This is a genomic window from Fibrobacter sp. UWB3 (assembly GCF_002210405.1).
GTDB lineage: Bacteria > Fibrobacterota > Fibrobacteria > Fibrobacterales > Fibrobacteraceae > Fibrobacter.
Genome location: NZ_MWQJ01000015.1, coordinates 1 through 57,671 on the forward strand (window position 1 = coordinate 1; position 57,671 = coordinate 57,671).

The 57,671-nt window shown below is 49.3% G+C and carries 44 protein-coding genes (1 of these 44 running past the window's edge); 8 read left to right on the top strand and 36 right to left on the bottom strand.

Going from position 1 to position 57,671, the window contains the following annotated elements; translation table 11 throughout:
- Positions 1-134: 134 nt before the first annotated feature.
- The 4 genes from B7991_RS13935 to B7991_RS13950 all read right to left on the bottom strand — a co-directional run bounded on the left by B7991_RS13935 (position 135) and on the right by B7991_RS13950 (position 5,794).
- Positions 135-2,177: a hypothetical protein gene (locus tag B7991_RS13935; protein WP_088631369.1), complete on the bottom strand. Its 2,043-nt coding sequence runs from the start codon at positions 2,175-2,177 to the stop codon at positions 135-137.
- A gap of 11 nt (positions 2,178-2,188) precedes the next feature.
- A complete protein-coding gene (locus B7991_RS13940; RefSeq protein WP_088631370.1) occupies positions 2,189-4,273 on the bottom strand; it encodes an FISUMP domain-containing protein in 2,085 nt (694 codons plus the stop codon).
- Between the two features lie 27 nt (positions 4,274-4,300).
- Positions 4,301-5,152: a TIGR02147 family protein gene (locus B7991_RS13945; protein ID WP_254917992.1), complete on the bottom strand. Its 852-nt coding sequence runs from the start codon at positions 5,150-5,152 to the stop codon at positions 4,301-4,303.
- Positions 5,153-5,350: 198 nt separating this feature from the next.
- Positions 5,351-5,794, bottom strand: coding sequence for a hypothetical protein (locus tag B7991_RS13950; protein WP_088631371.1), 444 nt, complete (start codon positions 5,792-5,794; stop codon positions 5,351-5,353).
- 275 nt (positions 5,795-6,069) lie between these two features.
- Between B7991_RS13950 and B7991_RS13955 the strand changes: the two genes are divergently transcribed.
- On the top strand, positions 6,070-6,885 hold the full coding sequence (locus tag B7991_RS13955; protein ID WP_163442881.1) for an outer membrane beta-barrel protein: 816 nt from the start codon (positions 6,070-6,072) through the stop codon (positions 6,883-6,885).
- A gap of 320 nt (positions 6,886-7,205) precedes the next feature.
- On the opposite strand, the gene B7991_RS13960 is transcribed toward B7991_RS13955, so the two are convergent.
- The gene (locus B7991_RS13960) at positions 7,206-10,307 is read right to left on the bottom strand and encodes a fused MFS/spermidine synthase (RefSeq protein WP_088631373.1); all 3,102 of its coding nucleotides are present in this window, start codon (positions 10,305-10,307) and stop codon (positions 7,206-7,208) included.
- A gap of 201 nt (positions 10,308-10,508) precedes the next feature.
- Here B7991_RS13960 and B7991_RS13965 point away from each other — a divergent pair, with 201 nt between their 5' ends.
- Together B7991_RS13965 and metH are read left to right on the top strand one after the other, a co-directional pair.
- Positions 10,509-11,732 carry a YhcG family protein gene (locus B7991_RS13965; protein ID WP_088631374.1) on the top strand — a complete coding sequence of 408 codons (1,224 nt, stop codon included), beginning with the start codon at positions 10,509-10,511 and terminating at the stop codon, positions 11,730-11,732.
- Positions 11,733-11,878: 146 nt separating this feature from the next.
- On the top strand, positions 11,879-15,529 hold the full coding sequence (metH, locus tag B7991_RS13970) for a methionine synthase (RefSeq protein ID WP_088631375.1): 3,651 nt from the start codon (positions 11,879-11,881) through the stop codon (positions 15,527-15,529).
- A gap of 54 nt (positions 15,530-15,583) precedes the next feature.
- Here the strand turns inward: metH and B7991_RS13975 are convergent, their stop codons facing one another.
- The 3 genes from B7991_RS13975 to B7991_RS13985 are packed head-to-tail and all read right to left on the bottom strand — an operon-like array spanning position 15,584 to position 17,891.
- Entirely contained in the window at positions 15,584-15,934 is a 351-nt protein-coding gene (locus B7991_RS13975; RefSeq protein WP_088631376.1) for a P-II family nitrogen regulator, read from the bottom strand.
- 2 nt (positions 15,935-15,936) lie between these two features.
- Positions 15,937-16,350, bottom strand: a complete 414-nt coding sequence (locus tag B7991_RS13980; RefSeq protein ID WP_041260092.1) for a hypothetical protein — start codon at positions 16,348-16,350, stop codon at positions 15,937-15,939.
- 8 nt (positions 16,351-16,358) lie between these two features.
- Positions 16,359-17,891 carry a DUF1538 domain-containing protein gene (locus B7991_RS13985; protein WP_088631377.1) on the bottom strand — a complete coding sequence of 511 codons (1,533 nt, stop codon included), beginning with the start codon at positions 17,889-17,891 and terminating at the stop codon, positions 16,359-16,361.
- A gap of 126 nt (positions 17,892-18,017) precedes the next feature.
- On the opposite strand from B7991_RS13985, the gene B7991_RS13990 reads away from it, so the two are divergent.
- From B7991_RS13990 to B7991_RS14000, 3 genes are read left to right on the top strand one after another with little or no spacing between them, the layout of a single operon-like run.
- A complete protein-coding gene (locus B7991_RS13990) occupies positions 18,018-18,563 on the top strand; it encodes an RNA polymerase sigma factor (RefSeq protein WP_088631378.1) in 546 nt (181 codons plus the stop codon).
- Positions 18,556-18,903 (top strand): hypothetical protein, encoded by a 348-nt coding sequence (locus B7991_RS13995; protein ID WP_088631379.1) that lies wholly within the window; start codon positions 18,556-18,558, stop codon positions 18,901-18,903. The genes B7991_RS13990 and B7991_RS13995 overlap by 8 nt, the downstream gene beginning before the upstream one ends.
- Positions 18,903-19,583: a Spy/CpxP family protein refolding chaperone gene (locus tag B7991_RS14000; RefSeq protein ID WP_088631380.1), complete on the top strand. Its 681-nt coding sequence runs from the start codon at positions 18,903-18,905 to the stop codon at positions 19,581-19,583. The genes B7991_RS13995 and B7991_RS14000 overlap by 1 nt, the downstream gene beginning before the upstream one ends.
- A 314-nt stretch (positions 19,584-19,897) precedes the next feature.
- Here B7991_RS14000 and B7991_RS14005 read toward each other — a convergent pair whose 3' ends face one another.
- The 11 genes from B7991_RS14005 to B7991_RS14055 form a co-directional block, all read right to left on the bottom strand.
- A complete protein-coding gene (locus B7991_RS14005; RefSeq protein WP_088631381.1) occupies positions 19,898-20,128 on the bottom strand; it encodes a hypothetical protein in 231 nt (76 codons plus the stop codon).
- On the bottom strand, positions 20,125-21,525 hold the full coding sequence (locus B7991_RS14010) for a DNA methylase (RefSeq protein ID WP_088631382.1): 1,401 nt from the start codon (positions 21,523-21,525) through the stop codon (positions 20,125-20,127). Before B7991_RS14010 ends, B7991_RS14005 begins: the two co-directional genes overlap by 4 nt.
- Positions 21,526-21,561: 36 nt before the next feature.
- Positions 21,562-22,935 carry a diguanylate cyclase gene (locus tag B7991_RS14015; RefSeq protein WP_088631383.1) on the bottom strand — a complete coding sequence of 458 codons (1,374 nt, stop codon included), beginning with the start codon at positions 22,933-22,935 and terminating at the stop codon, positions 21,562-21,564.
- 124 nt (positions 22,936-23,059) lie between these two features.
- Entirely contained in the window at positions 23,060-26,188 is a 3,129-nt protein-coding gene (locus tag B7991_RS14020) for a cellulase family glycosylhydrolase (protein ID WP_254917993.1), read from the bottom strand.
- A gap of 143 nt (positions 26,189-26,331) precedes the next feature.
- Entirely contained in the window at positions 26,332-27,225 is an 894-nt protein-coding gene (locus B7991_RS14025) for a hypothetical protein (RefSeq protein ID WP_088631385.1), read from the bottom strand.
- A gap of 204 nt (positions 27,226-27,429) precedes the next feature.
- On the bottom strand, positions 27,430-28,134 hold the full coding sequence (locus tag B7991_RS14925) for a hypothetical protein (protein ID WP_176421839.1): 705 nt from the start codon (positions 28,132-28,134) through the stop codon (positions 27,430-27,432).
- The gene (locus B7991_RS14035; protein ID WP_088631386.1) at positions 28,134-28,883 is read right to left on the bottom strand and encodes a tetratricopeptide repeat protein; all 750 of its coding nucleotides are present in this window, start codon (positions 28,881-28,883) and stop codon (positions 28,134-28,136) included. Before B7991_RS14035 ends, B7991_RS14925 begins: the two co-directional genes overlap by 1 nt.
- 51 nt (positions 28,884-28,934) lie before the next feature.
- Positions 28,935-30,509 (bottom strand): glycosyltransferase family 39 protein, encoded by a 1,575-nt coding sequence (locus B7991_RS14040; protein ID WP_088631387.1) that lies wholly within the window; start codon positions 30,507-30,509, stop codon positions 28,935-28,937.
- Positions 30,509-32,245 (bottom strand): NPCBM/NEW2 domain-containing protein, encoded by a 1,737-nt coding sequence (locus B7991_RS14045; protein WP_254917994.1) that lies wholly within the window; start codon positions 32,243-32,245, stop codon positions 30,509-30,511. Before B7991_RS14045 ends, B7991_RS14040 begins: the two co-directional genes overlap by 1 nt.
- Complete coding sequence (locus tag B7991_RS14050) at positions 32,232-33,398, bottom strand: acyltransferase (protein WP_088631389.1); 1,167 nt, start codon at positions 33,396-33,398, stop codon at positions 32,232-32,234. The genes B7991_RS14045 and B7991_RS14050 overlap by 14 nt, the downstream gene beginning before the upstream one ends.
- 84 nt (positions 33,399-33,482) lie before the next feature.
- The gene (locus tag B7991_RS14055; protein WP_088631390.1) at positions 33,483-34,799 is read right to left on the bottom strand and encodes a M18 family aminopeptidase; all 1,317 of its coding nucleotides are present in this window, start codon (positions 34,797-34,799) and stop codon (positions 33,483-33,485) included.
- Positions 34,800-34,904: 105 nt separating this feature from the next.
- Between B7991_RS14055 and B7991_RS14060 the strand changes: the two genes are divergently transcribed.
- Together B7991_RS14060 and B7991_RS14065 are read left to right on the top strand one after the other, a co-directional pair.
- Positions 34,905-35,858: an MlaD family protein gene (locus B7991_RS14060; RefSeq protein WP_254917995.1), complete on the top strand. Its 954-nt coding sequence runs from the start codon at positions 34,905-34,907 to the stop codon at positions 35,856-35,858.
- Positions 35,852-36,625, top strand: a complete 774-nt coding sequence (locus B7991_RS14065) for a hypothetical protein (RefSeq protein ID WP_088631392.1) — start codon at positions 35,852-35,854, stop codon at positions 36,623-36,625. The genes B7991_RS14060 and B7991_RS14065 overlap by 7 nt, the downstream gene beginning before the upstream one ends.
- 110 nt (positions 36,626-36,735) lie before the next feature.
- Here B7991_RS14065 and B7991_RS14070 read toward each other — a convergent pair whose 3' ends face one another.
- The 17 genes from B7991_RS14070 to B7991_RS14150 all read right to left on the bottom strand — a co-directional run.
- A complete protein-coding gene (locus tag B7991_RS14070) occupies positions 36,736-37,581 on the bottom strand; it encodes a hypothetical protein (RefSeq protein ID WP_097020856.1) in 846 nt (281 codons plus the stop codon).
- 122 nt (positions 37,582-37,703) lie between these two features.
- The gene (gene pyrF, locus B7991_RS14075; RefSeq protein WP_088631394.1) at positions 37,704-38,591 is read right to left on the bottom strand and encodes an orotidine-5'-phosphate decarboxylase; all 888 of its coding nucleotides are present in this window, start codon (positions 38,589-38,591) and stop codon (positions 37,704-37,706) included.
- On the bottom strand, positions 38,591-39,835 hold the full coding sequence (locus B7991_RS14080; RefSeq protein WP_088631395.1) for an RNA methyltransferase: 1,245 nt from the start codon (positions 39,833-39,835) through the stop codon (positions 38,591-38,593). The genes pyrF and B7991_RS14080 overlap by 1 nt, the downstream gene beginning before the upstream one ends.
- Complete coding sequence (gene dxs / locus B7991_RS14085; RefSeq protein WP_014546322.1) at positions 39,832-41,700, bottom strand: 1-deoxy-D-xylulose-5-phosphate synthase; 1,869 nt, start codon at positions 41,698-41,700, stop codon at positions 39,832-39,834. The genes B7991_RS14080 and dxs overlap by 4 nt, the downstream gene beginning before the upstream one ends.
- Positions 41,701-42,588: a polyprenyl synthetase family protein gene (locus B7991_RS14090; protein WP_088631427.1), complete on the bottom strand. Its 888-nt coding sequence runs from the start codon at positions 42,586-42,588 to the stop codon at positions 41,701-41,703. It lies immediately after the preceding gene.
- Positions 42,589-42,634: 46 nt separating this feature from the next.
- Positions 42,635-44,263, bottom strand: coding sequence for a hypothetical protein (locus B7991_RS14095; RefSeq protein WP_088631396.1), 1,629 nt, complete (start codon positions 44,261-44,263; stop codon positions 42,635-42,637).
- A complete protein-coding gene (locus tag B7991_RS14100; protein WP_073425402.1) occupies positions 44,260-45,096 on the bottom strand; it encodes a TIGR02147 family protein in 837 nt (278 codons plus the stop codon). The genes B7991_RS14095 and B7991_RS14100 overlap by 4 nt, the downstream gene beginning before the upstream one ends.
- 98 nt (positions 45,097-45,194) lie before the next feature.
- Positions 45,195-45,566, bottom strand: coding sequence for a hypothetical protein (locus B7991_RS14105; RefSeq protein WP_088631397.1), 372 nt, complete (start codon positions 45,564-45,566; stop codon positions 45,195-45,197).
- Between the two features lie 9 nt (positions 45,567-45,575).
- Positions 45,576-46,865: a GGDEF domain-containing protein gene (locus tag B7991_RS14110; RefSeq protein WP_254917997.1), complete on the bottom strand. Its 1,290-nt coding sequence runs from the start codon at positions 46,863-46,865 to the stop codon at positions 45,576-45,578.
- Positions 46,866-46,975: 110 nt separating this feature from the next.
- Complete coding sequence (locus tag B7991_RS14115) at positions 46,976-47,956, bottom strand: GDSL-type esterase/lipase family protein (RefSeq protein ID WP_254917998.1); 981 nt, start codon at positions 47,954-47,956, stop codon at positions 46,976-46,978.
- A gap of 255 nt (positions 47,957-48,211) precedes the next feature.
- A complete protein-coding gene (locus B7991_RS14120) occupies positions 48,212-50,107 on the bottom strand; it encodes a hypothetical protein (RefSeq protein WP_088631400.1) in 1,896 nt (631 codons plus the stop codon).
- A gap of 131 nt (positions 50,108-50,238) precedes the next feature.
- Positions 50,239-52,956 carry a helicase C-terminal domain-containing protein gene (locus B7991_RS14125; protein ID WP_088631401.1) on the bottom strand — a complete coding sequence of 906 codons (2,718 nt, stop codon included), beginning with the start codon at positions 52,954-52,956 and terminating at the stop codon, positions 50,239-50,241.
- A 13-nt stretch (positions 52,957-52,969) separates the two neighbouring features.
- Entirely contained in the window at positions 52,970-54,739 is a 1,770-nt protein-coding gene (locus tag B7991_RS14130; RefSeq protein ID WP_088631402.1) for an Ig-like domain-containing domain, read from the bottom strand.
- An 8-nt stretch (positions 54,740-54,747) separates the two neighbouring features.
- Positions 54,748-56,097, bottom strand: coding sequence for a signal peptidase I (gene lepB / locus B7991_RS14135; RefSeq protein WP_088631403.1), 1,350 nt, complete (start codon positions 56,095-56,097; stop codon positions 54,748-54,750).
- Between the two features lie 12 nt (positions 56,098-56,109).
- Positions 56,110-56,874 carry a LytTR family DNA-binding domain-containing protein gene (locus tag B7991_RS14140; protein WP_088631404.1) on the bottom strand — a complete coding sequence of 255 codons (765 nt, stop codon included), beginning with the start codon at positions 56,872-56,874 and terminating at the stop codon, positions 56,110-56,112.
- 12 nt (positions 56,875-56,886) lie between these two features.
- Positions 56,887-57,312 (bottom strand): copper resistance protein NlpE N-terminal domain-containing protein, encoded by a 426-nt coding sequence (locus B7991_RS14145; protein WP_088631405.1) that lies wholly within the window; start codon positions 57,310-57,312, stop codon positions 56,887-56,889.
- Positions 57,313-57,358: 46 nt separating this feature from the next.
- On the bottom strand, positions 57,359-57,671 hold the end of the coding sequence (locus tag B7991_RS14150) for a formylglycine-generating enzyme family protein (RefSeq protein WP_088631406.1). Its footprint extends 569 nt past the window's final position; 313 of the gene's 882 nt are visible here — the last part of the coding sequence; the start codon falls outside the window, past its right edge; it ends in the stop codon at positions 57,359-57,361.

The following is a 57,671-nucleotide window of genomic DNA, read 5'->3' on the forward strand; positions in this document are numbered from 1 at the left end:
ATAAACACATCTCCAGTGCAATGTCAAAAAATATTTTACGACAAAATACTCAATTGCATGTGTAAAAAACACATTCAATTTTATATGTAAGAAAAAAAGTATTTTCTTACATATCGCAACTTATCATAAACGCATTATTCAGTCCGGCCAAAAATATATTCCTCGAGAACATATTCACCAGATGTACATCTATAAACTTCACCAGGATCATGCGGCGCAGGAGGGAACACCGTCAAAACACCTTCTCTTTCCGCAGTACAAGGCACAGCTAGACTAGGCCGCGGATCATTGTGCAGATCAACTCCCGTTTCAGCAGTCCAGAAACCATTTCCACGATAGCGGTAATAATTTCGAGGCATGCAATAACTGTATTTTACATAATTGCCACCTATAGATAATTCATCATTATACCAACAGCTTTCAAGAAGTCCTCCAACACGGTCGCCCACCTTAGCATCCTTGGGCAAGTCAAGCATATCAAATTCCTCATCCGTCAGGCCCTCTTTTCGAAAGTCCGTATATTGGCGAGGTATAAGACTCTTTTGCAGCCATTCACCATACATGCACAAATAATATTTATCACCTTTCTTACGGTAAATCCAATCCTCATGAAAGGGACTATAATAATGCATCGGGCAGTAGCCCAATTCGGGATCTACTTTTGATTCCTCCCAGAGATCTATATCTTGCAGATCTGAATGCATAAACAAATAATACTGCATGCCATTTTCCGATTCAAAAGAGCATGTATCTCCAACAACCGTTTTTTCCGTAGTGCAATGATAATCTTTCTCATAGATTTTAGTCCACTCGCCATTGGAACAGGCATAATATGATGTAATTACATCAGCCCCTTTGCCAACAACGAATTTTTCTTTATCACCCTCATTCTCCGCCGTACATTTCTTGGTCATTTCGAAATAGTCTTGAACTTCCATCCAAACGCCATCGCCAGCATATACAAACACATATTCAGGTGGTCCGGAATTTGGCATGGATGCCCGGAATATATTCATCGTTCCAGTTTTGTGGCACAAGTCACCCACCTGCACACCCGCGGTATCACAGGTAAGGCGAATATCGCCACGAACCCACAAGCCTTTTTCACACCTACTATAAGTATAGCCTCCATATTTTGCGTTTCCTTCCCATACAACGTTGACCTCACCTTCATTTTTCGCAGTACATTCCACATCAACTGATTTAGAATAGACTTCATTACTTGAATAAGGAGCCCATCCGTTTTCAGTACATTTAAACGCAGATTCTTGAAAAGCCGAACTTCTACTGTCATCAATAAATAATTTCCTCATTCCAAGATTCGAAGCATCGCATTTGCCGAGGCCATACTGATTTGTCCAAAAGCGATTCACGTAGGTTTCAAATGCCGGAACATCGGCAATTTTCCACGATTCGATATTTTTACGAATCTCCGCAAGCTTTCCCGAACGATTCGCTTTGCAAGCAAAATCTGCAATCTTCATCTTGAGCAAGGAATCATTCCAAACGCCATCCACTGCAAAATCTTGGCCCATCAAGGCAAAACGTTCCATGAAACTAGCATCTGATTCATCACCAAGTAAAAGAACGTTGATTGCTAGGAGCGCCGCATCACCTTCGCTATTTCCAAAGATGTTCAGATATTCTACCTTGTCATAATCGACATCGGCATAAAAAGCTGCAAAAATTTCACGATCCGCTTGTCGTTTTGCCTCTTCAATGGACATATTATTTTGTTCCATCAGAGTCTGGACTCGTTCATATTCAAGATGCGTAAGCAAGTTTATATTCACTTTCGGCTGTTTACTGACATCAGCGAGAGCCTTCATGAATATTGAACCGTTTGACTTTTTCCCGGTAACCTCATTACGGTAATACCCGTTCACTTCAAGCAAAACATACGGATGATCCAGGGCCACATTTTCGATAGAAAAATCGCCCCTGTCATTTACCACTTTTCCTTTAAAGCTTTTGCCTGTTTGCGCAAGCGAATTTTCGTCAAGTTCCTGCATAGTAACCGAAGAACCTTCCAAGAAAGGCCCCTTCTGAGAAACACCGTTAATCGTTCCGTCAAGAGCATCGTTGCCGACAGAAACATTTTCTGACGAGCACGCCCAAAAGAACGTTCCAACAAGGAAAATCAATCTAGATGCAATAAATTTTTTGCAGTACATCATCTTAGCGCTCCTTAATAGTTGTACGAATCCGCATCTTTAACACAACGAACAGAATGTTTTTCCAATTTATCATCCAAAAGCATTCTCACGTCATATCTATTATGCTCTGCAGTATTCATGTTCACCACTTGTCCGGCCGGGACATTCTCCCCCAATGAATTTACAAAGACACCCTCAGTACTTGTCCAATAAGTATTTTTTTTGTCTTTCCCAAACAATTCGTAATATGGATAATCCGTTCTGCCAACATTATAATACACCACGGTCTGCAAACTATCCTCAGAAAGAACGAAAGAAGGATCATCCCCGTGCGACCTGAAAATACTTATCCATTCATAAATATTAGGCAGTCGCCATCCTTCAGGACAAGCATTTTCTACAGCATCGTTCCAAGAATAGAGCGAATCGCCTTTATAGCGCACATTTTCAACAAGGACATAAATTCGCCGCATACTGAGATACACCGATTCATTATCGATATAGTCAAATGAAACATTAGTATAGTGATACAATTGATTATCTCGTGAATCACTCATAACGTCATATTCTTGTATAGCTGCAAGGCTATCGACATCAAAAACACAGCGAACATAAGCTAATTCAGAGGAATACGGCCTAATTTCTGCTGTAGATGAATCTATCCACAGAACATATTTCGTGCCGCTAGAATCATCCGAAGAAATCCACATCGCCGTATTTTCGTTCAAACCTTCATATTCGCCATTTCCACCTAGCAAGGCTTGAAATCCAAAAACATCACGTTCATAATCATTCATTACAAGCAGAGAATCTGCAGCATTCTTACCCGCGCCGCCATAATATTGCAAAAGGCTTTCGACCTCACCATATTTAGGTAAACGGGATCCGTCCGGACACGCTTTCAAAGCAGTTCTATAATCATAGAGCGTTCCATACATTTCGCAATATCTAGGCACATCGCGATAGCATGCGTTTTTAGCATTACCGGTATCATGAAAATCGTATTTTAGATTTTCGGTCGCCCAAAAAACATCCCCTATTTCCTTATATTGAAGATTTTCGCGATTTTCTTCCACATATTTAACCGGATCCTCCGCAAGATACCATCGACATCCATAACCATTTCCTATACAATAATCATCATCGTAGTAACATACAAAATCTTGATTAAAGTATTTACTATGTGGGTTAGCAACTTTTTTCATATTTCCAGAATGATTTTTATCACACGGTCCAAGACCATATTCATTTATCCAAAATACATATAGGAGACTATCTATATAAGGAGCATGGAAGTATGACGGTTCATAAGGTATATTCCACGATTCCACATTGTCTTCAATTTTTGACAATATTGTTTCCTCTATATTTTTTATATGTTCTTCACTTTCAAGCTGATAAGCCCAATCAACCACTTCGCCCTTTTCTGGGCCTCGCCATTCACCACTTTCAGCAAAAGAACGTGCTGCCAACGCGAGGCGTTCAGAAAAGTCCGCAACAGAACCATTCCCCAGCATCAGCACGCTTAAAGCAAACAAAGCTTCAGAACCATCATCTCCTCCAGAAAAAACATTCATATCTTCCGGAGATTGCCAATCTTTTGTAAAACCGAACGACGAAAAAATTTCTGACTCAGCTTGTTTTTTAGCATCTGCAAAAGACAAGCCCTGTTTCTGAACAAGATTAAGAACACGATCCGTCTCTAGATGCGTAAGAACATTCACATTTACATTGTTACGGTTCGTCAAATCCGTAAGGGCATTTAAAGAAATCATGCCTTCAGAATTTTTTCCGGTAACTTCATTACGAAAATAGCCATTTACTTCAAGCAAAGCATACTGCGAAGCTAGATTCACATTCTTGACAGCAAAATCTCCCAAATTAGTTTTTACGCTAGTCTTGAAGCTTCTACCCGTTTGAATTAAAGTTTTTCCATCGAGTTCCTGAATCGTCACCGAGGACCCCACCAAGAAAGGACCCTTCTGCGTAACACCAGCAACTTCACGATCCTTAATCGCGACAATGCCTTCGGCTTCTTCGCTCGTGCCGCCCGCCATATTGCTTTCGGAACATGCCCAAAACAAAGCTGCAAACGCAAATAAATACAAATACTTCATACTCACTCTCACTCGTTTAAATTCAATTTATTTTTGAGCTTCTCTTATAGAAGCACTTTTGCAAATATTTTCCGTCAGCGGGAAAAGTTGCATGTTCAAACGGCAAACTTTTTCCACATTCTTATCTTCAGAGACAATCGACACAATGCGTTTACGGCACTGGACAAGCTCTTCAACAACTTTTGCATAGCTTTCTGCCGTCACGCCCATTGTAATACCGCTAAAGTTTCGTTCCGAAATAGGCAATTTGTCCAAAGCCTCCAAAGCAAATTCACCCATCTGGCGCAACAACGAATGAACGGCCACAGCAACGACGTTCAAGCGCCCCGTCGAGAGCGATTGATTCGCCTGGTGGTAATGTCCCTTGACATCACGCGTCAAAAGTCCAGACTTCACCAAAAAACTTAAACTTTCACTGACATCCGCTGCAGAAATCGGAGGCTTGCACATTTTGGCAATCTCGTTCGGTTTCGCCCCCGGCATCGCTACAGCAAGTTCACGGACAACAGAATGTTTCCACGTTTCATAGAAGGTGTAAAGCTCACTTCCAAGAATTTTCACACGGCTAGCTTCACAGAGCGCTTGCATTTCTTCAAAGCATTTTTTCTTTTCAAGATCCGTTTTTGCCCGTTCATAGCGCACCATCAAGACAAAATAATCACGTTCAAAATCGGACAAGTTCATTGCTTGAGCGGTTCTTTTTGCCCCTTCTTCGCGAAGCCTTGTCTTGCCATCGCAAACGAGCTTCAAGTGCGAACCAGAAGCAAACCCCGCCAATTTCGCAAATTCACGCCACGTAAACGCAGAACAGCGCTTCCGTTCGTGGTAATAATCCAACAAATATTCGCGATAATCTTTGTATTCGGTAATAGGCTTCATGATAGTAAAAATAAAAATTTGTACCGAACAACACAATAGCACTTTAAAAACAAAAATGGCGTTTTTAAGCAAATTTCGACAATTTCAAAATTCAATCTAAAAAATTTTAAAATTTTAAAACAAAAATAAGTTTTTATAAAACAAAGAAGCCCTGGAAGGCGGCCACCCATCCAGAGCTAAAATTAGAAGTCTACGCTGTTAGTTTTCACCGTTTCGCATTTCAACCTGCTCACGGTCCATGGTGTAGGTCAGATATTCTCTAAAGTCACGTTCGATTTCCACTTCAGGGGCTTCGTTAACATAACCGCCGAAAACATCAATAAGTTCTCGATTGTCCGTCCAGCCAAGCACATTGACAGCGTTAAACGTCATGGACTTATTGCCCGGAGCACTGGCTATATATTCAATCTTGGACTTTTCGACCCAGCCCTGTCCGCAGCTTCCTTTTACGAGAACTTCCGTGTCAGTGTCCCTGACAATCGTAAGAGCATCGTTAAAGCCTGCCGTGCACACGACCTTGCCACCACCTTTTTCTGAAGTAACATTGATATCACCCAGCTTAGACTTTACTTGCCTCGCCGCAAAAGAAGACGAGACCAGAACAGACAAAGCAAGGAACATCATCAACTTTGCGGTTTTCATGATTGACCTCCTTATTTATTAGGGTGGGACATCCACCCACTTTTCAAATTACAAAGTAAAGTTTACACAGACCACAAAAACCCTAGTTTAAATTAGAATAGAGACTATTCATCCCGTTTTCATTAGCCATGCCGAGCAAGAGGCGCACGCGCCCTTTCTGTAAACTTTCTTTTTCTATTTATTTAACCCTTATTAAAATATTTTTAAGTCGTTGAACCTCCACGATTTGTTATTATTTCGCCATGCTTTTAAAAAATTCTTGCATTCTCGCGTCCATGGTTTTAGCACTTTCCACAAGTGCATTCGCTCAAAGTTCCGATGATGATGAATGGGTTTCTGTCGATTCACCCAGACCCGCAACCAGCGAAAATAACTCCAGCTCTTACGACGGAACAAACGACAGCGAATTTGCAAATGACGAAGAATACGCAAGCGCATACGCTAGATACAAGACGCAGACTACATCGCGTTCCGAAATTAGCAAGCAGCGTAGTGAAGGGTTCTCACAGTCCGTGTTCCTTGGCGCACGTGTCCAGGGCGGTTTCAACACGTTCCTCGGTTCAAATTCCGACGGATGGGGCGCAGGCTGGAACGTAGGCGCAGGCCTTATCATCAAGATTTCGATGTTCACCAAGAACTTTAGCCTTGTCCCGGAACTCACGTTCAACTACCGCCAATACAATTACGAAAAAGACATGGACGTTTACACGAACAAGGCCAAGCTCAACATTATGTTGTTTGAACTTCCAATCATGTTCCGTTACACGTTCGAACAATACGACTTTTTTGCCGCAGCAGGTTTGCACCTCGGGCTTAAGCTGATGGGCGATACCGAATTCAGTTCCGAAGCCAACGGCGGCGTAGTGACCGGAAACGCCGACAAGAGCACCAACACATTCGTTTCAACGAACATGGAAGTTGGTATGGCCATCGAAGGCGGTTACATGCTGACACGCAACATTCACCTGAATCTTCGCGTTGTCCAATGCTTCACAAACCTTTTGAACCAGGGCTTGACTGTGGAACCGTCTTTCACGAACTCCACGCTACTCACCTTCTACACCAACGTCGGCGTATCGTTCCTGTTCTAGAGACCGTCATGTTGAGCCCACTGGGCGAAACATCCAGTGAAATTTCGCAACGGGAAAGTAACAAAAATCGCGGCATGAACTGCCGCGATTTTTGTTTTGAAAAATGAAATTTTTGAAAAAGCCCTGATTTTACGTGAAAACCTATTTTTCTTCGTAGTTATTCACGTAATTTTTCAACGTTGTACGTAATATTTTCAGCAATCAAGGAATTTTCACCATCAGGTATGCTACAAAACCGCCTAAAAGTCATTTTTTGTAGCACAAATAATGGAAAAAGTCCTCAACACGAGGACTTCAAATCTATTTTTGCGATAAGCCGATTACCTTCTGCGGATTCTCGGGATTTCCTTCTGGATGAGGAGTTTCTCGATCGGGGCAAATTCTTCGTGCGGCTTGATGGCTTCCTTGTAGAGCACGTCGGCAAGCGTCGGGTTGTGCGCGAGGAAAGCAATCAGAATCGCGTTGCGCAAGAAGAATTCATCCATCGCAGCGACTTCGTACTTCTCGTAGAAATTCGCAACATATTCCGCAGCGAGCCTGTAATCCTTGGCACGGGCAGCTTCCATGATGTTGAATTCATCGACAAACGATTCAGGAAGCACGTTTGCATTCACGAGATTGCGAACCTTAATGTAAACCTTGTTCGTATCGCGAGCTTCCATCGGGATGCCACGCATCCATTCCACATATTCCTCGCGGAACTTTTTCCAATCCAGGGAGGTTTCGTCCACCTTGAATTTCGGGCGCACAAGGCTATCCACTGCCGTCACTGAATCGACAGAATTTTCCGAAACTGCCGCAACTTTTGCAGAAGAAACAGCCGCGGAATCCGAGCCCTTTTCAGAATCATCCGCATTGGATTCGAGCATTGCCGAAATACCATCGAAAACTTTCTTGCGCTTTTTCACTTCCTTGATATATGCCAATAGCGCACGTTCGCGGTACTTGTCCGTACCCGCCTTGAGCATGGATTGCACCTTTATCGGGCGGCGCAACGCATAATCTGCCGAGTCCAAATATTCCGGCCAGCAAATTTCGCAGCTGTCGAACACCTGCACAATGCGCGCGTTCGAATGCACGAAGCGAGCTTCTTCAGCCTTGTTGTCGACAATCGGGATAAACGTGCTGTTCGGTTCCACACCATCCAGGAGCGATGTAATCATCTTCGACGTAAAGAGGAAATTCTGTTCGCCAAAGAAATCCGGTTCGCGGTGGATGCGCTTGAATTCCTTTACGAGCGTTGAATCCGTGCTGAAGCGTCCAATTGCACGCTGCATCACCGGTTCGTCACTAGCGACTATGATGATGTCCGGCTCCTCGGGAGCCTTGTACAAACTCACGTACGGGAACGCCACATCAAGTGCCTTCAAGATGTTGAGGAACAGCAAGTCATTGAATTCATACGTTTGAATCCACTGCACCCAAAGTCCGCCCGGTTTCATGTAACGGCGCATTTTCGTATAAAATTCATGGCTGAACAAGCTTGCCACACCGCTCACCCACGGGTTACTCGGCACGCTGATCATCAAGTCATACTTGCGACGGTTCGTGAGGAAGAACGTCTGCGCATCATCAATGAAAATGTGGATGCGCGGATCATCGTAGCCGCGAGCGTTCCACGGATAAAATCCGCGAGCGAGGTTCATCATTTCTTCTTCGATTTCCACGCAGTCAAAATCGCGCACTAGCGGGTCCGAGAGCAAGTAATGCGCACCCATGCCACTGCCAAACCCGACCATCGCCGCATCGTAAGGTTTGTCCTTCATCGCCATCGGCATAAATGCAGTCGCCGCCTGCGTGAGTTCATCGCCTTCAATCGGGCGTTCACGATTCTTGCTCATGCTCGCATCAGCCTTGCCGTTCGTCTTCACGTAATAATGCACGTCGGATTCATGGAAGCTGATCGTCGCCGTCTTGCCATCACGCACCACAATCTTTTCGTCCGGATGCAAATTCTTGTAAGCGCGGAATGCGCCCGACGTAATCATGTGCGGGTCGAAATTCACAAAGAACGAAGGCAAAATCATCACCGCCGTCATCACGTAAAAGAGCACGCTATAGCGGAACTTTTTGCGATAAATGACGAGCAAGATAAAGCCAATCATAAAGTCGAGCACAGCCGCAAGCACTAGCGAACCCTTGAGCTGCAAAAGCGGCAACAGCAAAAGTCCTCCGCCTGCCGAACCGAGAATCGAGCCCACCGTATTCCAGCCGTAAACCTTGCCAATCGGGGCTTCACTCTTGAACGCACGCGTGAGAATCAACGTAATGAGCGGGAGTGTCATACCCGCAAAGAAGCTCGTCGGCACCATCCACAAAATCGAAAGCACGTACTTGAAAATGCTCCAGCAAACGTAACCGTCGTTCGTCGTATTGAAAATCTGGTTCGCCACATTCATGCCTTCCCAGAAAGGCTTGTAGAAATATAGCGTACAAAGTGCAAAGAATCCCATGAAAATTTGCGCCAGCGAAAGCACCACGAGAGAGTCCTTCTTCAACAGCTTTCCGCTCACGGCACTGCCAATGGCAAGGCCCAAGATAAACGCCGAAAGCATCTGGTCAAAGCTGTGGCTCGAAGAGCCCATCAACAGCGAAAGCAAACGAATCCAGACGATTTCATAGACAAACGAAGTAAGTCCCGTAATCCCAGCAATCCAGAACCACATGTTCTTCGGCGGCATGGCGAGCTTATGTTCCGCCACATAATCTTCGTTGAGCGGTTCCGCGCGCATTTCGCAAACACTCGCCGCATCCCCGTCAGCAGTCGCCAGCGCACCAGCCCCTTCTTCTTCAAGTTCTTCCTCGTACGTCGAAGGCGTCGTATAGCCGATAAAGCAGAACACCGCAGCAAGCAAGAAGTTGATTGAAGCCGCGACGCAAAGCGTGATGTGGTTTCCGAGTTCCGGAATCAAGATGTAGCTTGTGAACAAAATACCAATGGCACTGCCGAGGCTATTCGTAAAGTAAAGCATCGGGAGCGAGACTTCGGCACCGCTCTTGCGCATAAGACCCGCCGCAATGAACGGGAACGTCATGCCCACCGCAATTGCAATCGGGAGCGTCGAGCCCGTCGCCAAAACGACCTTCAGAATTTCAGCACCACGCGAACTCAACCCCGCCACAAAATTCGAATCGTAAAAATAATCCGTAATCCAAATGTACATCGGGTGGTAAATGATGCCGCCAATGCCAATCGCAAGCTCCACCGCCGCATACCCGAGCAGCGGTCGCTTCACGCGCTCCACAAGCTTGCCCGCAACAAAACTGCCAATCGCAAGCCCGCCCATATAAATGCAGAGCGTGAGCACCTGACCATAGCTCGAATGTCCGAGGAAAAGTTTAAGGTACCTGGCCCACGAACCTTCATAAATGAGTCCCGCAAAACCAGAAAGAGCAAATAGGGCGTAAATTACAATATTCATGGAGCAAATCTATACTAATTAAGTAGTTATAACTTCGCTTGCACCTCATTTCCCTGTAATTTTTTGGAGATGTAAAATTTCCTTAGGCCCCTTGCCAACTTTGGCACATATGCTACATTTCTGCTGCGGTTCCTAATAGTGTAGGCTCCGAAAGGCATTTGATGATTATCAAATGTTTTTCTTTTTTTCAAAGGAGTCTCTATGTCTAAAAAGAAACCCGTTCCGTCAAAGAGTAATACGAACCTAAACGCCGACTTCATAACGGATTTGAAAAACATCGTTTCTACGGCACGGAACATGAGCTTTCGCGCAGCAAATCTGATGCAGGTTGCCTGTAATTGGTTGCTAGGCTGGCGAATTGTAGAACAGGAACAGCAGGGAAAGGCGAGAGCTGATTATGGGAAGCGTATCATTGAGGAGGCTTCCAAAGTTTTGACCGAAAATTTCGGTAACGGTTTTTCCGAGACTCAACTTAGAAATTTCAGAAAATTTTATCAAATGTTCGGTTTTCTGCAAATTCAGCAGGCATTGCCTGCTGAATTCAAAAATGAGATTCTCAAGATTCAGCAGACATTGTCTGCTAAATCAATACAATCGCCAAAGCGACAGTCTGATGCGCTTATTCAACAACAAGTAGAACAACCGTTGTTACCTCAATTATCATGGAGTCATTACGAATGCCTTATGCGCGTTGCCGACCTCGAAGCTCGAACGTGGTATATGCAAGAAGCCTCTTCGCAACAATGGGATTATCGCACCTTAAAGCGGAATATTGCATCTCAATATTACTATCGGTTAATGCAGACGCCCAAGGCCAAAAAGGCTACCGTTCTCAAGGAAATGAAAAAGCTGACTGCCGATTATCAAAAGGAACGTTCAGAATTTATCAAAAATCCTTTGATTGCAGAGTTTCTTGGAGTAAATCAGGAAGCCGCGGTGACTGAGTCGACATTGGAAAATGCAATTTTGAATCACTTACAAAAATTCCTGATGGAAATGGGGAAAGGCTATGCTTTTGTCGGTCGTCAGCAACATATCCATACAGAAGATGATGACTATTATATCGACTTGGTGTTTTATAATTATATGCTGAAATGTTTTGTCTTGATAGACTTGAAAACAAGAAAAATATCGTACGAAGATGTAGGGCAAATGGACATGTATCTCAAGCTCTACGACACCTACAAAAAGACCGAAGGAGACACCCCGACAATTGGCATAATTCTCTGCTCCGACACTAACGCCGATGTTGCTCGTTTTTCAACTCTTGCGACAAACAAACGTATGTATGCGGCAAAATACTTGACTTACATTCCATCTAAGGAAATTCTAGCTCGCGAAATTGAAATGCAAAAGGAGCTGTTTATTGAACAGCATGAAAAAACTAAAAAAGGAAGGGTTTGTTCTCTATGGAATCCACACTAGCCCCAATTATTCCTGCCATTTCACTAGGAATATGTAATTTAGGGTATTATGGGTTCATGGCTCGTGACAGCACGCCGAGCATTTTCTATTTTTATGCATAAAAGTAAATATACGCATAAATTCGAATTTTAAACACGGAAATCAAAATGACTCTTCGCGAAGCGTTTGAATCAAAGATGATGCTGCTCGATGGCGGCATGGGCTCCGTTATCCAGACTTACGGGATCAAGGGCGCCAACAACGACATGCTCTCCATCGAAAAGCCCGAGATAATTCTCGACATCCAGCGTCGTTACGTGGATGCAGGCGTGGATTGCCTCACCACGAACACGTTCTCGAGCCAGCGCGTGAGCCAACACGAATACCACCAGGAACATCGCATCGCCGAGATGAACCGCGCTTCCGTGAAAATCGCGAAGCAGGCCGCCGAAGAAGGCTTCAAGAAGTACGGCCGCAAGGTCTATATTCTGGGCGACGTCGGCCCCACAAGCAAGATGCTTTCCATGAGCGAAGACGTGAACGACCCGGCTAGCCGCGCCATCACATTTGATGAACTCGAAGATGCGTACTTGGAACAAATTTCCGTGCTCATGGAAGAAGGCGTTGACGCCATCCTCATTGAAACGATTTTTGATACGCTGAATGCGAAGGCCGCCCTCAGCGCTTACAGCAAGGCAAACGATGCGCGCATTGAAGCCGCAAAAGCTGCAGGCACTCCCGAAGCTGAAATCAAGCCAATCGAAGTCATGCTCTCGATGACCGTGAGCGATGCCTCCGGCCGTACACTTTCGGGCCAGACGGTCGAAGCTTTCGCCGTGAGCGTGATGCACATGCACCCGCTTTCCATCGGCTTAAACTGCGGTCTCGGTGCAGACGGCATGGTGCCGTACCTCCGCCGCATGGGCGCTATCGCTCCGTGCTACCTCAGCTGCCACCCGAACGCAGGTCTTCCGAACCAGTTCGGCGGTTATGACGACACGCCCGAAGATATGGTGCGCCTGATGCGAGTTTATCTGGACGACAAGCTCGTAAACATGATTGGCGGTTGCTGTGGCACAACTCCGGAACATATCGCCGCGATGCGCCAGATGCTTGATGCGCTCCCGGCCGACTACAAGCGCCGTGAACCCGCACCCAAATATGTCACTAGCCCACGCCTCCGCCTTGCGGGGCTCGAACCGTTGTTCAGAGAACAGGTTCGCCCGAGCAACGGCGCCGACAGCTGCAATGCCGATGATTTCGTGAAGGTCGGCGAACGTTGCAACGTCGCGGGCTCCAAGAAGTTCCTGCGTCTCATCAACGAGAAGAATTACGAAGAAGCGCTCGACATCGCCCGCAAGCAGGTCGACGACGGCGCGGACGTCATTGACGTCAACATGGACGATGGCCTCCTTGACGCCACCGCCGAAATGCGCACATTCTTGAACTTGATTGCATCTGACCCTGCCGTGAGCCGCGTGCCTATCATGGTTGACAGCTCCCGTTTCGAAGTCATCGAAGAAGGCCTCAAGTGCATCCAGGGCAAGAGCATCGTGAACTCGATTTCCCTCAAGATGGGCGAAAAGGCGTTTATCGAACACGCACTCACCGTGAAGCGCCTCGGTGCTGCCGTGATTGTGATGCTTTTCGACGAAGAAGGTCAGGCAACAAACTACGAGCGTCGTGTACAAATTGCGTCCCGCGCTTACGATATCATGGTAAAGCAACTGCACTTCGACCCGTCCGATATCATTTACGACCCGAACGTTTTGACGGTCGCTACCGGCATGGCGGAACACAACGCCTACGCCATTGACTTTATCCGTGCTGTCCGCTGGATTATGGACAACCTCCCTGGCGTCCGCATCTCGGGTGGTCTTTCGAACCTTTCGTTTGCATTCCGCGGCAACAACTACTTGCGCGAAGCAATGCACACCACGTTCTTGCATTACGCTATCCCGAACGGCATGGGCATGGCGATTATGAACCCGAGCGCGATTATCAAGTACAAGACAATTCCGCTTGAACTCCGCATGGCGATTACCGAAGTCATCTTCAACACGGAACCGGAAGCAAGCGAAGAACTCATCGAAATTGCAAGCCGCATGACGGCCGCCCAAGCCAAGGCAAAGGAAACTGGCGCCAAGTACGACCCGAAGGCGATTTTTGCCGTAAGCACAGGCGCAAGCACATCTTCTGACGAAGGCAATGCCGCCGCTGACGCCAAGCCCACCACACCCGAAGAACGTTTGCAAGAAGCACTCCTCAAGGGAACATCCACAACACTCCAGCCAGATTTGATGGAACTCATCAACCGCGGTGATAGCCCGGTTGGCATTATTTCTGGCCCGCTGATGGATGGCATGAACGAAGTCGGCCGCCGTTTCGGCGAAGGCAAGATGTTCCTCCCGCAAGTCGTGAAGACCGCACGTACCATGAAAAAAGCTGTGGAAATTTTGCAGCCTTACATCGAAGCGGGCAAAGATGCAAACGCATCGAGCCGCGGTAAAATCGTCATCGCGACCGTCAAGGGCGACGTGCACGATATCGGCAAGAACATCGTCTCCGTGATTATGGCTTGTAACGGCTATGACATGGTGGACCTCGGCGTGATGGTTCCTGAAGATGTCATCGTCAAGGCCGCAATTGAAAACAAAGCAGATATTTTGAGTCTTTCCGGCCTCATTACGCCGTCGCTCGAAGAAATGTGTACGGTCGCAAAGGCCATGCAGGCCGCCGGTCAACGCATCCCGATCATCGTCGGTGGCGCCACCACCTCGCCCACGCATACCGCCGTGAAAATCGCCCCGTGCTATGATGGTCCCGTTTTCCACGTGCGCGACGCCGCAAGCAATCCGGGCCTCGCCCAGAAATTGCTCGACCCCGCCACTCGCGAACAAACGATTCAAGAAAACCGCGAAGAGCAGCAGCGCATCCGCGACAAGCAAAACGGCATCAAGACCGAAGCCGCAAACGCCATGGCCGCAGCAGCCTCCACGCCGGAAGAACGCCGTTTCCAGTACGACTGGAGCAAATACCAGCCGGTACAGCCGCCGTTCATGGGCGAAAGCAAGCTCCCGCCGATTCCTATCGAAAAGATTATCCCGCTCATCAGCTGGGAATACTTCTTCTTCACTTGGAAAATCAAGCCGGACGAAGAAGAAGCCAAGAAGCTCAAGGCCGATGCTGAAGCGCTCATCAAGTCACTCACAAAGCCCGAATACGCCCTCCGCGCCGTTCAAGCATTCTACCCTGCTGCCGGTACTGAAAAGTCCGTTATCTTTAACACGGGCCGCACAGGCACGGACGAAGACTTCGTTGAAGTCTCGACCGCACGCCAGCAGAATCCCGAAGGCACTTGCCTTGCGCTCTGCGACTACGTCGCTCCGGCAAACGCCAATACCGCAAGCGTTTTCGCCTCCCCCGCAGGCAAGGACGTTTTCCGCGACATCGTCGGTGCATTCGCAGTGACCATGAGTGACACGTTCGTCAAGCGCTTGGAAAAGCTCAAAGCAGAACAGGGCGGCAGCGATTACGACGTTCTCCTCATGCAGACTGTCGCCGACCGCCTCGCCGAAGCAGGCGCTGAATACTTGAGCCAAGAACTCGACCGCACAAGCGGCTGGAAGGGCATCCGCCCGGCCGTCGGCTACCCCGTGCTCCCGAACATCAAGGAAATCTTCAACGTCGCAAAACTCATCGATTTCAATAGCGTTGGCATCAGCCTCACCGAAAACGGCGCCATGTACCCGCAAGCCTCCGTGAGCGGCCTCTACATCAGCCACCCCGAAATCGATTACTTCCAGGTAAAGGTGTAACGCAAAACGTCATCCTGAAAGGCGTAGCCTTGAAGGATCCAGTGGCTGTACTCTCTACTTTTTCTCTTCTGGTGCTTTGTGCTCCGCCTTCCACGGCGTAAGCCCAACGACATTATCGACCGGGAGCGCAAATGCAATCCCCTGCCCCATCGTATTAAGGCCCGCTTTTTCGTAAAGCGAATGGAGCACAGCATCCTTCACGTTCAGCGGCACAAGAATCATCACGACTTCCTTTTCGGGCTGAATCGCGATATGGAAAAACGCTTCGGCTTCTTTATTTGCCGTACCACGGGCATTCAAGACCGTGCCTCCACGGGCACCCGCCTCTTTAGCGGCTTCCATCACAGTATCGGAGAATCCGTTATTCACAATGCAGATAATCAATTCATGTGTATTCGGTTTCATAATTACCCTCTCCCTACCTGAGATCGGTTGTCGCTCAAAAAGTTAAATACCGACTTGCCAATAACGCTTGACATCGGAATCGTGTAAGCAATGCCCTTGCCGTTCACAATCGTCCTGAATTTTTCTTCCAGGCATTCCAAGACTGCAGGCACATGGTCTTCACCAATGATGCTGATAATCACCGCACGTTCAGAGTCCGCAAGCCCAAGTGCCGCCATGATTTCGCGCGGAGCCGTTCCGTGGCCGTAAAACACGAACTGCATATTCGCACCAAACGACTGGATGTAATCCATGTAGAAGTCCGCCTTTGAACGGTTCACCGTCGTCACGAGAATCTTAAGGCGATTCATCGAGACTTTGGAATGAACCTTTTGAGGCATCGCCCGTTTCAAAACATTCTTTACTGTTTCAACCATCGTAGCCTCTACACAAAGTCAATAATCTGTTCGTCATCGGCATCCTGCAAGCGACGCATCATAATCCTGTTGCGCCAAAGCCTTGCCACAATTGCCTTGAAACCAAGCACCTGGATCGTAATGAGCGGAGTCATTGCGACCATCGCCACAATGCCAAAAGCATAATTCAAAATCGAATCGCCGCCGTCGTGAATCACGGAGCAGGCGCCAATTGCCAACGGCAGAATAAAGCTCGAAGTCAACGGACCACTCGCCACGCCACCGGAGTCAAACGCAATCGCCGTATAAAGTTTCGGCACAAAGAACGAAAGGCCCAGAGAAATGAAGTAGCCAGGCAACAAGTAATAAATAATCGGGAACCCGATAATAATGCGAAGCATCGAAAGACCAATCGAAATACCCACGCCCACCGAGAGTGCAATCAGCATCGAGCGCTTAGTCACAAGGCCACCCGTCACTTCTTCGACCTGCTTATTGAGCACGTGCACCGCCGGTTCTGCAAGCACCACGACCATGCCGATGATAAACCCAGCCGCCACAAGCGCATGCGGGCGTTTTGCAAGTTCACACCCGATTTCAAAACCGATTGGCAAGAACCCGACCGTCACCGCCGTCAAGAAAATCACAAGCCCGAAAAACGTGTAAAGAATCCCGACTCCCACTTGCACAAGCTTCACCATCGGGAGCTTGAGCACAGTCCATTGCAGCGCCCCGAAAAACACGACAATCAGCCCAAGCGCCACAAGCACTTCACGGGCAATCACCATCACCGCAGGCAAAAAGTTGTCGCCAAGGCTCGCATCCACCGAGTATGCCGCCGTCGAAAGCTCATACGTCAAGTCGCCCTTCGAAAATACGACCAAGCCCATCAGCGCCAAAATCGGGCCGACTGAGCAAAGCGCAATCAGGCCAAAGCTATTTTCCGAAGCATTCTTACCGCCAATCGCACCCGCAACGCCAACGCCAAGCGCCATGATAAACGGCACCGTAATCGGCCCCGTCGTCACGCCGCCCGAGTCAAACGCAAGCGGCACAAATGCGTTCCGCCCGACAGACACCATAAGCATCCCGAGCATAAAGAGCACCATGTAAAAGAAAATGATAATCAGCGAAAGGTCTTTCTTGAATACGATCTTCAGAATCGCAAGGAGCAAAAAAATCCCAACCCCCACGCCAATCGTCGAAATCAAAAGAATCGGCCGCACGGCATTTTTCACCTGTTCCGCAAGCACGGACAAGTCAGGTTCTGCAACCGTAATGAGCACGCCCATCACAAAGCAAACCGAAACGAGCAACAGGAGCCGCCGCGACTTGGTAAGGCCCGCCCCCACATACGCTCCCATCGGCGTCATCGCAAGGTCTGCCCCCAGGTTAAAAAGTCCAATACCGATAATCAAAAAAATGGCGCTAACCGTAAAAACAATCTGCTCTTTCAGCGAAAAAGTCACAAGCGGGGTATGCGACACCACCAGCACAATAAGCGTAATGGGCAAAACAGAGGCAAAAGCCTCTTTCAATTTTTCAAAAAGAATTTTTTGCATCGCTATAAAATATATTTTATTTCTTACTCTTCTTGTCATGCCCGCCTCCGAGCGGGCACCTCCTTTTAAAAAAAATTTCAGCATCCATGCAACCGCCCGTAAACCCCACGCATCAAAATTAACGAAATGGACGAAAAAGTCATCATAAAGAAGATTCAACAAGGAAGTCGTGAAGCCCTTGGCGTGCTGTGGAAGTCCCATAGCACGAACGTTCTGAACCTCGCGTTCAGAATGCTCAAGAATCGCGACGAGGCTGAAGACGTCTTAATGGACATTTTCGTCTCAGTTCCAGGGAAAATCCAAAAGTTTCGCGGCGATAGCGCTCTTAACACCTGGCTATACCGCCTCACCGTCAACGAGTGTTTGATGAGGCTCAGGTCCAAGAAGCGCCACGCCGAACTCGAAGAAGAACATATCGAGATCGTGACGAATTCCGCTCTCGGGAGCAAGCACGAGGAACAAAAGGATTACGACCCGGAACTCTTGGAAATTGGACTGTCAAAGCTCTCCGCCGAAACGCGAAGCATGCTCTGGCTCAAGGACGCCGAAGATCTTGGCATCAAGGACTTATCCGAGATCTACAACATGCCCGAAGGCACCATCAAGGCAAGGCTTAGCCGAGCAAGAACAGTCGTCAAGAACTTTTTACAGGAGAACCTGAACTATGCATGATAAAATCGATTTTTCAAGACTCGAAAGAATCGAACCCAGGAAAGGCTCCTGGGAAACCGTCTGCGCTAGACTCGATTCTTCTGAAAAAAGAAAGATTTTGAACTTCATCCAGACACGCACCAAGTACGTGCTTGCCGCAAGTTTTACCATCATTGCATTTTTCACGACATTCATGACATTTACGATTAACTCCATGGATTCTGAAGATGTCCTCATCAAGAACGTCGCCTCTGACGAACTCGTTTCTTGGTACGGGAATCTCGGCGAAAAGAGCGATGACGAGCTCGAAAATTTGGATACCTACAACTCCATCAGCTATTTATTACAGGAGACTAAATAATGAACGCTTCCACCAAGACATTCTTCGCAAGCATCATCATCCTTGCTTGCTCTCTCGGATTTGCCATTGGCGCCTTCTGCTTTGCAGACCGCGGCTTCGGCGCATCTTGCTGCTCCAAGCAGTCCACATGCACGCCCTCGCATAATCAATGCGCCTGCGGTTGCGAAAATCATGACTGTGCCAAGAACGACTGTTCTTGCAACTGCTGCAAGCGCGGCGGCATGCATCATGGCAAGCACCACGGCGAATTCCATGGCGAACGCTTCCATGGCAAGGACTTCCGCGATGGCCGCCCTGAAGGTCCGCGCGAACACTTCAAGGAAGGCAAACATTTCGACAAGAAGTTCGACTTCAAGAAAGGCCCGGGCCCGGAATTCATGGATTCCATTCTCCAAGTCACGCACGAACAAAGAGCTGCACTTGACAAACAGCGCATTGTAATGGATTCCACATTCAAAGCCCTCCGCAAGCAAAAGATGGACGCCGAAAAGGCTTTGCACGAAGCGCTCGACAGCAATGACGAAAAGCAAATCATCGCAGCCAAGGCAGGCATCATCAAGGCTCAGGAAGCATTGCTCGACCACAGAATCAACGGCGTAAGGAATTTCAACAAGATCCTCACCAAGGAACAGCTCGAAAAATTCAAGAGCTTCCATAAGGATCACCGCAACCATCCCTAGAATTTAATTTTCATGATTCCTTAATAAACAAGCCTCCGGTCACCCGACCGGAGACTTTCTGTTTTTACAAACGATTCACAATCAATTGCATTTGTCTTTTCACGTCATTCTGAGGGGCCTGCCCCGAAGATACGAGAGCAAGGCGAATGAAGCAGGTTGCTTGCAAACCTATTTGACGCTTTGCGTCACATCTTGAACTCAGAAATAGTCAAATAAATTTGACTGCTTCATTCGTTTTTCGATGTTTTCTGAGCCGAAGCCTCGGACGCAAAGCGTCAATCCAGTAATATCTATGACTGGATCCTTCACTTCGTTCAGGATGACGAAAGAACACCATCTACATCTTCCCACATGTTTTCATCGCGGGTAGCATCCAGATGTTGTTCCGCAGTCTCAGCAATTTTTTCATTGTGGCCGCGAAGTGCTGCAAACGGGCTGAAAATCTTTGCACGATTCGCCACAGACATTCTCGGGTGCTTCATCAAGAAATTCCAGTCATTCCGCGGATACGGCAAATCAATTATATCCTTATAATCGTCAATCATGCTTTGTGTCCTCCGATTTGCTGGTTGCGCTCGCGGGTGGTCGCGCCCTCTTGCATATCCATTCCCTTGAAAATCGCGTTCTTGCCAAAGCGCTTTTTGATGGCGATTTGCGCCTGCATCATCTTCTTCTCGCGTTCAATCTTTTTCACGTCCGTGAAGAGATCGTAACTCTCTTGCGTTGCTTCCAAAACATTATTCGCCGTGAGGTTCAAGCGCTTCACCGTAAGTGACGGATTCATGATGCGGTCCGCAAGTTTCATTACCGCTTCCGCAATTGTCGATGCCGACGAAGTGTAATTCAAAAGCGGAGCCGTCCCATGCGCAGGTTTCGGGATTTCACGCCCATAATTATCGATAACCGTTTCGCCGTGATAAATTCCCTTGTCCACATTTTCGCGGTCATAGCCCACATGAAGCGTAAGGCCATTCGTGACCAAGCCTTTTTCCACAAGATCAAGCGCAAGCGTATCGACCATTTCACGGATGACGATTTTCGCCTTGGCACAGTCGTATGCACAACTTAAAACTTGCCCACCGCCGATGCTATGCGTCTTGGATTTGTACTGCTTGATTTCGGCAATGCCACACGGTTCATAGCCCCACGCATGGTCAATCAGAATTTCAGCATTCACGCCAAACATCTTGTAAAGCGCATCGGGATGCTTGATGCTTGCACGCGCAAGGTCGCCCATCGTAAAAATGCCACGCCCGTTATTCAAGTAGCAATGTGCAAGGCGCTCCGCAATGCCGCGCCCCAATTGCCAAAAACTCGTAATCGGCCGATGGCCCCAAAGTTCCTTGCGATACGTCATCTCGTCGAGTTCAGCAATGCGAACGCCATCCGCATCAGGAGCCACGTGTTTCGCCATCACGTCCATCGCAATTTTGCAAAGGTAAAGGTTCGTCCCGATGCCCGCCGTTGCCGTGATGCCCGTCGTTTCAAGTACATCGCGGATCATGTCTTTTGCAAGTTCCCGCGCCGACTTCTTGTACATCGAGAGGTAATGCGTCAAGTCAATAAAGCACTCGTCAATGGAATAGACATGGATATCGTCTGCACTCACATATTTCAGATAAACGTTAAAAACGCGGGTGGAATATTCTACGTACTTTGCCATTTGTGGAGGAGCCACAATGTACTCTACATCCTTGCCCGTCCGGCGTTTGACTTCACGCACCTTCTGGATAACTTCAAACAAACGTGCTCGCCCAGGAATCCCATAAGCTTTGAGGCTTGGGCTCACTGCAAGGCAAATCGTCTTTTCGGTACGGCTCGCATCCGCCACCACAAGATTCGTCGAGAGCGGATCAAGTCCGCGGAGCACGCACTCCACAGACGCAAAAAACGACTTCAAGTCGATAGCAACATAAGTACGTGTTTCGCGCGGCAATCTCATACGTCAAATATAGAAATTACTGCACAAAAAGACACTCTACCGGTATTTCAATTCCGGGTGAGCTTCGTAGTAGCCGTTCTTGAAGGCATACATGCGTTCATCCGCTAAGCGCATGGCCTTGCGGATATCCTTCTTGCCATAGCACACGCCAATCGAGAAGCGGACATTTTCCGTCTTGCCCGACAAGAAGTGCACACGGGCCACACGGTCCTGCACTTCATCTTCACTAATCTCGTTCACGAGAATCATGAATTCATCACCGCCAGCACGGTACACCACACCATCTTGGAACACACTCTGCAAAATGGAAGCAGCGGCACACAACATCTTATCGCCCGCAGCATGACCTTGTTCGTCATTAACGCGCTTTAAGCCGTTCAAGTCCGCAAAAAGCACACCCTGCGGCACAGGTTCGTTTCCAGCAACAATTCGATCCACGCGGTTGTTCATCTCGTTACGGTTTCTAACACTCGTAAGCGTATCAATCGTGCTAAGGACTTTTAATTTATCCAAGAGCAGATAGTTCGAAATTTCAGAAGCGAGGAAGAACGTTGTGAGTTCAAGCGTTTCCTTAATCTTCAAAACGTTTTCGACATTGAAATTCAAAGCCCACATGTAACCGAGCAGTTCACCGCCATGGCGAAGCGGGAACAAGACAACTGTCTTCACACCTGCCTGGTCGAGAGACGCCTTCCAAACCGGATTTTGCTCCTGCAGCTTTTCCATGTCGTGTTCATCTTTTACGATAAGGCAAGTACTACCTGCAAGTGTATCCGGCCATGTCTGGGAAATCGCATAAAAGTTCTGGACATAGCGAGACATGAGCTTCAGGTCCGATCCTTCGCGGAGGTATTCTGCAAAAACCGCACAATTCCTTTTTTCGTCATCCGTCAACAAGACACAGCAATGGTCCGATCCACAAATGGTGCCAATATCCTCGATGACTTCCTGAAACGCCTGTTTAACATTTTCCGCCCCTCGCAACTTGATGCACGCCTTGAGGACATCGGCAGCGGTATCTGCAGAAAGGTCCGCCATTGCCGAAGAATCCGCCTTGGGCGCCACTTCATAACAATAAAGGCAATACCCAACATTTTCCTGGTCGGAATCCAACGGAAGGAGGAACATGTTGAGCCAGAGGCCCATCATGTAAAGGTCCACGTAAGCATGGAGAGGCTTGCCATCGCGAATGCAACGGAAGCAATGATCTTCGAAATTCGGGTTCTTGGGGAAGCAGGCTTCGTAAGGGCTGCCGGGCTCAAACGGGTGGTTCAGCGCCGCCATGTCGTCACAGTGCGCCTTGTTGCCCGCGACTACGCGAATATTCCCATACGTCCCGTCCGGAAAAAATTCGACGGAAACGACGCAGGCTTTCGCCCTATAATGCGACAACAGAACATCAAAATCCATATTTCAACTCCCCACGATTTTTTTGGCAGGTCTTATTAATATATATCTTTTTAAATAGAATATACAGCCTCATCGGGGGCCAAAAGCCCCAAAAAACGCAATTTTGGTCATAATTTCGGTACTTTTAAACTCTGACGATTCGATGTCCCAGATTTTTCCACAGGTTGCGAATGTACTCGTCGCCAAAACGCAAACGTTGCGGCAAAGTCGGGGTGCGGTCATAGAGCATTTGCACATACTCGTCTTTCTGACCTGCGAAATCGAGGATTTCAACGGTATAGACGCTCGGCACATCCGGGTTACACGAATGACGAATTGAAACAACAGTCCCCTTGACATTCAAGTCATAGCCATTCGTAGAAATTCCAAGTTCCACTTGCTCGCCTAAATAAAGCACGTCCACTTCATCGGTAAAGACATCCACCGAATGCTCAGTAAGCCTGGTTGTCACGCCATCAACATCCATCCCATTGCATTTGTGAAGCGTAACAAGTTCGGCGGCAAAAACCTTCACATTTTCACCATCGGAATCGCGGCCAAAGCCAAGGAACAAACACATCGTGAGGTAATACGAATTGCGCACAAGCCAGAACAGCACCGCCAAAATTCCGATGTATTTAAACGCCACCATCATGTAAGTCATGCGAACAATTCCCGCAAACGTAAGCACCAAAAGAACAACAAACGGCACAAGGCTTCGCTTGTCAACAACTCTACGGAAACTTGCCTTTTCTTTTTTCGTCACCTTAAACTTGGAAAGCGTTATGCCAAACACCTCCTTCACGACAGGCATCAAAAGGAACGGCATCACAGAAGTCTCGTAAATACCGCTCCACTGCGCCGAAATTTTGCCTTGGCTCGTGACACGGAGCGCCAGAATTTGCAAGATGTGCATCGGCAACCAGAATAGAGCAAGGTCCACAAGCGTACACTTGAAAATCGGAATGCAGAACACAGCAAACATCAACGGCGAAATCAGGTAAATCAAGTTCTTGAGTGGCGAGAACCAGTAAAGCACAGAGTTCAAGTAGCTCATCTTTTGCGACACATCCAATTTGCGGTTGCGCAAGAACTTGAGCTGCTTTGCAGTGGCAATCACGCCGCGCCCCCAGCGGGTGCGCTGCTGCACATGGTCCTGGAACGTCGATGGCGCAACGCCCGACGCAAGCGGTTCAGAAAGTCCAAGGCTCACATAACCCGCCGATTCAATCAGCATGCCCGTCGCAAAGTCTTCCGTAATAGACTTTGTATAGAATCCACCAATATCTTCGAGCGCCTTGCGAGATATAACCGTATTCGAGCCGCCGTAAATTACGCTGTTCGTCGAAGTTTTTGCAGCCTCAATCACATCATAGAAATAATCCTGTTCATTTGGCACAACGCGTTCGGCATAAAGATTGTGCTGAAACACGTCAGGCGTATAAAAGCTTTGCGGCGTCTGGATAAAACCTAACGAACGGCGGCGTTCTTCTGGCAATCTCGCATTGATGCGATCGGCATCGACAAAGTACGGGATCGTCTTGAGCAAGAACTTACGCTGCGGAACCATGTCGGCATCGAACGTCACTACATACGGCGAACGCGTCCGAGCAAGAGCTGCATTCAAGTTCCCTGCTTTCGCGCCCTCGTTATTCGGGCGATCAAAATAAATCACGCCGAGTTCTTCGGCAAGCGCGCGCATTTCTGGGCGACGGTTGTCATCACACAGGCAAATATGAACTTTGGACTTGTCCGGATATTCCATGTACTTGCAGCCGATAATCGTCTTGCGCAAAAGTTCCACAGGCTCGTTGTACGTCGAAATGAAAATATCGACATCCGGGAATTCTTCATCCGCAATTTTCGGGAGCGGATGATCGCGCAACTTGAGCAAACCACCGTAATGGACAAATGATTCAAAAAAGCCGAGAACCTCTACAACGAGCAGGAGAAAACTCCCCACCACAGCTATCCAGCCATAAGCATACGGAATCGAGCACGTTACACGCCAACAAAGATAAACGAGCGTGCAAAGCGAACTAAACAAGAGAAACATATCGCCAAGAATCACCTTGAGCGGACTCTTATTAAACTTTTTCGCAGCTTCGTCCGTACTGTACTTCAGCAAATCATCGTAAGAGCGTATTACTTTGTTTTTAGAACGTTTTCTATACTTTTCCACAGCAAGACACAGAATGAGGAAAATAAACAGAGGCCCCGCAAACATAAGCCATACTTTGTGAGGCTTAGAACGCGCAAGAATCTTGAAATTTTCAATCGTACTATATTCAAGCGTAATCTTATCAATCGGCGTCCCTTGGAACAGCGCCTTTGCAAAACGTCCCGAAATTGTCAAATCACCATCCGTCAAATATTCCACAGCACGGGAATCATCACGGATCATCGAGGATTCTTCTTCTTTATTCGAAAGATTCCAAATGGTATAGCTTATATGCAAGGAGTCAATCAAGCTATACCAAATCCTTACATTTTCAAAATCAATTTTTCCATCACCCGATTCTTCGCAAAGACCACTTTCCGTAATAAATATCGGCGTTCCTTGTTTCACGACATTACGAAGTTTTGCACGAAAGACATAAGTATGCGAAGTTGCATAAAAATGGAACGAATACATCACGTTTTCAAACGGAACCGGATCCTCTGCCGGGTACTGGATTTCACGAGCATAGTTTGGCGTACCAATGACAATCAAGGCATCGGGTTTGTGCCTGCGAATCACCGGGATAACGACATGCGCATATTCCTTGATATCCTCCCAAGTGCAGTCGCCATTGGGCTCATTGCAAATTTCAAAAATCACGTTCGGGACGTTTGCATATTCCCTAGCCATTTCGTTAAAGAAAGAAATCGCCTCGGCAAGATACACATTAGGATTCTGATCTTCTAGAACATGCCAGTCCACCAAGACGTACATATCGTTTGCAATGGCATATTCAATACCCTTGCGCAAAATTTCCAAATTCTTTTTGCGATTGCCCTCTACATAATCCTTGGAATACATGGCAAGGCGAATAAGGTTCGTATTCCACTCTGTGCTGAGCTGTTTGAACAATCCGTTGTTCACGAACTGCGGAAACCATGTGAGACCGTGGGTGCTTGCGCCCTTGAGAACGACGACATTCCCATGCTCGTCGTGAAGCTCCGTACCCACGACATGAAGTTTACCGTTCGTCGATGGACGCGCAACAGGAGTCGCCACCGCAAATGAGACAAACGACAGAACCAAAAGAGAAATAAAGATAACCTTCCGCATAATCATAATATTAAGATATCAAAATTATAAGCGTAATGCAATAAAATTTCAAAGGGAAGGCGATCGCCCAAAGCCGGGATGCACTGCACAAAAAAACACCCCGCATTTGCAGGGTGCACTGTACCTATTATGAATACCGTTAATTACTTGCCGTGGCGGAGGCGCTTGCCAATTGCGCGGAGAATATCCTTAACTTGCTTTTTGCTAACACCAGGAGCAGACTTTGCGAGACCCGTTGCATTGTGGAAATCTTCGAGAACTTCGTCGCAAGCATCTGTGTTAATATCCTGATCATAAAAATCGAAGTTGAAGAATTCAGTTGTTTCTCCACTTTCATAATCTTTCTGATAATCTTTAAACGCTCTTTCGCAATCCGTTTCAACATTAGCATAACGGAAATCATGCTTGACATTGCAAACCTTGCCTGCATAAGAAAGCGTATATTCAACGCCCATTGACCTATGGGATTTGTACTCCATCTCAAGACCTTGAATGCTGAGCACTTTGCAGCTCATATTGATTTCAGACTTTTCTACACCGGCAATCAGAGCAAGCGTTTCTTGCATTTCGCCAAAATTCTCAAAAAGGCAATCCGTATTAACGAACACGACATCATCGTAATACGAATCATCAAGAATGACGCCTCTAATGAGTTTCTGATTAAGTGTTGACGTCATGTAGTACGAGCCACTTGGGAACGGCTCTCCATAAGCGGCCACAAAAGCATAAGTATTCTTGCCAGCACCATCGCCCAAATCCATTTCAGCGGAATTATTACCAGCATCCTTCAATGAACCGGTTTTAGTCACCTTTTCCCAGACGTATTCATTAGCCCTGTCCGTGCAAGTACCTTTAGTGATTTCCAAGGTACCGTCAGCAGCATAGTTATACGTGCCCAATTCGGAGATTATATAGTCGGTCGGATAATTCTGGGGCAGCGGCTGTACATCTGGAGCAGTTACGCTATCACCTGATGACGACTGACAGCCAACCAAAGCAAGGGCGGCCAAAGGAAGAACGGTCAAAACCTTTTTCATAAGATCCTCTTTATTAAATTGTCTTCACTAATGTACAATTTTTTTAAGCATTACACAAGAAAAACATGTACAAAGTGAAGATTTATTTAATTGAGTTGTAAAATCGCTAATAAAGGTTGTTTAAAAAAGGAGATGCCCGCGCAAGGCGGGCATGACATGTTTGCGGCGGACATGACAAGATGATGCAAAGTTGGTTGGATTAATCTACCAGTCCTTAGCCGGACGGACTTGGCCGCGGACGGGTTTCCAGGGCTTGCGTTCGCCGTTCTGTTCGTCAAAGTCCTTGAGGAGCTGGGCAGCTTCTTCAGGAGTCATTTCACCAGGTTGAAGCGGCTGCTGTTCCGGTTCACCGCCGTTACTGTCGCTGGAATTGCCCTCGGACTGTTCTGGCTGTTGCGGTTGCTCTCCGGCACCACCATTGCTGTCGGAACTATCGCCACCCTGGCTGCTGCTAGACTGACCGTTCTGACCTTGATTCTGTTGATCCTGATTCTGGTCATTCTGGGCGCTAGAAGAACTCTGGTCGCCATTCTGGTTCTGATTTTGCTGATCCTGGTTCTGCTGATCTTTATTCTGGTCTTGGTTTTGCTTGTCCTGATTCTGATCCTGGTTTTGATCCTGATTATTCTGGTCTTGATTCTGGTCGTTTTTAGGATCGTTCTTCTTATTTTCGTTTTGCTGCTCGTTTTTCGCTTCGTGAATGCGGTCGAGGAGCATCTGCAATTTCTGATCGTTCGGGTAGTATTGCAAGCCTTCGTTGCAAGTAATTTCTGCAGTGGGCAAGCGGTTTTCGATGTACTGGAACGCCGCATCGCCATAGTAGGCTGAAGCCGATTTCGGAGCAGCAAAAGCGGCGGATGCAAGGAAGAAAATTGCCACGACTACGAGAGAGGAGAGAGACTGCTTCATTAGATCACCTCCAGGTCGTTGTCGGTGTTGCTGGCGTCAATCTTTGTCTTGGGCTTGCGACCGGCCTTGATTTCGATGACGTCGTCAATGCGCTGCACATGGCCGCTCAACTGGCTTGCAGTTTCATCTTCGGCAATCAGGTTCTCGAGCATCTGCTTGCCTTCGGCATACTTGCCATCCTTGCAAAGCTGGAGTGCACGAGCCAAGACCTGCTTTGCATTATCACTCAGCGGAGGTTGTTTCTGGTCGTTCTGATTCTGGTTTTGATCCTTGTTTTCTTTTTGCTTGTCGAGTTCTTCCTTGAGCTTGCGTTGAACGATTTCTACGTTTTTCTTGGCATTCTCAAAATCATTATCCAGATCAATCGCTTTTTTCAGATAGGCGACGGATTCACGCCATGCGGCAATGCGGGCGCTCGGTTCTTGCGCTTTTTCGCCCACGCGGAAATGCGTATTCGCCAAGTTGTAAGCGGCCTTTGCGGCCATTGCCTTATCCGGCATGCGCACAGCACTTTCGAGTTCCTTCTTCGCCTCTTCGAAATTTCCAAGTTTATACTGGCACGTTCCAATGTTGTAGAACAGCATCGGATTTGCGGGTTCCGCCTCACGGGCCTTCATATATTTTTCAAGCGCACCGGCATAATCGCCAGTGGCATACAGCTTATTGCCATCATTGATTGGCCGGGCAAACGAAGCCACAGCCATAAGCATCGTCAAAGAACAAATTTTAATTACAGTAGAAATTCGCATATTCACACTTCTTATTCTTTTTCGAACACCAATATATCAAATTTCAACTTCTCAGAGTACTTTTGCAGGGTAAGCTACGATATATTTCCCAAAACTGCGGACTGAAAAGCCTCGCTCCTCAAACCACGAAAGCCTAGAATCCTTGTTTTCCAGAAGATAAACCGCTTGATTATCAACTTCGCCCAAATCAAACGTAAAAACATAGCGGTCAAATTCGTGCACATAGAGGAATGCGCTCGGGAAATTCGTGTAACGGACCGTCGAAAGGTACGAATTCAAGTCCACCTTGCCGTAAAAAAGCACTCGCGGGTAGCTCACGTTCGGGTCCACATAAATTTTATCGCCCGGTTTCGACTGCGACTGCGCAAATTCCATGGCATCGCCAATGCCTTCGCAGAACGGATTTGCAATCTGGTCCTTATACACCGTAAAATATTCACGTTCGAAATTGGCAAAGCTCAAGAGGTACGCCACCAGCGGAACATAAATCAACTTCGGGTGGATATAGCTAAACGCGAGAATAATCCCTTGCGCCGCCATGACGATAATCGGGATAAAAATCAAGTTCACGCGATTGACATTGACGTTAATTAAAACGCCGATGGCAAAAGCGGCGAGCAGCCAAACGAGCATAAAGAACGAGAGCCCAAGCTTGCGCGCTTTCACATCACGCACCGTCTGCCAAATGTTTTCGACAAGCCCGACAAAGAAGAACGCAAGTGTCACCGGATAGAAAAGCCCGAAATTGTGGATGCAATTCCACGGAAGTCCATCAGACTGACGCTTCAAAATATTCCAGAGGTTCATGAAATTTTCGGGAATTTCCTGGAACGAAATTTCGCTTGCACGGAAATAAACAAGCTTCGGGATGCTGATAAAAGGCAAGCAGATTTCATTGATAACGCCCTTGTTCACGAGCATAAAAAGCATGAGCGGGAGCGCAAGTGCAGCAAGCACGCCAAGCGAAATCCAAGTGTAACGATTATTGTGGATAGACTTTGTCCAAAGAGCATAAAGTACGTTCAACAAGATGATGAACGGAACGGCCACCCAGATGGTCGCATACGCATAAAGCGAGAGTCCATAAAACGCAGCCGAGGCAATCAAGAACTTCGGTTTTTCAAGGCCTTTCACAAAGAAGAAAAGTCCGAACAGCACAAAGCCCGGCGCCAAGTTCGATTCAAGAGCCCAGCGTGAAAGCATCACATGCCATGGAGAAATCGCAAGCAGAAGCGTTGCCCCTAAAGCAAAGCGTTCACTCGAGAATCGACGCACCAAGAAATAAACCGCCACAAGCGACAAGAGGCCCACCAGAAGCATCGGCAAGCGGATTACCCAGACATGCATCCCGAAGAGCGCCACAAACGGAATCATCAAATACGATTCAAGTGCGTTCATGCCGGAACCCCAGGCAGTCAAGTAAACCGGCAAGCGGTAGCCGTAAGAATCTGCAGCGTGGTGCAAAAGCGTGTAGGCGTTATATCCAGCAAAAGCTTCGTCCTGATTGATATCGCCTGGCACGGAGCCGAACATGTAGACACGAGCAAACGTCCCCAACAGCAAAATTACCGCAAAGACTAATTGCGCTGCCGTCCGCGATTTCAGCCAAGCGAAAACGTTGTCCATTACTTCCTCTTGGTCACGATGACGTTCAGCCAGTCAGCATGGTCATAGGCATTGTCGCCATCGGCATCAGCCTTGAGGATAATCGTCTGCTGACCACCGATATAGACTTTACCGGCTTGCGGCTTTTTGTTGCCAAAAACGACATCGCTTTTCCAAAGTGTTTCTTCGGGAGTCGCCACGATAAAGCGCACAGAACCACCGCCACCCGCTTCATCATCAATGCCCACGACAAATTCAAGCGAATCAGCATCGGCAGGCATTTTGAAAAAGATTTCAGAAGCGGCATGCGTACCAATACCATTCTTATACTGCTGTCCACGAACCGTAAGCGTTGCTCCATCGACCGCACGGTTTACACGAGGTCTACCGTATTGTTGCGTGTAATGATCAATCGCCAAATCCGTGAGATAGAATTGGTTCGACTGGAGTTCTACATTCACCGGCATGAGCCCGATAATTTCGGTGATGAGCATCGGGAAAAGGAACAAGGCAAGCACCACATACGGCGTAAAGTGCGGGAACGGGATGCGTGCAAGTTTTTCTATCAGCGCAGGGAACGCACGCGGGGCAAAGTTGTTCACAACGCCTGCAATGAAGATGAGGAGCGCAAGTCCAGAAACCGGAACCCATAAGTCGGCACCCTTGAAGCCATTCACCATTGAAATGTTCATGGCGCAAATGGCCGTCACCAGAAGCGACCAAATCCAGGCCTTCTTCGTTTCAAGCACCATCCACACGCAAGCAAACGGAACGGCGTAAATCAAATAACGTTCATGCATGCCCGGCAACACAAGGAAGAACGCAAACGCTTCCCAAGTCGCAAGTTCAAACGTGCGGCGGAGTGTTTTGGCAAAGAGAGCGCACTTCAAAATGTAAGCAGAGATAATCACGAACAGAATCTTACCAAGCCAAGACGGAGAAAGCAAGAATCCAATGCCATCCGGCGAAAGCCCGAAAAGCGGATTCACGTCACGGCTCGTATTGCCCACAAAGAACATCCAGGTGTTCGCTGCATTGTAAGTCGAGAACGGGTACTGTTCCGTCGTGTTGAGGTAAGCATGAGTGAGGAGTCCCGAGAGGTTCCCTGCAACCATGAACGGCAAGAATACAAGCACAATTGCAACCGCCATGAGCGGGAGCCCGCGCCAGGACTGCTTATAGCGACGGAGGAAGATGCCACCGAAAATTGGCAAAAGCAAAATCATTTGGAACTTCGCCAAAAGCGCAAGCGCAAAGAACATCGAAGCGTACTTGAATTTTCCAGGGAAGTTGATGCAGTAAAGTGCAGCAATGCCAAAGATGCAGGGGAACAAATCGACCTGCCCCCAAATCGGACCATCCAGCAAAAGCGCCGGGTTCAAGGCCACAAACGCAAGCACAAAATGAGCAGAATACTTCGGCAACTTGAAGCGCGCCACCAGGCGGCTTGCAAAATCGACAAGCGCCACATGGCCAAAGTAAACCGGCCACAAGCAGAAGAACTTGAGGAGCGTCCCCTTTTCTATCGGGATATTCGCAAGATTATGGACTTGCGCCACAATCCAAAGCCAAAAAACATAAAGCGGAGGATAGTTGCCATTAAAACGTTCAAATCCATTATTCGCCAATTGCTTGACCCAATCCGCCCAATAATTTTGATCTCCACCAAATGCAGCAGCATTTGTACAGAACAAGTTTGCAAGCAGGCAGATGACGCCCCAAATCAAAAAATACTGGATAGACTTATCGTTTTTCACCAGAAGCTCCAAAATGTTTAAAATGAATATTCACGGAATTCGCTTTCCGATAAACAAAACCAAAACCCTTCCAGAAATATTCCAAAAGCACCGACGCAAAGTACGTCATTACAATAAGCACGAGCAGCGACGGGATTGCATATCGCGGATATGCGACAATCATCGCCGGGACACCAAAGTAATAACAGAAGAACGGGTGGATAAGCCACATAAATGTACTCTGGCGTCCGAGATACCAAAATCCCTTTTTCAAGAGCCTGACATGGCTCAGGAAGTCCATAGCAACAACGGTTAAAACCGGGATAAAGAACACATCAAAAATATCGCCAATTTCATTTTGACGCATGACGATAATCATGCACCAAATGGCGATATCGGCCAGAGGGTTCAAAAGTCCATGCTGCTTGGCAGAATTGTGCAAACGGTCAAAGAGCCCATTACGTGCGACGATTGCACCCATCCAGAAACAAGCCGCATACGGCGCAATCTGGCAGAAAAAGCGGAGGTACATGTGGCTATTTCCGAGAACGCCAAGCGAAGGCACCGATTTAAGTCCAGGGAAAACATGCGCAAACAAAAGCGACACAATAACGATAATGAACAAATTGATTCTTGCCGAATAGCGGTCAATAACGGCCCTGACAAGCGGGAATGTCACCAAGGCGAATGCGTAACTTATGAGGAACCACCATTCCCTGTTATATGTCGATGCAAACCCAAGGAAGTTCGAAACCAATTCCCTTAACGAGAAAATTTCAAAGCGCGAATAAATAAAAGGATCAGCGCAATACGGGGCCTGTGCAGAAAAGAACAGGAAACCAATCGGAACGAAAACAAGAAAGACTTTCCAGTACGCAAAATAAAGTTTTTTAAGGCGCCCAACGATATCGTAGGGTTTTCCATAGGAGCTCTTATAGACTCCATAACCGCCAAAGAAGAAAAACATCGGGACGCATATTTTGCCAAAGATTCCCAAATAAATAGTCAATGGCATATTGAACATCGTAAAAATGCCAACAACGCCACCACCCGGAATACGGTTCGGGAAAAACCAAAGATGATGCAGGAGCATGCAGACAATTGCAATCCCCTTCATCACTTTTGTATCATCGGGCGTCAGAAAATTATCAATCTCGTTCGAGCCTTTTTGCATATTCCATCTTTATTGTGAATTGATTCGAAAATTATAGAAATCTTTTCACAGGTTCTGCGCAAGGCTCGCCGTTTCAGCATGAATTTAGCTGTAGCAATAAAGCGCTTTGACGAGCTTTATCATATCTTCATGGTCGCTTGCGGCCATCATCTCGCGAATGCTATGCATGCTGAGCATGGGCTCGCCGATATCGACCGTCGGGATTCCAAGATTTGCAGAGACCGTCGGGCCTACCGTTGAACCACATGGCATGTCGTTTCGCATGATGAAAACTTGAAGTGGAATTTCGGCCTTTTCGCAAAGCAATCGAAGTTGAGCGGAACTCATCAAGTCACTTGCATAGCGCTTTTGTGAGTTTGTCTTAAGTACAATACCTTTTCCCAACAGAGGAGCGTGATTCAGTTCGTGCTTTTCCGTGTGGTTCGGATGCTCGGCATGGGCCATGTCGATAGAGAGGGCGATACTAGACGAGAGACGAGAGGCGAGAGACGAGAGAGGCGCTTGGGCCCTATCGTGCTCGCACACTCCAGGGTGACAGTCATTCTGGAGCGAAGCGATAGAATCCAAGACACTCTTTAAAAAGTTACTGGCGGCACCTTCGCGGGTGGTGGACCCCACCTCTTCGTTATTGAAGAAGCAAGCCACAAGGCAATCGCTTTCAGCCGACTTCGCAGACACCATCGCTTCGGCAATGGCGTGGCAGCTGCTCAAGTTATCGAGCCTGCCCGAATAAATCCATTCATCATTAAAGCCGCCGCGATTTGCAGACTGGGCATCAAAAAGCTGTACGTCAAAATCAATCAGGCGCGATCCTTCCGGGAGTTCCTTCTCAAGCGCCTTCACAAATAAGTTCTTGCGGTTTTCAGAAGCTTTACTATCCGAAGCGCATGCCCACAGCGCATTGAAATCAATCTGCGGATTGACCTTGAGACCATCCTGATTCACGCCACGGTTCAGGTGGACCGCCAACTGCGGAATCCTGAAAAGTTTTTCGCCACGGAACAGTTTCGTCTTGAGAGTCGAGCTACCGGCCTCCACGTAAGCAAGCATCCCTGCATACCCAAGGTCACGATCGAGCCAGCTCGTGTAAAGCGGAGAACCGTAGACCTCCGTATGGAGCGTGCATACGCCTGCATTTACGACATCCGGATTCGGGGAAATCTTGAGCGTCGGGAAGTCCGTATGCGCAAGAGCGATCTTGAACTTCGACTCGTCACTCCACTTTTGGGGTGTACGGAACGCAATGATCGAAGCTTCGCGGCACACGAAATAGGCTTTTGCAGGCTCAAGATTGGCACCTAGCTCAATTTCGGTAAAGGAATTTGCCTTGAAAAAAGACTTCAAAGCGTCTACCGTATGGTAAGGCGTCACTGCGGTATTCAAAAATTCAAAAAAATCCATATTTCCTCGAAAAAAATCAATTAAATTCAATTTGACAATATAATCTATTTATATTTCACGAAAGTAATGGCATTTCAAAAGATAAAACAGGTTAACTGGATGGAAATGTCCGGCCTTTTGGTCGGCGTTGTTAGCACTGTTGCCATCATGATTTTTTCGTTGGTACTTTACCACTTCCTTTTTGACAAGGACAATGGTAAAATCAAAGAGAACTACAACCTTTACAGTACATTTGAAAAGGCGCTCGGTCTCACATCGGGTACTCGCGTACAGATTAACGGTGTTAACGTCGGGCAGATATCCAAGACGGAAATCAACAAAGACGGTATCGGTGTAGTCATTGAATTTGCCATCCGCAAAGAATACAAGGACTTGATTACCGACAGTGCCGAAGTTTACGCCATCCGCGACCAAAACCTCATCTCGGCCCGCGTCATCAACATCGATATCAAAAACAGAGGACGCATTCTAGAAAACGGGGACACCCTAAAAGCAGGCTCAGCCAAAGATATCGAAACCGTTATTGAAACGGCTAATGAACTTTTGGGCCGTGTAAACCACCTTATCGACGCCGCCGATGAACTTGTGGCAATGGCTCTTGACACAGGCACGACCATGGGTGCATTATTTGGTTCCCGCGCCCTTTATGACAACTTAAACCGTCAGCTTTATCGACTTGACGAAATTACATTCCTCGGCAAGAACGTGTTAAAAAAGACCTCCTTCTTGCTAGACACGATGAAAACAGACGTGCCGAAACTTGTAAGCCGTGCAAACGAAGTCACCAACAACGTAGGCAATTTGCTCGAAGATTTCAAGCCGCTACCGGGTCAGGTCACGTCGCTTTTGAACTCCATGGATTCTACCGTTGGCCGCGTGGATAACCTCGTCACCGATTTCGGTACTGTAACGACCGGCCTACAAGATTTCATGAATACGACGGAAAACACCTTGCAGAGTGCCGACGACCTGATGAACGGCATGTCCAAGATGTGGCTCCTAAAAGGCAATGTCCCCACGCATGATTCCGTACCCTTTGTCGTGGAGACGCTATGGTAACGAAGGCTTTGAAGATTGCCCTTTGTGTAGCGCTTAGCGGAACCGCCGTATTCGCCTCGGAATCCGGAAAGCTTGCCGCACGTGCGCAAAAGTCCTTTAAGGCAGGGAACTTTTCTAAAGGCTACTCACAGCTCGATCGAGCCCTTGTCGCAAGCCGTAAAGAAGCCGACCTCAATGCAGAAAGCCGAATCCTTATTGCAATGGGCCAAGTCCGCACCATGAGTCTCGATTTCGACATGGCGGATTCCTTGTTCAGTCACGTATCTAACAATGTCGGCAAAACGACAAGAACAATGCTCATCAAGGCGAAAATCGGACTAAAGAATGCTACCGAAAAATTCTCCGAAGCCGTATCGCTTTGCGAAGGCATTAACAAAGACGACCTAGATGGTATTGCAGACGAACTGCAAGGCGCATTTTATTCGGAATGTGCCATAGCCTATGCAGGCAGCCATCGAGACGAGAAGGCAAAGGAAGCCCTCAAGATGGTCGACAAACGTCTTGATGACGATACGGGAATTTATTACTGGACTGAAGGCCGCCTAGCTGATTTGCTGAACCAGGGCGACGCCAACGGGATCTACCTCAAGGCAGAAAAAGAATCCGTCAAGGCAAACATGCCATATACGACGGCAAACATTCTCTACCACCGCGCTAAATATTTAAGCAAGTCCAACCCATCCAAATCCAGAGAACTCCTCGACCGCTGCAAAACAGCATTCGAGCTGATGGGACTCCCCAAGAATTCCGCACGCTGCGCGGAATAATTCACGTCATCCACAAAACTGGTAATTCATGAACTCGTCATCCAGAAACCCGTAAGGGTTGATGGATCCAGAGGCATTTTTACGAGACTTAACTGGGCCCTTCGCTTTGCTCAGGGTGACGTAGATGCTGTAGAATCCGCAACACTTACTTTAGCCGTATCGGCGGCAGTAGAATCTGCAACGGGTTCTTCGACCTTTTTCATGGCAAGGAGGCGGTTGTAAACGACAACCGGCGGGATGCGGCCTTCGGTCATGCCATCGACAAGGAACTTGACTTTCTGATAATTGTCGTCCTTATTGTAGTCGCTAATCAAGCCCTTGTAACCGAAGAGCTTGAGGATTTTCACATAAAAGCTTGCACGGAACTTCTTGAAACGCGGTTGCATCACGTCATTCAGGATGGTTTCAAGCGCAGTCTCGGTCTGCATGGAGTCGAGTTCAAAGCTGCGGTAAATCGTGCGGATGTGATCGGGAATCGTTGTATCCGGGCTATCGAAATACTTGCGCATCACGTTCGCGGCTTCGGTCCTGTTGGGGTACGGGCCACGAGCGAGGCGGAGTGCAAAGTAAAGCGAAAGGCGCCAGTTTTCAGGATAAACGCGAGTCGCACGGCGGAGTACCGAGAAGTCCGAAGTATCGGGAGCATCTACGGGTGTCACGCCACCGACAAAATAATACGGCGTGAAGAATAGTGAATCCAGGCTCGTCGAGAGTTCGGCGACATGACCGAGATACGCATATTCCTTGCCGGTGAGGTAGCTTTCACCGAGTTCGGTGAGGCCCTTGATCCAGAAGAGCCCCGCTACCGAGGCGTCATGCCCTGCAGCTACATAGCGAACAGACGAAGCCTTCGGCAAGAAAGATTCGTCAAAGTTCGTGCCAGGCAACGGCTTTGCGTAATGGAACGCAACCACGATCACCGCAACGGCAACTATGAAGCTAAGGATATAACGCATATTCATTTCATCACGTCATTCTGAGCGAAGTGCGAAGCACGTAGTCGAAGAATCCATCAAGTAAAGCCCTGGATCCTTCCCCTATCGCTACGCTCCAGGGTCAGGATGACGTCTTAGAAGAACTAAACCAAGCATGCCTCTGCGAGTTTTTCGAGTGCATCGACGCAATCGTTCGCATAGTTTGCCGGCGTATCGTTACGCTGCCATGCAAAGTTGAGTCCACTGCTCGAGTTGAGCACATGGAACTTGCGCTTGCCGCCACCGTTTGCGATAGCGTTGAGCACGGTCTTTGCATCGCCGCCCTGACCGCCCGGCACGCCCGGAATGGACACGCCCGGAATGAGGAACGGGATTTCGTGTTTGTGAGCAACGGTGTAAGCCGTAATCTTCTCAAGTTCTTCCGGGTGGGTTGCACCGACAACGGCACCAAGGTATCCCTTGTCAGCATCCCATTCCATAATCTTGTCCGCTACGGAATAGAACGCTTCGGCAACGTCGCGCGGATCGTCACTGCGAGTAACAGGCAAATCCTGGAAGTCGTGAGCGCCCTTGTTGCTTGTGCGGAGGAGCACGTAGGCACCGTTTTCGCTATCTTCGCGAATGAACGGACCGACGGAATCGGCACCCATCCACGGAGAGACGGTCACGGCGTCTGCACGGTAAACATCGTAAGCGGCGTTGGCGTAGGCGGCACTGGACTTGCCAATGTCACCGCGCTTTGCATCCAAGATAACCGGGATGCCAGCACTTCTGTAATCGGCAATGAGCTGCTGCAAAACGAGCATCGACTGCACGCTCACGCATTCGTAATAAGCGCTGTTCGGCTTTACGACAGCCGGCTGCACGTTACGCTTGAGGCAGCATTCCAAGATGTCGGAATAGAAGCGCTTGATGCGGTCTTCGGGAGTGCCTTCGAGCGGAATGAGCTTGAGCACAGGGTCCATGCCCATGCACACCGGGTTACCGCACTTCGCAATACGCTGTTCAAGGCGATCGTAAAAGCACGTCATTACTTCAATTCCTCCTGAATCTGGGCGGCTTCGTAAGAGAGAATGCCATGTGCGACAGCCACATTCAGAGATTCAAGTTCACTGCTCATCGGGATCTTCACCGTTTCGTCGGCGAGTTCGATGAAGTACGGGTTCGTGCCGGCACCTTCGTTACCCACGAGGAAAGCCATCTTGCGGAGCTTGTGAGCCGGGATTTCGCGGAGGGACTGCTTAGCATGCAAATCCGTTGCGATGATGGTATAGCCCTTGCTACGGAGGAAGTTGATCTGGTCCACGAGATCCACGTCGAATTCAAACGGAACGCGGAGGAACGTACCCGAGGAACCACGAACGACCTTCGGGTTGAACGGGCTCACTGTACCACGACCGAGAATCATGCCCGAAGAATTGAAACCAAGGCTCGTGCGGAAAAGCGTGCCGAGGTTACCCGGATCCTGCACGGCGTCCACAAGCGTAAGCACGCTGCGGCTTGTTTCGTAGACCGGCTTCTTGCTTGCGATGTTGCAGTAAGCAATGATGCCCTGCGTCGTCATCGTCGAAGAGAGGCGCTTCATCTGGTCTTCGGTAAGAGTGTGGAGCGTAATTTCGGCTTCGTTAATAGCTTCGATGAGTTCTTCGTTTTCAAAGCCTTCGACAACGTAAACAGAAATCACGAGTTCGCGGTGGTGCTTCACGAGTTCTTCAACAACGTGAACGCCTTCGCCAAGGAACTTGCCTTCGCGTTCGCGACCCTTTTCGGTCGTGCAGGCGATGAGGCGTTTGAACCAAGGCGGTGTAGCCACGGAATCTTCAACGGCTTCAATCTGGGCGGCACGTGCTTCGAGTGCGGCTTCGTCCAAGTTTTCGTCAACGGCTTCCTTCTGTTCCGGGCGCTGGCGGTAGACCGGGGCGTTCATAGCGCCGCGCGGTCCGCGGTTAAACGGCTTGTCGCCAAAGCGGCGCGGACGGCGGTCACGGTCAAAGCGGCCACCACCACGGCGTTCTTCACGGTTGAACGGACGGCCTTCGCGGTTTTCATCGCGGTTGTCGCGGTCGAAACGGCGTTCACCACGATCAAAGCGGCGTTCGCCGCGGTCACGGTCAAAACGACGATCGCCACGATCCCCACGGAACGAGGGCTTGTCGCCAAAGGAACCGCGGTCATCGTCACGACGAGGGCGGCGTTCAGGAGCTTCGCTGACTCCAAATTTACGGTCAAGCGTGATTCTTACGGTACGCTTCGGTTTGTTTTCTTCTTCACTCATAGTTTTTCCATCAACTGTTTGGCGACGGATTCCCCGTCAATTTCTAAGATCTTGTAGAGAGCCTTGATTTCTCCCTGTTCAACGAATCTGTCCGGAAGACCAAACCGGTACAGTTTCTTGTCCGTATAGCCGAGATCGGACAAAAGTTCCGCAATGGCTGAACCATAGCCACCCACCTTCGTATTGTCTTCGAGCGTCACAATGACATTGTGGCTGTCAAACAGCGAACGGTAGCATTCCTGGTCGAGCGGCTTAATAAAACGGGCATCCACAAGCGTCGGGTTGTATCCGTTTTCACGAAGCACGGCGGCTGTTTTCTTGAGTTCATTTGTCATGAAGCCGGCGCCCAGAAGGAGTATGCCGGAGCCCTTCTCAAGAATCTTGGGGCTTTTATAGTCGAACGGTCCTTCCGAGGGGACAAGCTCTGCAGCAAGTGCAGTGCCTCTCGGGTAGCGGATAGCCACGACACCTTCCATATCGATGGCGGCAGTCAACATGTCGCGCAGTTCATTTTCGTTGGAAGGTGCCAAAATGGTCATTCCGGGAACAGTCCGCAAGAACGACAAGTCAAAGGCGCCATGATGCGTCGGACCGTCTGCACCGACAAGGCCGGCACGGTCGAGCACAAGCACCACATGCAAGTTCTGGAGTGCAATATCGTGGATAATCTGGTCGTAAGCGCGCTGCATGAACGACGAGTAAATCGCGACCACAGGCACAACGCCATCGCAAGCCATGCCCGCCGCAAACGTCACGGCATGCTCTTCGGCAATGCCCACGTCAATCACGCGGTCCGGGAGTTCCTTTGCGACGATATCCATGCCGCAGCCCGTAGGCATTGCAGCCGTGATGCCCATGATGCGCTTGTCCTTGCGGGCAAGCTGCAAAAGCGTATTGCCAAACACGCTCGTGAGAGACGGGTTCGGATTGCCCGGAGCAAGTGGAAGCCCGCTTTCAGGGTCAAATGCACCGCAACCGTGATACTTCGTCGGATTCTTTTCGGCAGCGTCAAAACCGCGGCCCTTTTCGGTCAGCACATGCACAAGGCACGGGCCCTGCTGCTGCTTGACGCGTTCAAGAATCATCACGAGTTCATCGATGTCGTGACCATCAATCGGACCAAAGTAGCGGATGCCGAGGTCTTCAAAGAAGCGACCTGGCTTCACGGCGTTCTTCGCCGCATTCTCGACCTGCAAGAAAAGGTCACGGAAGCGGGAACCCAGAATGCCCGGCAAACGGTTCATCAGGCGATCCAGGTCGGTACGCATCTTGTTGTAAACCGGGTCCGAAATCACGCGGTTCAGGTACTTGCTAAAACCGCCGATGTTCGGTGCGATACTCATCTTGTTATCGTTCAAGATGATGGTCATGTTCTGCTTGGAGGCGCCAACGTTATTGATAGCCTCGTAAGCCATACCGCCCGTCATGGAGCCATCTCCAATGACAGCAACCACGTTGTTGTTGCGGTTGAAATGGTCGCGCGCAACGGCAAAGCCGAGAGCCGCAGAAATAGACGTCGTGGCGTGGCCCGCCCCGAAGCAGTCGTAAACGCTTTCGTTCCTCTTGAGGAAGCCGGAAATGCCTCCCTGCTGGCGCAAGGTATCGAATCGGTCATAGCGGCCGGTCAATAGCTTGTGCACGTACGCCTGGTGCCCCACGTCCCACACGATCTTATCGTCGGGTGCGTTGAACACGTAGTGCAGCGCAAGAGTCAGTTCAACAACGCCAAGGCTCGATGCCAAGTGACCACCATGCTTAGCCACTTGACCAATGATGGTCTCGCGGATCTGCGTAGCAAGGTGGTTCAGTTCCTCGACGGAACAGTGCTTCAAGTCCTGAGGCGACTTAACGTCTTTCAGTTCCATTTATTTCACTCGCGTGATGATGTATGCCGCTATAGAACGGAGGATGGAGGTATCGCATGTGAGGCCATCCAAAGCCTTGATGGATTCCTCGTAAAGTTCCCTAGCACGTTCCCTAGACTTTTCCAGTCCAACGATGGACGGGTAAGTAGCCTTGCCCTTTTCGATGTCAGAGCCGGCGTCCTTGCCAAGTTCTTCGGTCGTAGAGACAATGTCCAGAATGTCATCCACAATCTGGAAGGCAAGCCCGATGGAGCGGCCATAGTTGCGGATGATTTCCATATCCTTTTCGCTTGCGTCTGCAAGCATTGCACCCACGAGGAGAGCAGCTTCGATGAGGGCTGCCGTCTTGTGGTAGTGAATGTAATCGACAATTTCGAGATCGACAGTTTTGCCTTCGCATTCGATGTCGGTCATTTCGCCACCGATCATGCCGTACGTGCCAAGCAAGTGAGCAAGGAGCTCGATAGCCTTTGCGTTACCGGTCTTGCCCATCATCTCGAAGGCGTGGATGCAGAGGGCGTCACCTGCCATCACGGCAGTAGCTTCGCCAAACTTCTTGTGGCTTGTGAGCTTTCCACGGCGGTAGTCGTCGTTATCGACACACGGAAGGTCATCGTGGATAAGGCTGAACGTGTGGAGCATTTCGAGAGCGCTCGTTGCAAGCCAAATCTTTTCTCCCTTGCCACCAAACATGTCGAACGTGGCCTTAGCAAGTCCCGGACGCAAGCGCTTACCGCCTGCGAACATGGAATAGCGCATAGCCTCGTGCAAACGGCACGGACGGTCCTTTACTGGGGGGAGATGTTCATCAAACTTCGCCTCGGCATCTTTGGCGATGCGGGCGAGATATTCCTGAGCAATTTTTGCTTCTGATTCAATAGACTGCATGTGCACAAAGATACTTAATTCGAGGCGCACTTAAAAGGTCTAATTTTTAGAAAAGAGCGCCATAGAGCACTATATCGTCGAGATAGAATTCTGTTCCATTTCTTACGAAGAAATGCAGCTGGCGGACATCGTCCTTGAGCGTATTCCAAGCGATATAGCAGTTGCTCACATCCTGGGCGGTATAGCACAAATCGTCATACTTTACGACATAGTGCGTCCACTTCTGCGAATTCAGGTCTTTCCATTCCGAGGCTGCCTTGAGCGAGAGCCCTGCGACTTCGGATTCACGGGTCCAGTTTTCAAGAGACACGCGAATCTGGCCCGAGCCCTTGGCATAGAACGAAATAGAATCGAGCGTGGAGAGGTTCCAGCCTTCGTCGCGGAGGAACATGCCGGTCAAAACCCAAGCGTAAATATTATTCGTTCCCACCAGGTTGTACTTTCCGTGGAACACCTTGGACTTGCGCTCGTTATCCGTATCGAACGACTTGGACAGAATCTTGGAGCCAACAGAATCCGTGCTAAAATACCAGTTTCCGGTATCCTTCACGTTTTCGAAATCCTGCATCACGACATACGGGTAGTCGAAATCAGCAGAGCCCTTGGAAGGCGCGATGCGCTTTGTTACATACAAGCTATCTTTAGTAGTGACAACATAGAGATCAAGCGAATCGTTCGTCGGGAGCGTCGGGAGCGTAAACGTTCCTTCTTCGTTCGTCTTCGTCAAGACGTCAAGGCCATAGACACCCACCCATGCATACTTTTCGCCGGCATGGAGCGTCACACGGCTCATGTAGTTCGCCGTTTCCTGGAGCTTAATCGTATCAAGCGCTGCAATCTGCTTTGCCGAAAGCACCTTGGAATAAGCGGCGCCCGACTGCATCACCGTGAGGCGGTAATCGCCAGATTTCAAGGAATCAATGACAAATAGACCATCCTTGTCGGCATAGGCATCCACATCGGCAATGACGTTACTTACGTGCAGAGAATCGACACGCGCGTCAGCCTTGCGGATTGCAAGCGATGCATAAGGAACAACCTTGCCGTCTGCCACTGCCACAAACTTAACCTTCCCGGCGTACGGATCCGGCTTTTCGGGCTGGAGGTCAACCATTTCCGTTTCGTTCGGCGAGAGCTTTACAGCCAAGTCATCATAGACCGTGTTGTCGTCACCGCGCAAGAAGTACACCTGCAACGAGTCGTTCGACGGCAACTGCGAGAGCATAAAGCGTCCCGTCGAATCGGAGCGCACGAGCACGTCCATGCCACGCACGCCCACCCAGACAAAGTCGCAATCTTCAGGCATGTCGGCCAAGCCGCCAAGTGCGGCCGTCGGTTCAAGACTTACATCGCCCAAGGTCGTATCGCCCGAGTAAAGTCCAGTGTAGGCAGAACCGCCATACACAATCGTCAAGCGGTACTTGCCTTCCGGAGCCTCGAACGAGAAGTTACCGAGGGAATCCGCATAGAAGTCCGCGTTCACAATTTCATTAGTAGCACTACCGGCCGTAGAAGTGTGATCGACACTCCTGACCGCCACACGTGCATAAGACGCCACAGCGCCATTGCCCAAGTAGGCAATGCCGTTCGTCGTTTCGCTGCCGGGGCCTCCTGCGACCTTGTCCGAGCAGCTCCAGAGCATAAGAGCTGAAAGTATGCAGGCTAGCCTTTTCATTTTGACTTCTCCTGCAGTTTCTTAGTAAAAGCAAGCGGGAACAGCTGAACATTCAGCTGGAACACCGTATCGTCACCCGTGCCATCCTGCGAAAGACGCAGCAAATCCGAGCGGAACTCCTTAATCTTTTCACGAATGAGCTGGATATCGTTCATGTTGAACGTCATCGTCACCGTGCTGATATCGCGCAGAGGAGGCGCATGCCGTTCCAGCGATTCACCCGCGAGGCGAATCGTCTCCTTCTGGAATGTCCGAACCGCTTCGGATCTCCAGTTACCACCTGTACTCACAAATGTATCATTCACTTTCCAGTACCCGTCCTTACCCTCAGAAATCATGTTCAGGTCGTGCAGGAGCTTGATGGCATCCTTCGCCTGCTCCACCGTGATAGCCGGCGTGCAGCATTCGGCAAGACCTTCATAATCATCTTTAAAATTACAAATACCGATTACGGAACGGATAGCGTTGTAGTACCAATGGCGGTAAAATTCAAGTTCTTTTTTGGCAAGGCGCTTTAAAGGAATGCCCTTCAGCGCCTGCATCTTCTCATAATGGTTCAAAGCTTCCTGGTCGCTTTTCGCGCGACCGAAGTACACGAGTTCCGACCAGTAGGCGGTTTCCTTTTCGTCAAGCTCAAAGAATTCGGCCATCGGCTTGATGAAGTTTACAGCGAGGTGGATTTTCCCCTGCGAAATACGGAGGAGGTTGCCGGGGTCTGCGCCGAGCTTCATTGCCATGTATCGCCAGGATATGACGGTCTTACGCTTCTTGAAATCTTCAAAAGCATCCCTAATCCATTCGCGATAATCGGTATATTCAAAAATCGGTTTCACAGAAATTCCTCACGGCGAGCTGCCGACACTAGACAATGCGGGCGGTTTGAACCTCTATAAAGATATCTATATATGGTTCAATAGGTTAGGGTACGCCGTTATCGTTCGTTGTGGAATTTTACAACAGACGCCGAACCGCCAGAGCAAGTCGACTGCCAGGAGCACTCCAACAAATCGCTAAAACGAGTGTCGCCACAGCGGCCTTCAAACACGAGAGCGCCCTTTTCATCTAGCTGGTAAAAGACTTCGTAAGAGATTTCGACGAGCTTGGACTTGAGCACCACCGGATCGCCCATCACCTTCGATGTGATTTCAATCACACATTTGTCTTTGAACTCCACCGCTTCCGCAGCTTCGTCAATGGCATTCCAATGGAGCTGGATTTGCTTAAAGTCGTCCACTTCCGGATGCTTGGAGCACGAAACGAGCCACAAAACCGAAACTGCGAGAATAAGCCAAACGCGAGCCATCAGGAACCCTTAGTGGTTACGCCTGAATGTCGCAACCGTCACGCGGTTGCGGCCATTTTCCTTAGAAGAGTAGAGAGCCTTGTCCGCACGGGCAATGAGAGACTTCGGATCTTCGCCAGGCACCATCTCGGTCACGCCGAAGGAGCAAGTCACCTGCTGCTGCGTGATAAGCGTCGAAGCTTCGATTGCCTTGCGCAACTTCTCGGCGAGGAACGCGGCATTCTGGATGCTCGTATCGTCGCTCAAGATGACAAATTCTTCACCACCCCAGCGCACGAGCGAGTCCGTATTGCGGATCATGCCCTGCACAAGCTTTGCGAGGTTCACAAGGACTTCGTCACCGACAAGATGTCCGTAAGTGTCGTTCACGTTCTTGAAATGGTCAATATCGAAAATCATGAACGAAACCGGAGAACCCGTGCGGTTGAGCTTTTCCTGTTCGCGGAGGAGCACACCGCTGAAGCCAGCGCGGTTGAGGCAACCCGTAAGCGGGTCTTCCTTGCTGGACTTTTCGTATTCACTCTTTTCGATTTCGAGAGCAATGAGGTTCTTCTTGAGTTCTTCTTGCTTCTTCTTGTTCAGAGCGCGTTCACGACTGTAGTCAAAGAATCTGATAATCAAGATGATAAGGAAGGTGACAAACCAGAGGGCGACAAGCGTCGTCACGAGGTCCACCTGCGAAATCTTCTTGCCCTTGAAGCGAAGTCCCTTGATTTCCCAGCCGCCATAACCGAGCGGAGCGTTCGTGCCGGTCTGGATTTCAATGAGCGGGATGTTCGAAAGGTCTACGCGAGCCTTGTGGACGTTGATTTCGTTCTGGGAAACCCACCAGCCTGCCACGCGGAATTCCTGCGGGACAAATACGGCCGGGTACGGTTCCTTGGTCGGAGTAAATTCGATTTCGTTGAACTTGAGGGAAGTTTCGTCGTTCTTGCGGTAGAGGGCGCTATCGTAACCGCGCATGTAAAGACGGACGGAGCCCTCGTTACGCGGCTTGAGCCACACGAAAACGCTATCGTAATTGGAAAGGTCGCGGCCCATGGTCTTGCCATCGCCGAGATAGACCTTGATGCCCACATACGGGTAAGCATAGCCTTCACGGAGTTCGTACTCGATGAGGACCGAGCTGTCGGTGCGCGTCATGGAAATGGCAGAAGTACCGCCATCCACGGAGTCGGCACTTGCGACCACATACGGATATTCACCGAGATTGATGTCCATGATGTCGTCTAAGAAATGCCTATACGCAAACATGGCAACGGCAGTAATCACCAGAAGCACAATAATCAGGAAATTCATCCTGAAAAGGGCATAAACTTTTCTCATAACTTTTGAAGACATAATCACATATCCATTTTTGGCATCAGTGCTTTCTAAATATATAAAAAAGGTTTTTTACCGTGCCTAAATTATCTTGAAAGCCACCGTCCAAGCCGAGCTATTATGGGTCTCAAGGTATTCGCGAGCTCTTCCTGGGAATGGGTGTCGGGGTGTCCATGCAAGCCGACATTCGACGTGAGGACGTGTTTATATTCCAAATCCTTGTGACCGGCAGCAACTTGAGCGTCGTAAATCGACTTTATCGTCGGGGCGAGGTCATCATTGGGCCATACTTTCGTGGAAACGAGCAGGAATTTTACGCCGGGGTGCGCCTTGCGAAGCTTATCGAGCAATTTAGCATATGCTTTCTTGAATTTTCCTTTATCTGCATACGGTGGATTACCCTGAAAATCGTTAATTCCTTCAAAAATCACGATGACTTGCGGATGGAACTTTTCCAAATCCCAGCGCTCCGGCTTCGGATACGAGGTCACGGAGCCCATGACCGTGTAATCATAGAGGCGTTCGTACGTCCATTCGGGCACCATATTGTCGTAGTTGCGCACAAGACCGCGTCCGCTGTAGGCATTCACCTGGTAGTCGGCATTGAAACCGCTCGCAAGGAGGTAGGCGAAACTCTTGGAGGCGTTCGTCTTGTCGAACTCGGGAGCGTCCTCGGCGGAGGAGCCTTCGCAGCCATAGCCTGCGGTAAAGGAATCGCCGATGAACTCGATGCGGCGACTGGACGGCTTGGGTGCTTCGCCAAATTCGCCATCGACGGAAATGCCGTAGAACTTGATTTCGGGAACGCCGCTTTCGCTAATCTTGATGAAGCGATACTTGTGGAAGGAGCCGTCGTCCTCAACCTTGATGGAGCGTTCTTCCTTGGAATCGACTTCGAACTGTTCTATCTGCTTTCCGTCGCGGTCTAGGCGCCAGCGGGAATGGCCTTCGACCGTAAACGTAATCTTTGAAGCCCTGGCGTTGAACGTGATGGATGCGGCAGGCGCACTCGCGCGGCTTACGCCGTTATCATGGGCCCAGCGGCCATTGAACAGAAGGTTTTCCATAGAAGAGGATGCTCCGAAAGAGTACGCGGCAAGCGCACCCAGGAAAAGGAATATGCGGACGAAATTCATTGGAGGAATGATAGAATTTTTTAGTTACTAGTTACTAGTCAATAGTTACTAGCAACGTCATTCTGAGCGGTGTAAACCGCGAAGAATCCAGTCAAGTCGGACGGACTTAGAATTCAGTAAAAAGGAGATGCCGGCTCAATGGCCGGCATGACAACACCCAAAACAAGGATGACGGGAAGTTTGCGCTTACGCTTGCGGGGCGGAGGCCTTCTTGCTCAGGACCTTGATTTCTTGAATAAACGAAAGGTCGAGCGAGAACTTCTCTTCCTTGCCGCTTTCCTGGATTTCGACCATCGACGGGGATTTCGCGAGATGGAGCGCATGCACGTAGAACATCTTTTCTTCGAGCTTTGCGTTTCGCTTGGTCTTGTCCATGATCTTTGCTGCAAGCGGAGTGCCCACGGTCTTTGCGTAACGGAGGACCTTCACGAGGTCGAACGTGCTCAGCTTCTGGTAAACGCTACCGTACTTGGTAGAATCCATCGTCGCCTGGGCAGAGGCTTCGTCAGCTTCGTCGCGCAGTTCGTAGTCAATCTTCTTTGCTTCGGGCCATGCAATCGAGAATTCGGCCTTCCATTCTTCCTGGGCGGCAGGCGTGCGGTTTTCAGTCGATTCGCCTGCATACGGGAAGAAGCCGTAGTTCTCGAGAATTTCGAAAGCACGAGATTCCAGTTCCGGATTCAAAATGAAGCCGTAACCCGGGATGTATTCCTCGGTGCATTCCATGAACTGCGGGAAGCGGGAAAGTTCACTAAGGACTTCCTTGCTTTCGACCTTGAGGAGTCGGGCCGTGCGCACCTTGGCGCCGTAGAACGAGGCGTTCCATTCGGCAAGTGTCGAGGAGACGTTCTCAGGCGGCTTGAGCCAGTTGCGGAGATTTTCGACTTCGGATTCCGGGAAACCGCTCTTGAGGCCAGCGACGTACGTTTCTTTTTCGAGCGTGAAGCAGAGGAACGTTTCGTCGTTCTTGACTTTCGCCAAGCATGCGAGGGAATAGAGCACGCGCGGAGCCATGCCGGTCGAGACGACCAAGTCAAAGTTCGGGAGCGCGGTGAGGTTTGCTTCAGGAATCGAAGCGATAGAGGTTTCGAGCCAGTCCTTGCCGGACTTGCTCACGACAACTGCGGTCACCTTGCCTTGAGCCATGCGGAAATCAACAAGGCCCAAAATCCAGAGTTCGCAAAGCGGACGCGGCAGGAATTCCCACGGCAGCACCTTGTTCTTTTCTTGCAGGCGATAAGACGGATCCATCACCCAGAAGAGCTGTGCGGCGTCAGCAGCGGAGAGGCCTTCGCCAATGCTAGTAAGCAAGCGAGCACAAAGGTCGCGGTCGCCATGGAAACGTTCCTTGATCCACCAGGAAATCACATCTTGATGGAGACGGAAACCATTCTTGTGGATAAAGTCAATAGCGGATGCGGACGGGAGCAAGAAGGTGTTTTCGCGTTCGAGCCAGCCGTTCTGCACGAGGAAACTGAAGATGAGCGAGATTTCCTGTTCGCAGGCCTTTTCAGAAGCGTGGCGGGAAGCGGTAAACACTTCGGCGCAGATCTGACGGCCACGGCGGTGGAGCGTTCCGTTCGTGTTGATGCGGAGCTGCTTCTTTTTTGCGTTCGCAAGCACGACGCAAATATGCCAGTCCAAAAGGTTCTGGTAAGAAATCAGCGGAGACGTTGTGTCGATTTCGCCTTCGGGCTTGATATCAAAGCAACCGATAAAATCGCTAAAGCCCATGTAAATCGGAGTGCCACCCACAAAAGAGCGGTAAAGCACGTATTCACGGCACATCGTAAGGAGGAACGTCTGAAGTTCGCGGTTCTTGCTTACAGGAACCGTCAGTCGAAGTTCATTAAACGCAAGACCTCTGGAGCCGCTATTATAAATCAAATTCAGGCAGCGACGCTGCCACATTTCCATCTTGGAAAAGAGTCCCGCAACGCGTTCCTTATCGGAATAGTAAGAGAGCGTTTCGGACTGGATGAGAGCATTGTTTAAAAGGCCCTTTTTGCCGAACGCCTTCGCGTGGGCGTTACGAAGCAAGGGCTTGGACATTCCATCAAAAAAAGCACTTAAATCAAACATTATGCACCTTAAAGCAGGGTGCCAAATATAATAAAAATCACGCGGTTAGTTAAGGGGCTACTCACGTGAACAGGTGTGAGAAATGCCCGCCGGTGGCGGGCATGACTAAGTCCGGGGTGACAACGCAAGATTTACTTCACGAAGCGTTCGATGTCGGAGACGGAGCCTGCGATGCGCTGCTTGAAGTTCCAAATGCGGGAGAAGGTCTTGCCGTAGCGTTCGAGGACAACGCGATTGTCCAAGATGAGGACTTTGCCAGAATCGGAATCGGAACGCAAGAGGCGACCCATGCCCTGACGGAGTTCGATGTAAGCTTCCGGGATAAAGTAATCCTTGAAGAAGTTCTTGTTTGCCGCCTTCATCTCGTTCGTGAGTCCGGCAACAAGCGGATCGCTCGGGTTCGGGAACGGGAGCTTCGTAATGACGAGCAATTTGAGCGCATCACCCGGGAAGTCCACGCCTTCCCAGAGACTCTGGCAACCGAGCAAGCAAGCGCCACGTTCCTTACGGAACATCGCGACAAGGCCATCAAGCGAGCCATCGACATGCTGGCAGAGCAAGAGCTTGTTGCGTTCGGCAAATGCCGGGGCAAGCACAGCCTGAGCCTTCATCATCGTTGCGACACTCGTGAAGAGCACCATCGTGTTTTCTTCGACATTCGGGAGCACCTTCAAAAGCGTATCGTTCAAGGCATCGCCAAATTCCGGAGCCGAAGGCTTCGGGAGGAACTTTGCGACCATCACGGAGCGGCGTTCGTTCACGTCAGACTGTTCCGTATAAACGCGCACGAACGGCTGTTTGCCCAAGCGCAAATTGTCCATGCCCATCTTCTGCAAGAAGTACGTGAGGTCAGCCTGCACAGAAAGCGTTGCCGATGTAAACGTTGCAGACTTGATCCACGGATAGAATTTTTCCCTCCAGACATTACCGGAATGGAGCGGGAGCGCATGCAGCTTGATGGTATGCGGGTTGAACGGTTCTTCCATGTAGAAGACCCAGTCATTGCGGCCCGCCTTTGTAACAAATTCAAAGTCCGAAATGAAGTGGCTGATTTCAGTCATGCGGCTATCGAGATCGCTCACGATACCCTTGAGACCGTCCATGTTCGCTGTGGCAGCGACGAGCTTTTCGGCAAAGCCACGTGCATTATTGTACTGTTCGAGGAACGTTGCCGGGTCCGCTTCGTATTCGGCGAGGATGCTATTCGTGTACGTAAAGCCGCTGCGGCCATTCTTCTGCTTGGCAAGCTTCTTGCCGATTTTCATGAAGAAGCGGTGCAGAGCCTTTTCGGCCTCGCCCAGAGCTTCGGAAAGCTTGTCGCAGAGTTCGTGAAGTTCCGGCTGTTCTGCCGGGATACGGCTTGCAATTTCTGCAATGAGGCCATCGCCACCCGCCTTAGAAGGCTCAAGCGTCTTCGCAATGTTTCTGAATCCGAAGAACGAGATGGAGCGGCCAAACACCTGATTGCTGATTTCGGGCAAGCGGTGTGCTTCGTCAAACACGATGTGTTCGTAAGATGGGAGCAAAGCAAAGTCAAGCTGCAAATCCGAAAGGAAGAGCGAATGATTCACAAGCACCATGTTTGCATTCATGGCCTTGCGCTTTGCAATGAGCGCCGGGCAGTTTTCGTGATGCGAGTGATTTTCGCCGCTGCAGCAAGAGGCGCTGCACGAGAGCTTGGACCAAAGCACACGATTGCGGCTCTGGCTAAAGGAATTGCATTCGTTGATGTCGCCCGTTTCGGTCGTGAGGACCCACGGAATGAGCGCCATAAAGGAATCGCGTTCTTCGGCGGAGAGGAGCGTCTGCGGGTGCATCAGCAGTTCTTCGAACTTGCGGAGGCAAAGGTAGTTGTCACGGCCCTTCAAAATCGCCGGGCGGAGTTCGCCATTGTAAATCTTTGCAATCTGCGGGATGGCTTCGGTCCAGAGCTGTTCCTGCAAGGTGCGCGTTGCCGTACTGATGAGCACGCGTTCGCCCGTGATAGCCTTGTTCGCTGCAGTAATGAGGTAAGACAGAGTCTTTCCAGAACCGGTCGGAGCTTCGAGCACGCAGAGGCCGCCCTTGTACATGTTGCGTTCCATGACCGAGGCAAAATCCTGCTGGTTGTGGCGCGGCTTGTAATCATCGACGACAAACGAGATGAATCCGCCTTCCTTGAAGAACTCGCTTACGCGCGGAGCCTTGGACTTGGGCAAAGCTTCCAAAGCAGGAGCGGCAGGCAACTTGTACTTCGGAGGAGAAAGCTTTTCGACTTTCGAAGTGAAAAGCGTTTCGTAGTCGGAACCCTTGGCCACCATAGAAAGGGCGTCGTAAATCCACGGGTCCATCGTAGAAATCTTTTCGAGAGCCTTCACGAACAAGCGTCCGCATGCGTCGGCATCGGGCAAGGCACGGTGAGCGCGGCTACGTTCAATGTTCAATTCCTGCACGAGCGTATCGAGGCGATGGTTCGGCACATCCTGATATGCAATGCGAGAAAGCGTGAGCGAATCCCAGAACACGTGGGAATCGTAAGAAATCCCAACCTTCGTAAACGTCTGCTTCAGGAACTTGGAATCGAAAACGGCATTGTGCGCCACAATCGGGAGGTCACCGACGAAAGAGCAAATCTGGCCTGCAATCGTCGCAAAATCCGAGGCGCCTTCCAAATCGGCCTTGCTGATTCCAGTAAGCGTTTCGATAAAGGGGCGAAGTTCCGCAGAATATGGCTTTACCAGAAAATCAAGATTTTCCTTCGGCTCGCCATTTTCAAAGCGAACAAGCGCGACCTCGATTATTTCGTCTTTTTCGAAATCGAGACCTGTCGTTTCCAAGTCAAGCGCTACAAATGCAGGAATCTTTACCATCTTAATCCATCCTTTATGGCAATGCCGGAAGGTTCGGCATCAGTTGTTCTAAATCGTTTGCACCACTCTGAATCTTTAACGTATCAAGCGGAGCACGCCATGCAGAACCGTATTTGAAAGGCTGCAAGGACCCGCCATTTGGCAAATCCGAACCCTTTTCTGCATAATAATAGTCAATAATATAACCGCCCTCAACGAGATCGTTAAAGGCAAACACCCCATGAGCGGAGCACTTTGCAAATTCATACTTTCCAGTTTCTACAGACTTGAGGCGGACTATAGCGCCATCTTTTGCGCCAGGAATTTTGCCTACCATCGAAGCGAGTTTCAACTTGGAAACAGTCTCGAACGTGAGTTTATTTTGATACTTTATCTCAATGACCGTATCGCGGACGCCATTGCTGTCGGCTTTTGCCAAAGTGGTATCTTGATAACCACGCAACAGGTTAAACTTGGAATCAGTCGGCCAAGGTTCGCTGCGTTCGACAACATAGCGAATCGGATCAATCTGCTTCACGGTAACCTGAGTCGTATCCTTGTTTTCGACGATAAAGAACAAGTCCTCCAAGGAATCAAGTACCGGTTTATTGTAAATCACGACAAGCGAATCATCCGGGAAAGCATTTTTCGCCTTGCCCATAATCTTGACCGTCTGGATAGACGGAGGGAGCGTATCGCCTTCCATTTCCTTCCATTCGATTTCAGCATAGTTACGAGCCGTATCCAAAGCGCGGTTCAAAGAATCTCGACCGTTACGGCAAAGGAACTTGTACAAAACCTCATCTTTCGGCTTCGGGTCAAAGTAGAAACGTGGAACACTCGACGTTCCAAGATACACAAGTCGCGGATAAAGCGTATCGCCATTAGAAGAAGACAAATAGCAATTGGAGGTATCTGCAAAAGCGGAGTCAAAATACACATGGCGCGTAAAGCTTGCTTCAAGAATATTGGCATTCGGCTGCGAGAGCGTTCCCATTTCCAAAAGCGATGTATCCTGGTCGGCAAGAGCAATCCAGAGCGTGTCATTGGTCGATTCCGTGAGTGTCAAGTCCGAAATCCAGACGCCCGCCATTTCCGATGACGGCTCAATTTTGTGGTTGCCGTTTCCGTCCACAAAAGCAATCACGCGGTAAAGCCCCGCCTTGAGGCCTGTAAATGTGAAACTGCCTATGCTATCCGCAGCCGTGAGATAAAGCGGCTCTTCTTTCGTAAGCATCGGCAAGGAATCCAGAACCTTCGTAACCGTATCGCGGTACTTTTCGAGATAGCGTTTGGATTCACGTTCAGGGCCCATCAAGTAAAGTCCAACACTCGGATAAGCCTTTTTGCGGACAAGAGAATCCGGGACCATCACACGTCCGCTAAGCGTAAGCGAATCAATCGTAGCACCAGTCGAGAACACGACCTGGAACGGTTTCGCCAAAGCGTTTCCGCGCAAGTCCTTGATGCCACCTGCAAATGTCACGGTATAAGTCGTACCCGTATCGAGTTCTGCACGCGAATAGACCTCAAGAGTCTTGCCATGGACTTCGTAACGCAACTTCTTTTCAATCGGAGGCGAAATCGTGATAGCGCCACGCGGAACAGAAGCGTTGATCCACTCGTCAAATTCCAGTTTCACATAAAGTTCATTCGGGTGGTTCGCCGTCTTTGGCGCAGGCAAAACCCCGGCCACACGCGGCGGGAGCTTGTCTTCGGGCCCGCCTGTCGGAGCCACTTGCGTTGCGCAAGCGGCAATCATCAGGCACGACGCCAAGAAATATGCCACACTCGAAATCTTCATTTGCTTCTTTACTTAATCAAGTCAATAATCTTGCCTATGCGTGTGAAACGGATACGGAACGGGATGCGCCACCAAGTCAGCGGATTGCCAAGCGCAAACTTTCCATCATCATTTTCAAAGGAGAAGTAGATGACAAAAGCCTTGGCGCGGATGTTGCGGAGCGAAACCACGCCCCAGTAGCGGCTATCGGCGGAATTGTCGCGGTTATCGCCCATCATGAAGAACTGCGGGTACTTCACGACATAGCGGTCAATCTTTTCGGAACCGATATAAAGATTGCGCTGGATCTCGAAATGATTCTTTTCGACAACTTCAGCAGAATCGGTAGAATCCTGAGCAGGAGATGCCACATTCAGGCGATTCACGTTCCCTTCAAGGTCCTGGAGAATCGAGCCTTCAAAAGACACATAGCTGACCGGGCGCGTAAAGCCGCTATTCAGCTGAGGATCATGCGGGTCAAGCATCGGCAAGAAACCGATCTTTGCAAGTTCCCTAAAGTAGCTGAACGGCATTGCACCAGACAACGTATCGCCAAGAGTCAGGCGCTGCTGAATCACAGTCTGGTTTCTCGAAAGCATGGCGTTGAGCAAAAGGCCGCGATCGTTTTCGACCGGGAATCTAAAGTCGTTGAAAACGTAATTGTTGTTTTCGCGACCATCGCGCAAAAGCGACAGAGACAAGTACACTGAAGAATCCGGATTTTCCTGAGCCACGAGCGAACGCAACCACCAGAGCTTCACCATCGGGAGCGAATCGACATAGAGCGTATCGCCAACAGAAGGCACCACGAACTCTTCGACTTCATCGCGCGGCGACTGGGTGCGGACACTGGCCGTCCACTTTCCGAATGCCGGGAGAGAATCCTGACGCTTGCCGTTCAAGAAAAGCTTACCGCCATGAATAGCGACCGTATCGCCGCTCACCGCGACGCAGCGCTTGATGTAATCTTTGGGGCCATCGGCATAATGTACAATGTGCGGCTGATCCTTTTCAGGAGAATGGTCCCAATAATAGTTGCCAAGCATAAGCGCATTGAACAAGTGCGTGTAGCGCTTGGGATTGTTGTCGGGATATTCCGGTTCGCCCGGATAGCGGAAGATGACGACATCGCCATGCTTCGGTTCGGCGTATCCCGGGAACTTCTGGTTCGAGAACGGAATCGGGGAACCGTAAGTAAACTTAAGACCCAGCAAGAAATCGCCCGTCTTGAGGGAATCTTCCATGGAGCCACTCGGAATCTGGAACGCCTGAATGACGTACTGGATAACGATCAGCGCAAGGAGAACCGGGACAACAATTTCACGCGTAAAAGATTTCAAGAATTTCTTTGCTGATTTTTTCTGAGGTGTCTGTTCCATCAAAACTCCAAATTACAGACTCTTAACGGTCTTAACAAAATTACGGCTCACGGCAATCTGCGTACGGTTCTTATCGCGAAGCACGACACAAAGGTGCCCGCTATCCGTCTTACGGATTTCGGAGATGTAGTCTATCGCCACCAGGTGTGCACGGTGGACTCGGACAAACTGACGCGGATCGAGTCGCTTTTCAAGTTCCACAAGCGTCTGGTCAATCACGTACTGCGATGTGGTCGTATAAGCGGTCGTGTACTTTTCTTCGCTCTGGAAGCGGATGACTTCGTCCATGTTTATGAGCAGAATGCGGTCTGACTGTTTCACCTGCAAACGCTGCATGTATAGCCCGCTTGCACTCATCAGTTCCTTGAACTTTTCCCAGGAGAAATCGGCAGGAACGCCCTGCCCACTTTCAATAGGCATGCGCTTGCGCAACTTTGCCATAGTCGCCTGCAAGCGTTCTGGATCGATCGGCTTCAAGAGGTAATCGACGACATTTTCTTCGTAAGCGCGCAAAGCAAAGTTATCGTAAGCCGTCGTGAAAACAATAAGCGGAATATCGTCTTCGTTGAGCGTTTTCAGAACTTCGAACGCATCCATGTCGGGCATCTGGATGTCGAGGAAAACGACATCGGGATCAAGCTCGTGGATTTTATCAATCGTCTGCGCACCCGAAGAGGCTTCGCCCAGAATTTCAATTTCACCCGAATACGCTTCGAGCAAGGATCGCATACGCACACGGGCCAGCGGTTCATCATCGGCAATTAACGCAGTAAACATATTTCCTCGCTCTCACTTAATCTTTTTATAGAATCGAACAAGCACCGCTTTCATGCCATCGGCATCACGATAAACATCGCCCATTTTCATAAAGGCAAGGTTTCCGACCCTATCGCGCTTGAACGCCCACTGGATAGAATTATCCGAAAGGCTTACCTTTACAATGCTATCGGCAAAGACGAACGTTCCGCGAAGCGTATCGACCTGCACAGAATCTTTCAATGTCTTTTGAACGATCTGGGCCGTGCCATCCTTGAACAAATCCATATCGACACCGCGCTGGTTACAATCATCACACGGCATACGACCTGAATAAAAGCCAAAAACATCCGCAGGGATCTCTACGGGCGGCAAATCAGGAAGCGGTTCCTTCTTTTCTTCGGAACAGCCCACAAAAAGACCACAAAGCATTGCGGCTAGCGCATAGGCATACTTCATGCGCAATAATCTAAAAAATTTCAAACAAGACGAAAGGAACGAAGCCTTAAAAACCGGTAGAATAGACCAGTCTAAAGCCAAGAATAGCCTTGGAATCAGCCGGGTCCAGCTTTTCGCGTACCTTCGGAGCAAGTTCGGTTACCTTGTCTGACCAACCGCCACCGCGAACAATGCGATATTCGCCCGTTTTGGGACCCGTATAGTTGTCGCTTTGTTTTTTAGGATAAGCGTCGTACCAGTCATTGACCCATTCAGCGACATTCCCGGCAACATCATAAAGGCCATAGCTATTGGGAGTTTTTTTCGCCACTTCGTCAGGTCCGGAAGTTTGTCCATAATAAGCGTATTTAGACGCCTTG

Excerpts from the sequence above, each read along its gene's own strand:
- B7991_RS14105 (WP_088631397.1), bottom strand. The coding sequence starts at position 45,566 with ATGGCTCGCGTTTGGCTTATTCTCGCAGTTTCGGTTTTGTGGCTCGTT.
- B7991_RS14090 (WP_088631427.1), bottom strand. The coding sequence starts at position 42,588 with ATGCAGTCTATTGAATCAGAAGCAAAAATTGCTCAGGAATATCTCGCC.
- B7991_RS13940 (WP_088631370.1), bottom strand. The coding sequence starts at position 4,273 with ATGAAGTATTTGTATTTATTTGCGTTTGCAGCTTTGTTTTGGGCATGT.
- B7991_RS14050 (WP_088631389.1), bottom strand. The coding sequence starts at position 33,398 with ATGCAAAAAGGCTCGAACGAGATTGATAATTTTCTGACGCCCGATGAT.
- B7991_RS14035 (WP_088631386.1), bottom strand. The coding sequence starts at position 28,883 with ATGCGAATTTCTACTGTAATTAAAATTTGTTCTTTGACGATGCTTATG.
- B7991_RS14055 (WP_088631390.1), bottom strand. The coding sequence starts at position 34,799 with ATGGATTTTTTTGAATTTTTGAATACCGCAGTGACGCCTTACCATACG.
- B7991_RS14145 (WP_088631405.1), bottom strand. The coding sequence starts at position 57,312 with ATGAAGTATGCCTATGCGCTAGCCGCAATGCTTTGTGGTCTTTTTGTG.
- B7991_RS14080 (WP_088631395.1), bottom strand. The coding sequence starts at position 39,835 with ATGAGTGAAGAAGAAAACAAACCGAAGCGTACCGTAAGAATCACGCTT.
- B7991_RS14020 (WP_254917993.1), bottom strand. The coding sequence starts at position 26,188 with ATGCGGAAGGTTATCTTTATTTCTCTTTTGGTTCTGTCGTTTGTCTCA.
- B7991_RS13980 (WP_041260092.1), bottom strand. The coding sequence starts at position 16,350 with ATGGTTGAAACAGTAAAGAATGTTTTGAAACGGGCGATGCCTCAAAAG.
- B7991_RS13955 (WP_163442881.1), top strand. The coding sequence starts at position 6,070 with ATGGTTTTAGCACTTTCCACAAGTGCATTCGCTCAAAGTTCCGATGAT.
- B7991_RS13990 (WP_088631378.1), top strand. The coding sequence starts at position 18,018 with ATGGACGAAAAAGTCATCATAAAGAAGATTCAACAAGGAAGTCGTGAA.
- B7991_RS13995 (WP_088631379.1), top strand. The coding sequence starts at position 18,556 with ATGCATGATAAAATCGATTTTTCAAGACTCGAAAGAATCGAACCCAGG.
- B7991_RS13945 (WP_254917992.1), bottom strand. The coding sequence starts at position 5,152 with ATGAAGCCTATTACCGAATACAAAGATTATCGCGAATATTTGTTGGAT.
- B7991_RS14065 (WP_088631392.1), top strand. The coding sequence starts at position 35,852 with ATGGTAACGAAGGCTTTGAAGATTGCCCTTTGTGTAGCGCTTAGCGGA.
- B7991_RS14025 (WP_088631385.1), bottom strand. The coding sequence starts at position 27,225 with ATGAAAAAGGTTTTGACCGTTCTTCCTTTGGCCGCCCTTGCTTTGGTT.
- B7991_RS14115 (WP_254917998.1), bottom strand. The coding sequence starts at position 47,956 with ATGGAAAACCTTCTGTTCAATGGCCGCTGGGCCCATGATAACGGCGTA.
- B7991_RS13960 (WP_088631373.1), bottom strand. The coding sequence starts at position 10,307 with ATGAATATTGTAATTTACGCCCTATTTGCTCTTTCTGGTTTTGCGGGA.
- B7991_RS14070 (WP_097020856.1), bottom strand. The coding sequence starts at position 37,581 with ATGCGTTATATCCTTAGCTTCATAGTTGCCGTTGCGGTGATCGTGGTT.
- lepB (WP_088631403.1), bottom strand. The coding sequence starts at position 56,097 with ATGGAACAGACACCTCAGAAAAAATCAGCAAAGAAATTCTTGAAATCT.
- B7991_RS13985 (WP_088631377.1), bottom strand. The coding sequence starts at position 17,891 with ATGCAAAAAATTCTTTTTGAAAAATTGAAAGAGGCTTTTGCCTCTGTT.
- B7991_RS14095 (WP_088631396.1), bottom strand. The coding sequence starts at position 44,263 with ATGAAAAGGCTAGCCTGCATACTTTCAGCTCTTATGCTCTGGAGCTGC.
- B7991_RS13950 (WP_088631371.1), bottom strand. The coding sequence starts at position 5,794 with ATGAAAACCGCAAAGTTGATGATGTTCCTTGCTTTGTCTGTTCTGGTC.
- B7991_RS14010 (WP_088631382.1), bottom strand. The coding sequence starts at position 21,525 with ATGAGATTGCCGCGCGAAACACGTACTTATGTTGCTATCGACTTGAAG.
- B7991_RS14060 (WP_254917995.1), top strand. The coding sequence starts at position 34,905 with ATGTCCGGCCTTTTGGTCGGCGTTGTTAGCACTGTTGCCATCATGATT.
- metH (WP_088631375.1), top strand. The coding sequence starts at position 11,879 with ATGACTCTTCGCGAAGCGTTTGAATCAAAGATGATGCTGCTCGATGGC.
- B7991_RS14130 (WP_088631402.1), bottom strand. The coding sequence starts at position 54,739 with ATGAAGATTTCGAGTGTGGCATATTTCTTGGCGTCGTGCCTGATGATT.
- B7991_RS14005 (WP_088631381.1), bottom strand. The coding sequence starts at position 20,128 with ATGATTGACGATTATAAGGATATAATTGATTTGCCGTATCCGCGGAAT.
- dxs (WP_014546322.1), bottom strand. The coding sequence starts at position 41,700 with ATGGAACTGAAAGACGTTAAGTCGCCTCAGGACTTGAAGCACTGTTCC.
- B7991_RS14140 (WP_088631404.1), bottom strand. The coding sequence starts at position 56,874 with ATGTTTACTGCGTTAATTGCCGATGATGAACCGCTGGCCCGTGTGCGT.
- B7991_RS14040 (WP_088631387.1), bottom strand. The coding sequence starts at position 30,509 with ATGGACAACGTTTTCGCTTGGCTGAAATCGCGGACGGCAGCGCAATTA.
- B7991_RS14000 (WP_088631380.1), top strand. The coding sequence starts at position 18,903 with ATGAACGCTTCCACCAAGACATTCTTCGCAAGCATCATCATCCTTGCT.
- B7991_RS13965 (WP_088631374.1), top strand. The coding sequence starts at position 10,509 with ATGTCTAAAAAGAAACCCGTTCCGTCAAAGAGTAATACGAACCTAAAC.
- B7991_RS14925 (WP_176421839.1), bottom strand. The coding sequence starts at position 28,134 with ATGAAGCAGTCTCTCTCCTCTCTCGTAGTCGTGGCAATTTTCTTCCTT.
- B7991_RS14125 (WP_088631401.1), bottom strand. The coding sequence starts at position 52,956 with ATGGTAAAGATTCCTGCATTTGTAGCGCTTGACTTGGAAACGACAGGT.
- B7991_RS14015 (WP_088631383.1), bottom strand. The coding sequence starts at position 22,935 with ATGGATTTTGATGTTCTGTTGTCGCATTATAGGGCGAAAGCCTGCGTC.
- B7991_RS13935 (WP_088631369.1), bottom strand. The coding sequence starts at position 2,177 with ATGATGTACTGCAAAAAATTTATTGCATCTAGATTGATTTTCCTTGTT.
- B7991_RS13975 (WP_088631376.1), bottom strand. The coding sequence starts at position 15,934 with ATGAAACCGAATACACATGAATTGATTATCTGCATTGTGAATAACGGA.
- B7991_RS14110 (WP_254917997.1), bottom strand. The coding sequence starts at position 46,865 with ATGAATTTCCTGATTATTGTGCTTCTGGTGATTACTGCCGTTGCCATG.
- pyrF (WP_088631394.1), bottom strand. The coding sequence starts at position 38,591 with ATGACGTGCTTTTACGATCGCCTTGAACAGCGTATTGCGAAGTGCGGT.
- B7991_RS14120 (WP_088631400.1), bottom strand. The coding sequence starts at position 50,107 with ATGTTTGATTTAAGTGCTTTTTTTGATGGAATGTCCAAGCCCTTGCTT.